This window comes from Shinella sumterensis (assembly GCF_004514425.2).
Lineage (GTDB): Bacteria > Pseudomonadota > Alphaproteobacteria > Rhizobiales > Rhizobiaceae > Shinella > Shinella sumterensis.
The window spans coordinates 1-57,219 of record NZ_MYFN02000012.1 but is presented as its reverse complement, the minus strand read 5'-3'; the positions used below and the strand labels follow the sequence as shown (position 1 = coordinate 57,219).

General features: G+C 63.3%; 51 protein-coding genes and 1 tRNA gene (1 of these 52 only partly in view). 33 read left to right on the top strand and 19 right to left on the bottom strand.

The features are described 5' to 3' along the window. Positions 1 to 718, bottom strand: the 5' portion of a protein-coding gene (locus tag B5M41_RS19840; protein WP_134649713.1) for a substrate-binding domain-containing protein. It extends 311 nt beyond the left edge of the window; 718 of the gene's 1,029 nt are visible here — the first part of the coding sequence; its start codon is at positions 716 to 718; the stop codon falls past the left edge of the window. Here B5M41_RS19840 and B5M41_RS19835 point away from each other — a divergent pair, their 5' ends adjacent. The 7 genes from B5M41_RS19835 to B5M41_RS19805 all read left to right on the top strand — a co-directional run bounded on the left by B5M41_RS19835 (position 719) and on the right by B5M41_RS19805 (position 8,109). Beyond that, positions 719 to 886 carry a hypothetical protein gene (locus B5M41_RS19835; protein ID WP_167719129.1) on the top strand — a complete coding sequence of 56 codons (168 nt, stop codon included), beginning with the start codon at positions 719 to 721 and terminating at the stop codon, positions 884 to 886. It abuts the gene before it with no gap. A gap of 112 nt (positions 887 to 998) precedes the next feature. Further along, a complete protein-coding gene (locus B5M41_RS19830; RefSeq protein WP_134649714.1) occupies positions 999 to 2,357 on the top strand; it encodes an ABC transporter substrate-binding protein in 1,359 nt (452 codons plus the stop codon). 201 nt (positions 2,358 to 2,558) lie between these two features. Beyond that, positions 2,559 to 3,566 carry a carbohydrate ABC transporter permease gene (locus tag B5M41_RS19825; RefSeq protein WP_134649715.1) on the top strand — a complete coding sequence of 336 codons (1,008 nt, stop codon included), beginning with the start codon at positions 2,559 to 2,561 and terminating at the stop codon, positions 3,564 to 3,566. A 1-nt stretch (position 3,567) separates the two neighbouring features. Beyond that, positions 3,568 to 4,713: a carbohydrate ABC transporter permease gene (locus tag B5M41_RS19820; RefSeq protein ID WP_134649716.1), complete on the top strand. Its 1,146-nt coding sequence runs from the start codon at positions 3,568 to 3,570 to the stop codon at positions 4,711 to 4,713. A gap of 77 nt (positions 4,714 to 4,790) precedes the next feature. Further along, a complete protein-coding gene (gene bglA / locus B5M41_RS19815; RefSeq protein ID WP_134649717.1) occupies positions 4,791 to 6,443 on the top strand; it encodes a beta-galactosidase BglA in 1,653 nt (550 codons plus the stop codon). A 29-nt stretch (positions 6,444 to 6,472) separates the two neighbouring features. Next, the gene (locus B5M41_RS19810; protein WP_134649718.1) at positions 6,473 to 7,564 is read left to right on the top strand and encodes an ABC transporter ATP-binding protein; all 1,092 of its coding nucleotides are present in this window, start codon (positions 6,473 to 6,475) and stop codon (positions 7,562 to 7,564) included. Between the two features lie 131 nt (positions 7,565 to 7,695). Further along, a complete protein-coding gene (locus tag B5M41_RS19805) occupies positions 7,696 to 8,109 on the top strand; it encodes a hypothetical protein (RefSeq protein ID WP_134649719.1) in 414 nt (137 codons plus the stop codon). 194 nt (positions 8,110 to 8,303) lie between these two features. Here B5M41_RS19805 and edd read toward each other — a convergent pair whose 3' ends face one another. The 5 genes from edd to B5M41_RS19780 form a co-directional block, all read right to left on the bottom strand. After that, entirely contained in the window at positions 8,304 to 10,124 is a 1,821-nt protein-coding gene (gene edd / locus B5M41_RS19800; protein WP_134649720.1) for a phosphogluconate dehydratase, read from the bottom strand. Between the two features lie 167 nt (positions 10,125 to 10,291). Beyond that, positions 10,292 to 10,990 (bottom strand): 6-phosphogluconolactonase, encoded by a 699-nt coding sequence (gene pgl / locus B5M41_RS19795; RefSeq protein WP_134649721.1) that lies wholly within the window; start codon positions 10,988 to 10,990, stop codon positions 10,292 to 10,294. A gap of 9 nt (positions 10,991 to 10,999) precedes the next feature. After that, a complete protein-coding gene (gene zwf / locus B5M41_RS19790) occupies positions 11,000 to 12,472 on the bottom strand; it encodes a glucose-6-phosphate dehydrogenase (protein ID WP_134649722.1) in 1,473 nt (490 codons plus the stop codon). Positions 12,473 to 12,568: 96 nt separating this feature from the next. Then, complete coding sequence (locus B5M41_RS19785; protein ID WP_134649723.1) at positions 12,569 to 13,855, bottom strand: NAD(P)/FAD-dependent oxidoreductase; 1,287 nt, start codon at positions 13,853 to 13,855, stop codon at positions 12,569 to 12,571. A gap of 93 nt (positions 13,856 to 13,948) precedes the next feature. Further along, positions 13,949 to 15,388, bottom strand: a complete 1,440-nt coding sequence (locus tag B5M41_RS19780; protein WP_134649724.1) for a glutamine synthetase family protein — start codon at positions 15,386 to 15,388, stop codon at positions 13,949 to 13,951. Positions 15,389 to 15,554: 166 nt separating this feature from the next. Here B5M41_RS19780 and B5M41_RS19775 point away from each other — a divergent pair, with 166 nt between their 5' ends. The 4 genes from B5M41_RS19775 to B5M41_RS19760 all read left to right on the top strand — a co-directional run bounded on the left by B5M41_RS19775 (position 15,555) and on the right by B5M41_RS19760 (position 21,790). Further along, positions 15,555 to 16,736 (top strand): BaiN/RdsA family NAD(P)/FAD-dependent oxidoreductase, encoded by a 1,182-nt coding sequence (locus tag B5M41_RS19775; RefSeq protein WP_134649725.1) that lies wholly within the window; start codon positions 15,555 to 15,557, stop codon positions 16,734 to 16,736. A 157-nt stretch (positions 16,737 to 16,893) separates the two neighbouring features. Further along, positions 16,894 to 17,031 (top strand): hypothetical protein, encoded by a 138-nt coding sequence (locus B5M41_RS19770; RefSeq protein WP_167719131.1) that lies wholly within the window; start codon positions 16,894 to 16,896, stop codon positions 17,029 to 17,031. Between the two features lie 236 nt (positions 17,032 to 17,267). Then, positions 17,268 to 19,796, top strand: coding sequence for a methyl-accepting chemotaxis protein (locus B5M41_RS19765; protein ID WP_134649726.1), 2,529 nt, complete (start codon positions 17,268 to 17,270; stop codon positions 19,794 to 19,796). Positions 19,797 to 19,942: 146 nt separating this feature from the next. Beyond that, entirely contained in the window at positions 19,943 to 21,790 is a 1,848-nt protein-coding gene (locus tag B5M41_RS19760) for a methyl-accepting chemotaxis protein (RefSeq protein WP_134649727.1), read from the top strand. A 117-nt stretch (positions 21,791 to 21,907) separates the two neighbouring features. Here B5M41_RS19760 and B5M41_RS19755 read toward each other — a convergent pair whose 3' ends face one another. Both B5M41_RS19755 and aceA read right to left on the bottom strand, forming a co-directional pair. Continuing rightward, on the bottom strand, positions 21,908 to 22,147 hold the full coding sequence (locus tag B5M41_RS19755) for an SMc00767 family acetate metabolism repressor (RefSeq protein ID WP_134649728.1): 240 nt from the start codon (positions 22,145 to 22,147) through the stop codon (positions 21,908 to 21,910). Between the two features lie 47 nt (positions 22,148 to 22,194). Next, entirely contained in the window at positions 22,195 to 23,484 is a 1,290-nt protein-coding gene (aceA, locus tag B5M41_RS19750) for an isocitrate lyase (protein WP_134649729.1), read from the bottom strand. Positions 23,485 to 23,702: 218 nt separating this feature from the next. Here aceA and B5M41_RS19745 point away from each other — a divergent pair, with 218 nt between their 5' ends. From B5M41_RS19745 to B5M41_RS19725, 5 genes are all read left to right on the top strand, one after another. Then, the gene (locus B5M41_RS19745; RefSeq protein WP_134649730.1) at positions 23,703 to 25,118 is read left to right on the top strand and encodes a helix-turn-helix domain-containing protein; all 1,416 of its coding nucleotides are present in this window, start codon (positions 23,703 to 23,705) and stop codon (positions 25,116 to 25,118) included. 166 nt (positions 25,119 to 25,284) lie between these two features. Continuing rightward, on the top strand, positions 25,285 to 26,394 hold the full coding sequence (locus B5M41_RS19740) for a polyamine ABC transporter substrate-binding protein (protein WP_209020872.1): 1,110 nt from the start codon (positions 25,285 to 25,287) through the stop codon (positions 26,392 to 26,394). Positions 26,395 to 26,473: 79 nt separating this feature from the next. Then, positions 26,474 to 27,616, top strand: a complete 1,143-nt coding sequence (locus tag B5M41_RS19735; protein ID WP_134649732.1) for an ABC transporter ATP-binding protein — start codon at positions 26,474 to 26,476, stop codon at positions 27,614 to 27,616. Positions 27,617 to 27,620: 4 nt separating this feature from the next. Then, complete coding sequence (locus B5M41_RS19730; protein ID WP_134649733.1) at positions 27,621 to 28,532, top strand: ABC transporter permease subunit; 912 nt, start codon at positions 27,621 to 27,623, stop codon at positions 28,530 to 28,532. A 3-nt stretch (positions 28,533 to 28,535) separates the two neighbouring features. Beyond that, on the top strand, positions 28,536 to 29,354 hold the full coding sequence (locus B5M41_RS19725; RefSeq protein ID WP_134649734.1) for an ABC transporter permease: 819 nt from the start codon (positions 28,536 to 28,538) through the stop codon (positions 29,352 to 29,354). Positions 29,355 to 29,371: 17 nt separating this feature from the next. Here B5M41_RS19725 and B5M41_RS19720 read toward each other — a convergent pair whose 3' ends face one another. Further along, on the bottom strand, positions 29,372 to 31,201 hold the full coding sequence (locus B5M41_RS19720; protein ID WP_167719134.1) for an AsmA family protein: 1,830 nt from the start codon (positions 31,199 to 31,201) through the stop codon (positions 29,372 to 29,374). Positions 31,202 to 31,381: 180 nt separating this feature from the next. On the opposite strand from B5M41_RS19720, the gene B5M41_RS19715 reads away from it, so the two are divergent. After that, on the top strand, positions 31,382 to 33,334 hold the full coding sequence (locus tag B5M41_RS19715; protein WP_134649736.1) for an acetoacetate--CoA ligase: 1,953 nt from the start codon (positions 31,382 to 31,384) through the stop codon (positions 33,332 to 33,334). Positions 33,335 to 33,583: 249 nt separating this feature from the next. Here B5M41_RS19715 and B5M41_RS19710 read toward each other — a convergent pair whose 3' ends face one another. Continuing rightward, the gene (locus B5M41_RS19710) at positions 33,584 to 35,161 is read right to left on the bottom strand and encodes an ABC transporter permease (RefSeq protein ID WP_134649764.1); all 1,578 of its coding nucleotides are present in this window, start codon (positions 35,159 to 35,161) and stop codon (positions 33,584 to 33,586) included. Between the two features lie 194 nt (positions 35,162 to 35,355). Beyond that, positions 35,356 to 38,859, bottom strand: a complete 3,504-nt coding sequence (locus B5M41_RS19705; RefSeq protein ID WP_134649737.1) for an ATP-binding protein — start codon at positions 38,857 to 38,859, stop codon at positions 35,356 to 35,358. Between the two features lie 243 nt (positions 38,860 to 39,102). On the opposite strand from B5M41_RS19705, the gene B5M41_RS19700 reads away from it, so the two are divergent. Together B5M41_RS19700 and B5M41_RS19695 are read left to right on the top strand one after the other, a co-directional pair. Continuing rightward, a complete protein-coding gene (locus B5M41_RS19700; protein ID WP_134649738.1) occupies positions 39,103 to 39,552 on the top strand; it encodes a phasin in 450 nt (149 codons plus the stop codon). A gap of 145 nt (positions 39,553 to 39,697) precedes the next feature. Continuing rightward, a tRNA-His gene (locus B5M41_RS19695) sits at positions 39,698 to 39,774 on the top strand. 85 nt (positions 39,775 to 39,859) lie between these two features. Here the strand turns inward: B5M41_RS19695 and B5M41_RS19690 are convergent. Further along, positions 39,860 to 40,741 carry a LysR family transcriptional regulator gene (locus tag B5M41_RS19690; RefSeq protein WP_134649739.1) on the bottom strand — a complete coding sequence of 294 codons (882 nt, stop codon included), beginning with the start codon at positions 40,739 to 40,741 and terminating at the stop codon, positions 39,860 to 39,862. Positions 40,742 to 40,844: 103 nt separating this feature from the next. Between B5M41_RS19690 and B5M41_RS19685 the strand changes: the two genes are divergently transcribed. The 3 genes from B5M41_RS19685 to B5M41_RS19675 all read left to right on the top strand — a co-directional run bounded on the left by B5M41_RS19685 (position 40,845) and on the right by B5M41_RS19675 (position 44,647). After that, positions 40,845 to 42,341 carry a CoA-acylating methylmalonate-semialdehyde dehydrogenase gene (locus B5M41_RS19685; protein WP_134649740.1) on the top strand — a complete coding sequence of 499 codons (1,497 nt, stop codon included), beginning with the start codon at positions 40,845 to 40,847 and terminating at the stop codon, positions 42,339 to 42,341. A gap of 133 nt (positions 42,342 to 42,474) precedes the next feature. Further along, positions 42,475 to 43,566, top strand: a complete 1,092-nt coding sequence (locus B5M41_RS19680; protein ID WP_134649741.1) for a YjgN family protein — start codon at positions 42,475 to 42,477, stop codon at positions 43,564 to 43,566. After that, on the top strand, positions 43,556 to 44,647 hold the full coding sequence (locus B5M41_RS19675; RefSeq protein ID WP_230640235.1) for a M48 family metallopeptidase: 1,092 nt from the start codon (positions 43,556 to 43,558) through the stop codon (positions 44,645 to 44,647). Before B5M41_RS19680 ends, B5M41_RS19675 begins: the two co-directional genes overlap by 11 nt. A gap of 88 nt (positions 44,648 to 44,735) precedes the next feature. Here the strand turns inward: B5M41_RS19675 and B5M41_RS19670 are convergent, their stop codons facing one another. After that, positions 44,736 to 45,779: a Fe(3+) ABC transporter substrate-binding protein gene (locus B5M41_RS19670; protein ID WP_134649743.1), complete on the bottom strand. Its 1,044-nt coding sequence runs from the start codon at positions 45,777 to 45,779 to the stop codon at positions 44,736 to 44,738. A 172-nt stretch (positions 45,780 to 45,951) separates the two neighbouring features. On the opposite strand from B5M41_RS19670, the gene rirA reads away from it, so the two are divergent. Continuing rightward, positions 45,952 to 46,416 carry an iron-responsive transcriptional regulator RirA gene (rirA, locus tag B5M41_RS19665; RefSeq protein ID WP_134649744.1) on the top strand — a complete coding sequence of 155 codons (465 nt, stop codon included), beginning with the start codon at positions 45,952 to 45,954 and terminating at the stop codon, positions 46,414 to 46,416. Positions 46,417 to 46,485: 69 nt separating this feature from the next. On the opposite strand, the gene B5M41_RS19660 is transcribed toward rirA, so the two are convergent. Together B5M41_RS19660 and B5M41_RS19655 are read right to left on the bottom strand one after the other, a co-directional pair. Further along, positions 46,486 to 46,893, bottom strand: coding sequence for a response regulator (locus B5M41_RS19660; RefSeq protein ID WP_134649745.1), 408 nt, complete (start codon positions 46,891 to 46,893; stop codon positions 46,486 to 46,488). A 120-nt stretch (positions 46,894 to 47,013) separates the two neighbouring features. Beyond that, positions 47,014 to 47,637 (bottom strand): helix-turn-helix transcriptional regulator, encoded by a 624-nt coding sequence (locus tag B5M41_RS19655; protein WP_134649746.1) that lies wholly within the window; start codon positions 47,635 to 47,637, stop codon positions 47,014 to 47,016. A 3-nt stretch (positions 47,638 to 47,640) separates the two neighbouring features. On the opposite strand from B5M41_RS19655, the gene B5M41_RS19650 reads away from it, so the two are divergent. From B5M41_RS19650 to B5M41_RS19620, 7 genes are all read left to right on the top strand, one after another. Further along, positions 47,641 to 47,922 carry a hypothetical protein gene (locus tag B5M41_RS19650; protein WP_134649747.1) on the top strand — a complete coding sequence of 94 codons (282 nt, stop codon included), beginning with the start codon at positions 47,641 to 47,643 and terminating at the stop codon, positions 47,920 to 47,922. Positions 47,923 to 48,162: 240 nt separating this feature from the next. Continuing rightward, positions 48,163 to 49,758 carry an ABC transporter substrate-binding protein gene (locus tag B5M41_RS19645; RefSeq protein ID WP_134649748.1) on the top strand — a complete coding sequence of 532 codons (1,596 nt, stop codon included), beginning with the start codon at positions 48,163 to 48,165 and terminating at the stop codon, positions 49,756 to 49,758. 102 nt (positions 49,759 to 49,860) lie between these two features. Next, on the top strand, positions 49,861 to 50,865 hold the full coding sequence (locus B5M41_RS19640) for an ABC transporter permease subunit (RefSeq protein ID WP_134649749.1): 1,005 nt from the start codon (positions 49,861 to 49,863) through the stop codon (positions 50,863 to 50,865). A gap of 10 nt (positions 50,866 to 50,875) precedes the next feature. Then, positions 50,876 to 51,784 carry an ABC transporter permease subunit gene (locus B5M41_RS19635; RefSeq protein ID WP_134649750.1) on the top strand — a complete coding sequence of 303 codons (909 nt, stop codon included), beginning with the start codon at positions 50,876 to 50,878 and terminating at the stop codon, positions 51,782 to 51,784. Next, positions 51,784 to 52,638 (top strand): ABC transporter ATP-binding protein, encoded by an 855-nt coding sequence (locus B5M41_RS19630; protein WP_134649751.1) that lies wholly within the window; start codon positions 51,784 to 51,786, stop codon positions 52,636 to 52,638. The genes B5M41_RS19635 and B5M41_RS19630 overlap by 1 nt, the downstream gene beginning before the upstream one ends. Further along, complete coding sequence (locus tag B5M41_RS19625; protein WP_134649752.1) at positions 52,635 to 53,465, top strand: dipeptide ABC transporter ATP-binding protein; 831 nt, start codon at positions 52,635 to 52,637, stop codon at positions 53,463 to 53,465. The genes B5M41_RS19630 and B5M41_RS19625 overlap by 4 nt, the downstream gene beginning before the upstream one ends. Before the next feature lie 122 nt (positions 53,466 to 53,587). Beyond that, a complete protein-coding gene (locus tag B5M41_RS19620; protein ID WP_134649753.1) occupies positions 53,588 to 53,932 on the top strand; it encodes a RidA family protein in 345 nt (114 codons plus the stop codon). 83 nt (positions 53,933 to 54,015) lie between these two features. Here B5M41_RS19620 and B5M41_RS19615 read toward each other — a convergent pair whose 3' ends face one another. Beyond that, complete coding sequence (locus tag B5M41_RS19615) at positions 54,016 to 54,816, bottom strand: response regulator (RefSeq protein WP_134649754.1); 801 nt, start codon at positions 54,814 to 54,816, stop codon at positions 54,016 to 54,018. Between the two features lie 149 nt (positions 54,817 to 54,965). Between B5M41_RS19615 and B5M41_RS19610 the strand changes: the two genes are divergently transcribed. Next, complete coding sequence (locus B5M41_RS19610; RefSeq protein ID WP_167719137.1) at positions 54,966 to 55,163, top strand: NepR family anti-sigma factor; 198 nt, start codon at positions 54,966 to 54,968, stop codon at positions 55,161 to 55,163. A gap of 77 nt (positions 55,164 to 55,240) precedes the next feature. Here the strand turns inward: B5M41_RS19610 and B5M41_RS19605 are convergent, their stop codons facing one another. Then, a complete protein-coding gene (locus B5M41_RS19605; protein WP_134649755.1) occupies positions 55,241 to 55,501 on the bottom strand; it encodes a YMGG-like glycine zipper-containing protein in 261 nt (86 codons plus the stop codon). Between the two features lie 26 nt (positions 55,502 to 55,527). Then, positions 55,528 to 55,683, bottom strand: a complete 156-nt coding sequence (locus B5M41_RS19600; RefSeq protein WP_134649756.1) for a DUF3309 family protein — start codon at positions 55,681 to 55,683, stop codon at positions 55,528 to 55,530. A gap of 191 nt (positions 55,684 to 55,874) precedes the next feature. Here B5M41_RS19600 and B5M41_RS19595 point away from each other — a divergent pair, with 191 nt between their 5' ends. Beyond that, entirely contained in the window at positions 55,875 to 56,042 is a 168-nt protein-coding gene (locus B5M41_RS19595; protein ID WP_134649757.1) for a DUF1328 domain-containing protein, read from the top strand. Positions 56,043 to 56,173: 131 nt separating this feature from the next. Next, entirely contained in the window at positions 56,174 to 56,674 is a 501-nt protein-coding gene (locus tag B5M41_RS19590; protein ID WP_134649758.1) for a TIGR00645 family protein, read from the top strand. A gap of 323 nt (positions 56,675 to 56,997) precedes the next feature. Here the strand turns inward: B5M41_RS19590 and B5M41_RS19585 are convergent. Further along, positions 56,998 to 57,219 (bottom strand): hypothetical protein (locus B5M41_RS19585; protein WP_230640068.1); only part of this gene is annotated, 222 nt, incomplete at its 5' end.

Below are 57,219 nucleotides of genomic sequence, written 5' to 3'. Positions count from 1 at the left end.
GCGCCTCGAGCCGCAGGAAAGCCTGCATGGCGCGAAAACCGTGTTCGTCGGTCATCTGCGCATGCGTGACGCAGTCCTCGCGCAGGCTAAGCCCAAGCTCGGCGAGCGCCCGCGCGACGCCTTTCCGACGCCTGACGGAAAACGCCAGATAATCCGGGCCATTGATGAGCGCGAAGCGTCGATGGCCGAGTTGCGTCAGCAGGCGTGCGGCATCGTAGAACGCGCCCGTATTGTCGATATCCAGATACGGATAGTCATCCGGTATGCCGATCGATCGCCCGTGCACGATGAACGGTGTCTTCAGCGACTTCATCATGGCGATGCGCGGATCCTTCTCCCGCATATAGGCCAGGAACAGCGCATCCACATTGCCGCTTGCCACCAGCCTGCGGCAGGTGGCGACTTCGTCTTCCGGGTGGCTCGGGTTGATGACGAAATGGAAATCGTGCCTGACCGCTTCGTCGCCGAGGCCCGCCAGGAATTCGCCGAAATGCACGTCGGATTCGATGCCGTCGGCCGTCGGCATGACAAGGCCGATCGAGCCGGCGCGGCCTGTGGCAAGGCGCTGGGCGGCGCGGTTGGGGCGGTATCCCGTTTCCCGCACCGCATCGAGCACCCGCTGGCGCGTTTCGGCATTGACCTCGGGATAACCGTTCAGCGCCCGGCTGACGGTAGTCTGGGAGAGGCCCAGCAATTGCGATAATTGCTTGAGGTTCACGTGCTTGGCTTTCCAGAATTATTCGAAGCGCTTTGGATGCCGCGCGACGCGCAGCATGTAACATCAGAAAAACACATGAAAAAAGCGGTTTCGGTCGTTTTGCAGCGCAAAATGACGCTGCGCTGCATCATCTCGGCGCTGTCTTCACGCAGCTTGTGGGGGGCTTGACGAGGGCGACGGGGAAGTGGGATGAAAGGAAATCCAAAGCGCTTTGAATTTTTGAGCTGTTTAGGAAATGCCGGCCCTGGGAGAGGGCGGTTTGTTTAGGGAGGCAAATCAGGTGAAAAAGACACTGTTGATGACGGTTGCGCTCGCTCTCGTTTTGGCCGGCAGCACCGTCGCGGCCGACTTGAAATTCAAGCCCGGCGAGGACGCGAAGTTCAACTGGCAGAGCTTCGAGGACTTCAAGAAGGGCCACGACCTCAAGGGACAGACGCTGACGATCTTCGGCCCGTGGCGCGGTGAGGACGAAACGCTCTTCAGGGCCGTCTTCGCCTATTTCAGCGAGGCGACGGGCGTCGAGGTCAAGTATTCCTCGTCCGAGAACTACGAACAGCAGATCGTCATCGACACGCAGGCCGGCAGCCCGCCCGATGTCGCGATCCTCCCGCAGCCGGGCCTGATCGCCGACCTTGCCTCCAAGGGCTACCTGACGCCGCTCGGCGACGAGACGCAGAAATGGCTTCTGGACAACTATGCCGCCGGCCAGTCCTGGGTCGATCTTTCGACCTTCAAGGGCAAGGACGGCAATGCCGCGCTTTATGCCTTTCCCTACAAGATCGACGTGAAGTCGCTGGTCTGGTACGTGCCGGAGAATTTCGAGGACGCCGGCTACGAAGTGCCGAAGACCATGGAAGACCTGAAGGCGCTGACGGAGAAGATCGTCGCCGACGGCGGCACGCCGTGGTGCATCGGCCTCGGTTCGGGCGGGGCCACCGGCTGGCCGGCGACCGACTGGGTCGAGGACCTGATGCTGCGCACGCAGAGCCCGGAAACCTACGACAAGTGGGTGAAGAACGAGATCCCGTTCAACGATGCCGCGGTCGTCGGCGCGATCGATGAATTCGGCTGGTTCGCCAAGAACGACAAGTTCGTCGATGGCGGTGCCGCCGCGGTTGCCTCCACCGACTTCCGCGACAGCCCGAAGGGCCTCTTCGCCTCGCCGCCGAAATGCTACCTGCACCACCAGGCGTCGTTCATCCCGTCCTTCTTCCCGGAAGGCACTGTCGTCGGCGAGGATGCGGATTTCTTCTACATGCCGCCCTATGCCAGCAAGCCGGAACTCGGCAATCCCGTCCTCGGCGCGGGAACGCTCGCCATGATCACCCGGGACACGCCGGCCTCGCGCGCCTTCATCGAATTCCTCAAGACGCCGATCGCGCATGAGGTCTGGATGGCGCAGTCGAGCTTCCTCACGCCGTTCAAGGGGGCCAACAAGGAAGCCTATGCCAACGGCCCGATGAAAAAGCAGGGTGAAATCCTGCTGGATTCGACGACCTTCCGTTTCGACGGTTCGGACCTGATGCCGGGCAAGATCGGTGCGGGCGCCTTCTGGACCGGCATGATCGATTTCGTCGGCGGCAAGTCGGCTCCCGACGTTGCCGAAGGCATCCAGAAGGCCTGGGACGCCATCAAATAGGTTGCCGGGTTGATCGTCTGCCCCCTTCTCCCCCACGGGGAGAAGGTGCCGGCAGGCGGATGAGGGGGCGGCGCGGTCAGGAAAATGGGGGGCTTTTTCCCCCTCATCCGACCCTTCGGGCCACCTTCTCCCCGCGGGGAGAGGGGAGCGGCAGACGCGCCTGAGCATGCGAAAGTAATGCATTTCAGGGGAGGGATCGCCATGCAGCAACTGTTATTCGCCATCTTCACGATGGTCGGGGGCGTTCTCGCCTGTGTCGTCTATTTCTTCGGAACGAACTGGCTTCTCGACAAGATCTTCCCGTCCAAGGGGCTGACGGGGCCGCAGGCCTCGAAGAACCTCCGGATCACCAATGCCATCCGGCCATGGCTGTTCATGGCGCCCGCGCTCTTCGCGCTCGGCATCTATCTCGTCTATCCCGTCTTCGAGTCCGTCCGCCTCTCCCTCCACGATCGTTCCGGCCAGCAGTTCGTCGGCCTCAGCAATTTCCGCTGGATGCTGGGCGACAGCGAGTTCCGCCAGTCGATCTTCAACAACTTCCTGTGGCTGCTCGTCGTGCCCGCGCTGTCCACCTTCTTCGGCCTCGTGATCGCCGCGCTGACCGACCGCATCTGGTGGGGCAATATCGCAAAGACGCTGATCTTCATGCCGATGGCGATCTCCTTCGTCGGCGCCGCCGTCATCTGGAAGTTCGTCTACGACTACCGCTCGGAAGGCTCCGAGCAGATCGGCATCCTCAATGCCATCGTGGTGGCCATGGGCGGCCAGCCCGAGGCGTGGATGACCATTCCCTTCTGGAACAACTTCTTCCTGATGGTGATCCTCATCTGGATCCAGACCGGCTTTGCCATGGTCATCCTGTCGGCGGCGCTGCGCGGCATCCCGGAAGAGACCATCGAGGCCGCCGTCATCGATGGCGCGAACGGCTTCCAGATCTTCTTCAAGATCATGGTTCCGCAGATATGGGGCACGATCGCGGTCGTCTGGACGACGATCACCATCCTCGTCCTCAAGGTCTTCGACATCGTGCTGGCGATGACCAACGGCCAATGGCAGACGCAGGTTCTCGCGAACCTGATGTTCGACTGGATGTTCCGCGGCGGCGGCGATTTCGGCCGCGGCGCGTCCATCGCCGTCGTGATCATGATCCTCGTCATCCCGATCATGATCTGGAACATCCGCAACGCCACTCGGGAAATGGAGCGCTGAGATGATTGCCACGTCCCGTTCGCCGCTCATCATCGTCGTTCACCTGTCCGTCCTGCTGCTCGTGGCGCTCTGGACCCTGCCGACCGCAGGCCTCCTGATCTCGTCGCTGCGTGACAAGGACCAGCTTGCCGTTTCCGGCTGGTGGACCGCGCTCTCCACGTCCTCGCAGAACCTGACCGGTCGCGCTGCCTCGCCCGATGCGCAGGTCGAGAAGGACGGCAAGTTCGTGATTGCGGGCAACCTCATCGAAGGCGGCACGAGCAAGGTGTCCGCCTTCGGTGTCAGGCCCATGCAGCCCACCGCCTTTGAGGTCGGCACCGCCGCCGATATCGGCGATGGCCAGACGCTGACCGTCAACGAGGACGGCAGCTATGAGATCGTCTCGCCCACGCGCATGGAAGGCACGCGCGGCCAGCGCATCTTCTATACGGCCTCGGTCCCGCCGCGCTTCACGCTCGACAACTATCGCGAAGTGCTCAATGCCGAGGGCATCGGCGCCTCCTTCATCAATTCGCTGACGGTGGCGATCCCCGCAACGATCATCCCCATCCTCGTGGCGGCCTTCTGCGGCTATGCGCTGGCCTGGATGCCCTTTCCGGGGCGCGCGATCCTGATTGCCGTCATCGTCGGCCTGCTCGTCGTGCCCTTGCAGATGTCGCTCATTCCGCTCCTGAAGCTCTACAACGGTGTCGGCGCCTTCTTCGGGGTGCCGGCCAAGACCTATGTGGGCATATGGCTCGCCCATATGGGTTTCGGCCTGCCGCTCGCGGTCTACCTTCTGCGCAACTACATGGCCGGGCTGCCGCGCGAGATCATGGAGTCGGCCCGCGTGGACGGGGCGAGCGATTTCGACATCTTCGTGAAGATCATCCTGCCGCTGTCCTTCCCGGCCCTTGCCTCTTTCGCCATCTTCCAGTTCCTGTGGACCTGGAACGACCTGCTGGTCGCCATGGTCTTCCTGGGCACCGGCAACAACGAGTTGGTGCTGACCGGCCGCCTGGTCAACCTGCTCGGCTCGCGCGGCGGCAACTGGGAAATCCTTACGGCCTCCGCTTTCATAACCATCATCGTGCCTCTCATCGTCTTCTTCAGCTTGCAGCGCTACCTCGTGCGCGGCCTGCTGGCGGGGTCGGTGAAGGGCGGCTGACAACCATTTCCAGCAATATGCGGACCGCCGGCGTTGCCACAGCGTCGGGCCGGGACGCCCAGACAGGACATATGAGAATGACGACGTCGGGTTCAACGCTTCTCCAGCCGGACAAGGACTGGTGGCGCGGCGCGGTGATCTACCAGATCTATCCGCGTTCCTTTCAGGATACCAATGGTGACGGGATCGGCGATCTCCGCGGCATCACCGAGCGGCTTTCCCATGTCGCATCGCTTGGCGTCGATGCGATCTGGATATCGCCGTTCTTCACTTCGCCCATGCGCGACTTCGGTTATGACGTGTCCGATTACCAGGACGTGGACCCGATCTTCGGCGTGCTCTCGGATTTCGATGCGCTGATCGAAGAGGCGCACCGTCTCGATATCCGCGTCATGATCGACCTCGTCCTGTCGCACACTTCCGACAGGCATCCGTGGTTCGCCGAAAGCCGCTCGCGGCGCACGAACCCCAAGGCGGACTGGTATGTCTGGGCGGATTCGCGGCCCGACGGCACACCGCCGAACAACTGGCTGTCGATCTTCGGCGGCTCCGCCTGGCAGTGGGACCCCACGCGCCTGCAATATTACATGCACAACTTCCTGACCTCGCAGCCGGACCTGAACCTGCACAATCCCGAGGTTCAGGATGCGCTGCTTTCGGTCGCGCGTTTCTGGCTGCAACGCGGCGTCGATGGTTTCCGTCTCGACACGATCAACTTCTACTTCCACGACAAGGAACTGCGCGACAACCCGGCGCTCGCGCCCGAGCGGCGCAATGCGCAGACCGCGCCAGCCGTGAACCCCTACAATTACCAGGAACACATCTACGACAAGAACCAGCCGGAGAACCTGGAATTCCTCAAGCGCTTTCGCGCGCTGATGGAGGAGTTTCCGGCGATTGCCGCCGTCGGCGAGGTGGGCGACAGCCAGCGCGGCCTGGAGATCGCCGGCGAATACACCTCCGGCGGCGACAAGATGCACATGTGCTACGCGTTCGAGTTCCTGGCGCCCGAACCGCTGACGCCGGCCTTCGTGGCCGACACGCAGCATGCGTTGGAAAAGGCGGCCCCGGAAGGGTGGGTCTGCTGGGCCTTCTCCAACCACGACGTCGTGCGCCATATCAGCCGCTGGGGCACCGGCGTGAACGACCATGAGGCGCATGCCAAGCTCTTGTCGAGCCTGCTGCTTTCGCTGCGCGGCTCCGTCTGCATCTATCAGGGCGAGGAACTGGCCCTTCCGGAAGCGGAGATCGCCTACGAGGATCTTCGCGATCCCTACGGCATCCAGTTCTGGCCCGATTTCAAGGGCCGTGACGGCTGCCGCACGCCGATGGTCTGGGAGAGCAACGACCCGACCGGCGGCTTCAGCGACGGCAAGCCGTGGCTGCCGGTACCGCCCGCGCATCTGGAACGCGCCGTCGACGTGCAGGCGGGGGACGATGCATCGGTGCTTGCGCATTACCGCCGCTTTCTCGCCTTCCGCAAGGAGCATGTGCCGCTCGTCAAGGGCGAGATCGAGTTTCAGATGGCGGAAGGCGTGATCCTCTCCTTCGTGCGCTCGCACGGCAACGAGAAGATTTTCTGCGCCTTCAACATGAGCCCGGTCGCGCGCATGGCGGATATTCCGTCCGGCACGCTCGAGGCGCTGGAAGGGCACGGCTTCGCGAGCGTCATGCATGACGACTATATCGAACTTCCGGCCTGGAGCGGGTTCTTCGCCCGCTTCGTGTGACCGGTCAGAACAACAGGGGAGGTAGAGACATGGCAGGGCTGGTGCTCAAGGATATCCGCAAATCCTACGGTGCCGTGGATGTGATCCATGGCATCGATCTCGACATCAAGCAGGGCGAGTTCATCGTCTTCGTCGGCCCGTCCGGCTGCGGCAAGTCGACCCTGCTGCGCATGATCGCCGGCCTGGAGCAGATCACCGGCGGGGACATGCTGATCGACGGCGAGCGCGTCAACGATGTGCCGCCGTCGAAGCGCGGCATCGCCATGGTGTTCCAGTCCTACGCGCTCTACCCGCATATGACCGTCTACGACAACATGGCCTTCGGCATGCGGATCGCCGGGGAAAGCAAGGAGGAGATTGATCGCCGGGTGCGCGCGGCTGCCGATATCCTCCAGCTCACCACCTATCTCGACCGCCTGCCCAAGGCGCTTTCGGGCGGCCAGCGCCAGCGCGTCGCCATCGGTCGCGCGATCTGCCGCAATCCCAAGGTCTTCCTGTTCGACGAGCCGCTGTCCAACCTCGACGCGGCGCTGCGCGTCGCCACCCGCATCGAGATCGCCAAGCTCAACGAGCAGATGGCCGACACGACCATGATCTACGTGACGCACGATCAGGTGGAGGCCATGACGCTCGCCGACCGCATCGTCGTGCTGTCGGCCGGCCGCATCGAGCAGGTCGGGGCCCCGCTCGAATTGTACGAGCGCCCCGCCAATCTCTTCGTCGCCCGGTTCATCGGCTCGCCCGCCATGAACGTCATTCCTGCCAAGATCACCTCTGCGGGCGCGGCGACCGCGCTGGAACTGACCGGCGGGCGCACCGTCACCGTCGACATCGCGACGGCGGCGTCCGAGGTTGGGAAGGCGGCAAGCTTCGGCGTGCGCCCGGAAGACCTTCAGATCTCGACCGGCGACGATTTCCTGTTCGCGGGCACGGTATCGATCGTCGAGGCGCTCGGCGAGGTCACGCTGCTTTACATCGAGGGCCTTGTGCCGGGTGAGCCGATCATCGCCAAGATTCCCGGCATTCTCGACGTGAAGCGCGGCGACACGATCCGCTTCACGGCGGACAGGGCGAAGCTGCACCTCTTCAATGCCGCAGGGCAGAGCTACAGGGCTCTTTGAGACGCGGCGTCTGCGAAAAAATGCGCCGGATACCCTTTGGAATGGCAGGATTTTGGCCTGCCGTTCAACACGATGTTAAGCGTTGTCGCCGTAGCATTTCCGGGTAATGCAGTGCCGGGGCGAGCAGTCTGATGGGATTTTACGGTGACGTATCGCGGGGAAGCTACCTGAACAAGGAAGAGTCCTTCATGTATGATCGGGAAAAGACCTTCCCGATGGAGGACACCTGCAACGAGGCCCGCATCGAGTTCACCGAGACCGGCGGCCTCGTCAACCTCGTCTCCCGCCGCGGGGTCATCGTCAAGCTGTCGCGCAGCGGCGCCGTCATCACCATGACGACGAAGTTCCAGCTCCCGCGCAACTTCTACCTCGACATCGTCAGCGCCCGCATCCCGATGATCGGCTGCCTCACGCAGCGCGTCTATCCGAATGATGTCGTGGAAGCCCGCTTCCTGCGCCTGCTCTCCGACAAGGACCTGCAGCGCATCTTCGTCTATTCCACGCACCGCAACCACCAGAACCGGACGCTGGATATCTACGGCTGATGTGAAAAGAGGGGCGAAACGCTCCTCTTCTTATGTCTGCGAGATATCGAGCTTGGCGCGACCTCCCCCTCCGTCATGCTCGGGCTTGACCCCGAACATCCAGTCCAAGCGCAGACCACTGCCTGTGGATCCTCGGCTCAAGGCCGAGGATGACGTTGAGTTTGTGGCTCAGGCCTGACCGAAGGAGGCGCCACTTAAGCGAACAACACGCTCGCTCCATGGTCCGCCGGACCGGCAATCGCGCGGAAGGGGGCGAAGAGTTCGCGACCCATGCCGAATTCGTTGCCGGAGAGGTCGGCGGCCGCCTGCGGGCGGGCGGCGAATTCGGCGGAATCCACGAGAACCTCGATCGTGCCGTGGGCGGCATCGAGCCGGATGATGTCGCCGTCGCGGATGCGGCCGATCGGGCCATTGTCCACGGCCTCTGGCGTCACATGGATGGCGGCCGGCACCTTGCCGGATGCGCCGGACATGCGTCCGTCGGTCAGAAGCGCCACGCGCTGGCCGCGGTCCTGCAGGATGCCGAGCACCGTCGTCAGCTTGTGCAGTTCCGGCATGCCGTTGGCCTTCGGACCCTGGAAGCGCACGACGGCGATGAAATCGCCCGTGAGTTCGCCGGCCTTGAAGGCTGCGTTCAGCTCCAGCTGGTCATGGAAGACCTTGGCGGGCGCCTCGATGACATGGCGCTCGGGTTTCACGGCGGAAATCTTGATGACGGCATTGCCGATATTGCCGGTGAGCATCTTCAGGCCGCCGGTCGGCTGGAAGGGCGTCTCGATATTGGCGAGCACCTTCGGGTCGTGGCTGACCTTCGGCGAGGGCTCGCGCAGAACGGTGCCGTTGGCGCCGAGCCGGGCATCGACCGTATAGGCGTTGAGCCCCTGGCCGTAGACGGTGCGCACGTCGTCATGCAGCAGGCCGTGCTTCAGGAGTTCCTGGATGAGGAAACCCATGCCGCCTGCGGCGTGGAAATGGTTCACGTCGGCGAGGCCGTTCGGATAGACGCGGGCAAGCAGCGGCACGACATCCGACAGGTCGGAAATATCTTTCCAGGTCAGGAGGATGCCGGCGGCGCGCGCCATGGCGAGGAGGTGCAGCGTATGATTGGTCGAACCGCCCGTGGCATGCAGCCCGACAACGCCGTTGACGATGGAGCGCTCGTCGATCATCTCCCCCGCCGGGGTGAATTCGTTGCCCTGCGCGGTGATCGCCAGCGCCCGCTTGGCGGCTTCCTTCGTCAGGGCGTCGCGCAGCGGCGTGCCCGGATTGATGAAGGAGGCGCCGGGCATGTGGAAGCCCATGATCTCCATCAGCATCTGGTTGGAGTTGGCCGTGCCGTAGAAGGTGCAGGTGCCGGGGCCGTGATAGGACTTGGATTCGGCCTCCAGCAGCTCCGCGCGGCCGGCCTTGCCCTCGGCGAAAAGCTGGCGCACACGCGCCTTCTCGTCGTTCGGCAGGCCCGAGGTCATCGGGCCGGCGGGGATGAAGACGGCCGGCAGGTGGCCGAAGGTCAGCGCGGCGATCGTCAGGCCCGGCACGATCTTGTCGCACACGCCGAGATAGACGACCGAATCGAACATGTTGTGCGACAGGCCCACGCCGGCCGCCATCGCGATGAGGTCACGCGAGAACAGCGAGAGCTCCATGCCCGGCTGGCCCTGGGTGACGCCGTCGCACATCGCCGGCACGCCGCCTGCCACCTGGGCGACGCCGCCTGCTTCATGTGCCGCCTCGCGGATCAGCGCCGGGTAGGTCTCGAACGGCTGGTGGGCCGAGAGCATGTCGTTGTAGGAGGTGATGATGCCGAGGTTCGGAACGCGGTCGCCGGCGAGCGCGTCCTTCTCGGCGGGGGAACAGACCGCAAAGCCGTGGGCGAGGTTGCCGCAGGAGAGCACGGACCGGTGCACGCCGCTGGCGGCGGCAGCCCGCACGCGGCCGAGATAGGCTTCGCGGTGAGGCTTCGAGCGTTCGACGATGCGGGCGGTGATGGCTTCAATGCGCTTGTCGGCGGACATGGGATTATCCTGACTTCCTCGATTGCATTTTTACACGGCAAGGCGAGCGCGAAAGCTGCACGATCCGCGGGTCCATGGCGCCATGCGCCGGGCATGTTCGGCTTCAGCCGGCTAAGCGCGCTCCAGAGCATTGAAAGCCGAAGAAATCTCCGGCGTCGGGCAATGCTCTAGGGCGCCCAGTAGATATCGACCGGCGTTGCCGCACGCCGCAGGACGGCGCGGATCGGCATATCGGTTTCCGGCCCGTCACCTTCCGCCGCGGCGAGAACGTCCTTCTTGCCCTGGCCTTCGATATGCAACACCAGAAGACGGGCATCCTGAAGGCTGGCGAAGGTGAAGGTGAGGCGGGTTTCGCCGGCACCTTCCGCTTCCATGGTGATGACGCCGCGCGGCGTTTCAGCCGAGATCGCCGTGGCCAGATTGCTGCCGCCGGGGAAGAACGAGGCGGTATGGCCATCCGTTCCCATGCCGAGAATGACGACGTCGAACGGCGCGCCGAGCGCGTCCGCATCCCGCGAGACGATCTTGGCCGCCTCGTCGGCGCTGTCGGCCTGGCGGTAGAGCGGCAGGAAATTCGCCGCCTGCGCCTTGCCCTGAAGCAGGTTCTCGGCAACGAGCAGATGGTTGGAGCGCGGATTGTCGGCCGGCACGAACCGCTCGTCGACGAGCGTGATCGTCACCTTCGCCCAGTCGATATCGCGCGTCGAAAGCGACTTGAAGAAGGCCTTCGGCGTGGAGCCGCCCGATACGGCGATGGTCGCCTTGCCACGGGCGGCCACGGCATCGGCAAGGGCTGCGGACACGCGATCCGCCAGAGCTTCGGCCAGCGCCGCACCGTCCTTGAATTCATGCAGTCTCGCGCTCATCGGCCTTCCTTACGTTTCATGCCAGGTGCGGCCGTCGCGCTCGATGAGGGCGATGGCCTGGCTGGGCCCCCAGGTGCCGGCGGTGTAGCCCTGCACCTGCTGGCCGGTCGCTTCCCAGGCCTTGAGGATCGGGTCGACCCAGCGCCATGCGGCCTCGACTTCGTCACGGCGCATGAAGAGCGTCTGGTTGTTCCTGATGACGTCGAGCAGCAGGCGCTCGTAGGCGTCGGCGTTGCGGGCGTCGAAGGCCTGCGCGAAGCTCATGTCGAGCGAGACATTGCGCAGGCGCATGCCGCCCGGACCCGGATCCTTGATCATCAGCGACTGCTTGACGCCTTCGTCGGGCTGCAGGCGGATGATGAGCTGGTTCGCCTCGATACGGCCGGCCGAGGGGTCGAAGATCGAATGCGGGATCGGCTTGAAGGTGATGACGATCTCCGACATGCGCGCGGCAAGACGCTTGCCGGTGCGGATGTAGAAGGGAACGCCCGCCCAGCGCCAGTTGCCGATCTCGGCCTTGATGGCGACGAAGGTTTCCGTGTTGGAGACGCCGCCGTCCAGCTCTTCCAGATAGCCCTTGACCGGGCCGCCGGCGGACGCGCCGGCGCGATACTGGCCGCGCACCGTGAGGCGCTCGACATTGTACTGGTCGATAGGCTTCAGCGCGCGCAGGACCTTGAGCTTCTCGTCGCGCACGGCTTCCGCGTCCATGGAGGAGGGCACTTCCATGGCGACGAGGCAGAGCAGCTGGAGGATATGGTTCTGCACCATGTCGCGCAGCGCGCCGGCCTTGTCATAATATCCGGCTCGGCTTTCCAGCCCGACGGATTCGGCGACAGTGATCTGGACGTGGTCGATATGTGCGGAATTCCACAGCGGCTCATAGAGCGCGTTGGCAAAGCGCAGCGCCATCAGGTTCTGCACCGTCTCCTTGCCGAGATAGTGGTCGATGCGGAAGATCTGCTCTTCGCGGAACACCTTGCCGATCGTGTTGTTCAGCTCGTCCGCCGACGCGAGGTCGCGGCCGATCGGCTTTTCGACGACGATGCGCGTCTGCTTGGTGATGAGCTTGTGGTCGCGGATCTTCTCGGAGATATCGCCGAAGATCGCCGGCGCGACGGCCAGGTAGAAGGCACGCACGCGTTCCTTGCCCTCGTCGAGCAGCTCCTTCAGCTTGTCCCAGCCGGCGTCGGACTTCGCGTCGACCGAGACGTAGAACAGGCGATCGCAGAAGATCTTGACCTGCTCGTCCTCGAATTCGCCGGGCTTCAGGTGCTCCTTCAGCGCATCCACCGCGAACTTGCGGTATTCCGCATCCGTGAAGGCCGTTCGCGACGCGCCGATGATGCGCGTGGGATCGGAAAGCTGGCCGGCGAGCTGCCGGTGATAGAGGGCCGGAAGGAGCTTGCGTTCGGCAAGGTCGCCGGTTCCGCCGAAGACGACATAGTCGAAGGGTTCAACAGGAATGATCTGGCTGCTCATCGGATATCTCGATCTCGTTCTGTTGCCGGGTGTTATAATCTAATCGATTTAAAAACACCAGCGTGCGACGCAACAAAATCGGTGTTTCCGAACAGATCAGAGCTTGTCGCGTAGCGCGTACCACGTCATGGCGAGGAACAGAAGCGGCGAGCGGAACCGCGAGCCACCGGGGAAGGCCGGGATTTTCAGGGCCTTCAACTGGTCGAGCTCCGCGCTGCCGCCGGTCACGTCCTCGGCATAGAGCTTGCCACAGTAGTTTGACAGCATGACGCCGTGGCCGGAATAACCGCCGATCGTCGTGATGCCCGGCATGACCTCGCGCACATAGGGCTTGCGCGGCATGGTGATGCCGACGGAGCCGCCCCAGGCATGGGTGAGTTCGATGCCCTTGAGTTCCGGATAGACCTCCTCGATCTGCCGGCGGATGGGCGGCGTCATGTCATCAGGATTGTCGGAGGTGTAGGCTTCGCGTCCGCCAAACAGCAGCCGGCCGTCGCGCGTCTTGCGGAAGTAGCGCACGACGAAGCGCGTGTCGGCGATGGATTCCCCTCCAGGGATGATCGACGGGAATTTATCGAGCGGCACCGTCGCGCCGATGAAGGAGCGGATCGGCATGACATGCGCCGCCGTCTTCGGCTCCAGATCGCCGATATAGGCATTGCAGGCGATCAGGGCCTTGTCGGCCCGGATGGTGCCGCGCGCCGTCGTGATCACCACCTTTCCGCCGGACCGTTCGATCTTGAGGGCAGGGGTTCTTTCGTGGAGATTGGCGCCCGCCTCCTGCGCCGCCCGCGCGACGCCGACGATGAGCTTCATCGGATGGATATGGCCGGTGCCGGTATCGCGGATGCCGAAGAAGAACCGCTTCGAGCCGACGCGTTCCTCGGTTTCCGCCCGGTCCATGAAGTGCATGTGCGGATAGCCGAAGCGGGTCGCGGCGATCTCGATATGATCGCGGAAGTCCTTCTCATAGCTTGTCTTGTGGCTGACATTGAGCTGGCCGGGCACATAGTCGATGTCGAGTTTTTGCGCGGCGGCGAAATCGTGGATGTGCTGCTTGGCGTTTTCCGCAAGCTCGAACAGCGCCCTGGCGCGCTCGTAGCCCAGTTCGGCTTCCAGTTCCTCCGCATCGGTGCGCTGGCCGGTGCCGAGCTGGCCGCCATTGCGGCCGGACGCGCCGTCGCCGAAGCGGTGTGCTTCGATGAGCGTGACACGCACCCCCTTGAGGGCGAGGTTGTAGGCGGCCTGGAGGCCGGTGAAGCCGCCGCCGACGATGGCGACATCCGTCTCGACCGAGCCGTCGAGCGGCGCATATTCGGGGCGGTCTCCAACGCTTGCTTCATACCAAGAGACGCCGGGGGAAATCGGGCTTTGCCAGGGCATAGCGCACACTCATGGAAAAGAGGCTGCGGCGGCGCACCGGGGCGCCGGCCGCTGATCGGGATGACGTTTCAGGCGGCCCGGACCGCCGGCCGCTCAGACGTTGAGCAGCAGGAACTCGCGTTCCCAGGGGCTGATCACCTGCATGAAGGTCTCGAACTCGCCGCGCTTGACGCCGGCATAGAGCCCGATGAACTCCGCGCTCAGCACCTCCGCCAGTGCGGGATCGGATTCGAGCAGCGACACGGCCTCGAGCAGGCCGCGCGGCAGATCGATCGTGCCCTCGTTGGCGGTGTCCTCCGTCGGCGGGCTCGGCTCAATCCCGTTCATGATGCCGAGCAGGCCGCAACCGAGCGACGCCGCGAGCGCGAGATACGGATTGGCGTCCGATCCCGGCAGGCGGTTTTCGATACGGCGGGCGGCCGCGTCCGACACCGGCACGCGGAAGGCCGTGGTGCGGTTGTCGTAGCCCCAGGCATTGTTGACCGGCGCCGACATGTCGGGCGTCAGGCGTCGATAGGAGTTCACATAGGGCGCCATCATGACCAGCGTCTTCGGCACATAGGCCTGCATGCCGCCGATGAAGTGGAAGAACTCCTTCGAGGGCGATCCGTCCGGGTTGGAGAAGACGTTCCGGCCCGTGTCGAGCTCCACCACCGACTGGTGGATATGCATGGCCGATCCGGCCTGGCCCTGCATGGGCTTGGCCATGAAGGTGGCGTAGATGCCGTGCTTCAGCGCCGCCTCGCGGATCGTGCGCTTGAACAGGAACACCTGGTCGGCCAATTCGATGGGATCGCCGTGGCGCAGGTTGATTTCGAGCTGCGCGGGCCCTTCCTCGTGGATCAGCGTATCGATCTCGAGGCCCTGCTTTTCCGAGAAGTGATAGATGTCGTCGATCAGTTCGTCGAATTCGTTGATGCCGGCGATGGAATAGCCCTGTCCGCCCAGGATGGCGCGGCCGGAGCGGCCCTTCGGCGGATGCAGCGGATAATCCGGGTCGTCGTTGACGGCGACGAGATAGAATTCGATCTCGGGCGCCACGACCGGCTTCCAGCCGCGCTCGCGATACATCTGCACGACGTTCTTCAACACGTTGCGCGGCGTATAGGGCACGTTCTCGCCCGTCGAGCCGACGATGTCGCAGATCACCTGCGCGGTCGGATCGGTTTCCCACGGCACCACGGAAAGGGTGGAAAGATCCGGCACCAGCTTGAGGTCGCTGTCGCGCGGCTCATAGCGGAAATTGCCGGTCTCCTCCGGGTAATCGCCGGAAATCGTGTGGCGATAGAGCGCCGAAGGCAGCGCCAGCGACGTGTTCGAGGTGAACTTCGACGACGGCATCATCTTGCCGCGCGGCACGCCCGCGAGGTCCGGTGTGATGCATTCGATGTCTTCAATGCCGCGGGCCCGAAGCCAGTCTGCGGCGTCCTTCCAGGTCTTTACTCCGCGTGGCACGCTGATGGCGGGAGGGATTTTGGTGGAGCGTGCTGCTTTCTCTATGGTAGGCGTAACGACTTTCTTCCTGGACGGCATGACACACCGGGGTTGGTTGATGATGCGCCATCATAGACACAGAATGATGCTTGGCTAGCTCCCCCCTGCGCATCAAAACGGGGATTTCCGTTCTATTTCCCGTTTTCGTGCCCGGATTGACATTCTGCTGCGATGGCCGAAAGAGAGGGAAAAAGAGGATTTCAACGTGGCAGAGCGGCGGGACGTCGTCATTATCGGAGCCGGCGCGGCCGGCATGATGTGCGCCATCGAGGCGGGCAGGCGCGGGCGCCGTGTGCTCGTTCTCGACCATGCGAAGGCGCCGGGCGAAAAGATACGCATTTCCGGCGGCGGCCGCTGCAACTTCACCAATATCCATGCCGGCCCGAAGAATTTCCTCTCCGCCAACCCGCATTTCGCAAAGTCGGCGCTTGCCCGCTACACCCCGCGTGATTTCCTCGATCTCGTGGAGCGGCACCGTATCGCCTGGCATGAGAAGACGCTGGGCCAGCTCTTCTGCGACAATTCGGCGAAGGACATCATTGCCATGCTGCTCGCCGAGATGAAGGCGGCGGGCGTCGAACTCAGGCTTTCCACTGCGATCGGCGACATCGCGCATGACGGGACGTCCTTCCGCATATCGACGGAGCAGGGTGCGATCGAGGCCGCCTCGCTGGTCGTTGCCACCGGCGGAAAGTCCATACCCAAGATGGGCGCCACGGGATTTGCCTATCGTATCGCGGAGCAGTTCGGGCTGCCCGTTATCGAAACCCGTGCCGGTCTCGTGCCGCTGATGCTCGATCCCGCCACACTTGCCGCCCACGAGGGCCTGCCCGGCGTCGCGGTGGACGTGGCGGCACGCCACGGCAAGACCGAATTCCGCGAGGCGGCGCTCTTCACCCATCGCGGGCTGAGCGGCCCGGCCATCCTGCAAATCTCCTCCTATTGGCGCGAGGGGGAGGAGATCGGCCTGCACATCCGCCCCGATCTCGACTTCGCCGCGATCATCGCCGCCGCCCGCAAGCAGAACGGCCGGCAGGCGGTGCAGACCGTTCTCGCCGAACATATCCCGAAGAAACTGGCGCAGTTGGTCGTCACCGATCTGGGCATCGACGGCCCGCTCGCCGAACTCTCCGGGAAGCGGATCGATGCGCTGGTGCAAAGGCTGCGCGACTGGCGGTTCCGGCCGCCGGCGTCGGAAGGCTATCGCACGGCGGAGGTCACGCTCGGCGGCATCGATACGGCCACGCTCGATTCCCGCAGCATGGCGGCAAAGGCGGTGCCGGGGCTCTACTTCATCGGCGAGGCGGTGGATGTCACCGGCTGGCTGGGCGGCTATAATTTCCAGTGGGCCTGGGCGTCCGGCCACGCCGCGGGGCAGGAAGCGTGATTCCTGCACGGTCCTTTACCGTCCGTTAAGACCTCGGGGCGGATGCTCTCGAAATGTCGGCGTTTCCCACCTTTCGGGATGGGAGACAACATGATGTGGGCCGGCAGACCGGATCATCCGCGTTGCCTGTTGTTTCCCCGTAACGGAGTATCGCCGCATGCCTTCCACACGCCGCCCCGCCCGCGCCATCGCCATTGCCGCAACGGAGGAAAGCCGCCGCTGTCTGCTGGCGATCGGCGTCAATTGCGCGCTTGCTGCCATTCTGGTGACGGCACTGGCGCTCATCGCCCTTTGACGTTCGGGCCGGGATAAATCGGTTTAAAAAGTCAGGGAATTTTAAAGATTGCCGCCGATGATCTCTGGATAGGGTTCCGGAAGCCGCGTCCCATGATGGATGCCCGCGGCTGGCAATGAATGCTCCCCCGGATACGCGGCATTGCAGCCGCATGAAGTCGGTAATCCGGCGTCCGAATCCTGGGGAGGCTCTGGAAGAGAGCAGGGGTGGAGCGCGCCGACAACGGATGTTCCGCCATGTTTATTGATCGCATTCTTGCCCGTTTCAAAATCCAGACCAAGGTTCTGGTCTTCATCCTGCCGTTCGTTCTGAGCATTTGCGCCGTCGGCTTCACGGGTCTCTATGCCACCGGCCTGCTTCAGGGCCGCATGGAGATTTCCAACAGCGTCCTCCAGTCGCTCAGCGGCTTCAAGGACGTCTATGCCAGCATGAACCGCTTCCTGCAGGATACCAGCAAGGAGACCCGCGACGAGGTCAACCAGCGCCTGAAGGCGCAGGTTACGCTGCTGCGCCAGACGATGGATGGCCTGACCCCTGACGTCGACGCCTCGAAGCTGCTCGACGCCCAGAAGCAGACCAAGGATATCGAGGCGCGCATGGAGGGCCTGTGGCTGCTCTATACCCGCGAGACCAGGCTGCATGACGCGATGGGCAAGAACCTCAATTACCTTGCCGCCGAACAGATCAAGATCCTCGAAGAGGCGACCAAGCTGCAGCGCTCCGTCCGTCAGGACGAGAACACCGCAAAGAGCATGCTGCGCGAGGCCGACCGCCTGACGAATGCAGGCCGGTTCTTTGCCGATTTCCTCAGCGACTTCGCCAAGGCCGCGACCCCGGACGAAAAGCTGAAACTCGTCAAGGAGCGCTACCCGCTGATTTCGAAGACCGAACGCTCGATTGCGGCCATCCTGCCGAAGAGCCAGAAGGTCGTCTCCACCACCATCCGCACCACGATCGACGAGCTCGGCGGTTACCTGGCCTCCAGCGATACGGCCGATGTCGTCGTTCCCGAAGTGGCGCGCCGCATCAACCGCTTCCGCCAGATCGCCATCCAGCTGCAGGGTGGCGCCGGCGAGAAGATGCGCGAAGCGACCCGCATCTTCGGCGAACTCGATGAGCCGATCATCAAGTCGGAAGCCGTTCTGTCCGCCACGCGCAAGCTGGTCAACTCGATCTATGACGCCGAAATCATCGCGGCCCGTTTCCTCGGCGAAACCTCGGAGGAAAATCGCACCAAGCTGCTGGCGTCGCTGTCCATCGTGACGAGCGAAATCGACACCCTGCGCGGCAGCGCCAACGGACTCGCCTTCTTCGACGGTGTCGGGCAAGCGGTGACGCCCGTCATCGACAAGATCAACGCCGACAGCGCCACGCTGGTGAAGATCAGCACCCAGCGCACGGCCGACTTCGATGTGGCCGGCCAGTCCATCGACAGCATCTGGAACCTGCTCAGCCAGTTCGCCGAGGAGCAGAAGACGAGCGCCGGCTCGGAGCGCGAGAAGGCCAACCAGGTCTCGGTGCTGGCGACTGTCGTCGGTGCGGCCATCGCCGTGCTTGCCGGCATCGCGCTGGTGCTGACGCTCAAGGGACCGATCGGGCAGATCACCGGCGCGATGCGCCGCCTTGCCGACGGTTTCCTCGACACCGGCATATCCGGCCAGAGCCGTGCCGACGAAATCGGCGACATGGCCCGCGCGCTCGGCGTCTTCAAGGAAAACGCCCTGTCCAAGATCCGCGTGGAGGCCGAAAGCGAACAGCAACGCGCCGAGGCGGAGGCTGAACGCCGCCGCAACGACGCGGAAAAGCAGGCGATGGACCAGCAGATCGACTTTGCGGTCAACGCGCTTGCCGCAGGCCTCGGCCGCCTGGCGCAGGGCGACCTGTCGCGCCAGATCGAGACGCCGTTCTCTGGTCGCCTGGAGCAGCTGCGGCAGGACTTCAACGTCTCGCTCGTGCGCCTTCAGGATACGCTGGGCCAGATCCGCAACAATGCCCTGTCGATCCAGCGCAGCGGCGCCGACATGCTGCAATCGGCCGACGCGCTTTCCAAGCGCACCGAATCGCAGGCTTCCTCGCTGGAGGAGACCGCCGCCGCCGTCGAGCAGATCACCGCGACCGTGCGCTCTTCCGCCGAGCGGGCGCATGAGGCCAACCTCGTCGTGGGCGCCACCAAGCGCAGCGCCGACAACTCCGCGGGCGTCGTCAGCAACGCGATCGATGCGATGGGACGCATCGAGGGGGCTTCCCGCCAGATCGAGCAGATCATCGAGGTCATCGACGACATCGCGTTCCAGACCAACCTTCTGGCGCTCAATGCCGGTATCGAGGCCGCGCGTGCGGGCGAGGCGGGCAAGGGCTTTGCCGTTGTCGCGCAGGAGGTGCGGGAACTGGCGCAGCGCTCGGCGAGTGCCGCCCGCGAGATCAAGGTGCTCATCGAGAAATCGACGAGCGAGGTGAATGCCGGCTCGCATCTCGTGCAGGAAACCGGCGCCGTGCTCGCCGCAATCAGCCAGCAGATCGTCACCGTCAGCCACCATGTGGACATGATGGCGACGGCAAGCCGCGACCAGGCGGCAGCACTCCAGGAGGTCAACGGCTCCGTCAACCAGATGGACCAGATGACCCAGCAGAACGCCTCGATGGTCGACGTCACGACGGCGGCGAGCCGCAAGCTTGCGGGCGAAGCCGACACGCTGATGATGCTGGTCGAGCAGTTCCGTCTCGAAGCGGAAGAACACGATCACGGCGCCTACCGCGCCGCCTGATAAAGCTGCCGCTGATAACCCAAAAAAGGCCTGGATTTCCGGGCCTTTTTTATGCCTGGACGTCCCGATTTACAGGATGTGGTGGCGGATTTTCAGCTTTTCTTATATCTTGATTTTTATCATTTCGGGACAATAGGAGCCCGACAATGAGCAAGATATTCCGATCTTCGATCGCCTATCAGTATGCGGCGATGACCTTCGCCTTCATCTTTCTCAGCGCCGCGGTCATCGTCGGCGTCATGCATTACAATCTGAAGAGCTATGTGCTGCAGGATGCGGCCAATGACGCCCATGACGCCACGCGCAACATGGCGGTTCTCTACGATGCCGTGATCGACGGGGCGTCTATCGAGCTGAAGGATGGTGCGCTTGCCGGCGTGCGCAGCGATGCGATGCCGGAGCTTGCGAACCACGATCTTGTCGATCGCACCGCCACGTCCATTGCCGGCGTCGCGACGATTTTTGAGAAACAGGGACCGGACTATGTCCGCATCTCGACGAATGTGAAGAAGGAAGACGGCAGCCGCGCCACCGGCACGAAACTCGCCGCGGATCATCCGGCACAGGCGGTACTCGCCAAGGGCGCGCCCTATTTCGGCCCCGCGCAGCTTTTCGGCCGTGACTTCATGACCGGCTACTTCCCGGTCAAGAATGCCGCCGGCGCCAATGTCGGATTGCTTTTCATCGGTATTCCGATGGAGGTCTACTTCCAGAAGATCCATGACCTCCAGCTTCGCGCGATCATCGCGGGTGGCGTTTCCATGCTGCTCTTCGGCTGTCTCGCCTATGTCGCCGTGCGCCGGGCGACCCGTCCGCTGCGCGCGCTGATCGGTGCCGTGGGCGCGATCGCGCAGGGTCGCCTCGACACGGATATTCCCAGCCGGGACAAGGCCAACGAGTTCGGCCAGATCGCGCGTGCGCTGGAAGTTTTCCGCGAAAACGCGCAGCGCCGGATCGACATGGAGGCCGCCGCCCAGCGTCAGAATGAAGAGGCGGCAGCCGAGCGCGAAAAGGTGGACACGGAAAAGCGCGAAACGGACCGGCAGATCGATTTCGCCGTCAACCAGCTGGCGGCCGGCCTCGGTCGTCTTGCGCAGGGCGATCTTTCCGAGACGATCGACGTGCCGTTCTCCGGCCGGCTTGAACAGCTGCGGCAGGATTTCAACGATTCGCTGTCGCGCCTGCAAGGCACCCTCGGCAGCATTCGCGCCAATGCGGTTGCGATCCAGTCCAGCGGTGCCGAGATGCGCCGGTCCGCCGACGATCTGTCGCGTCGCACGGAATCACAGGCCGCCTCGCTCGAGCAGACGGCGGCGGCGGTGGACGAGATCACCGTTACCGTTCGTTCCTCCGCCGAACGCGCGCAGGAGGCCAACAGCCGGGTCGCCGAAACCAAAGCGAGCGCCGACAGTTCCAGCGCCGTGGTGACCAGCGCGATCGAGGCGATGGGGCGGATCGAAGACGCCTCGCGAAAGATCGAGCAGATCATCGAGGTGATCGATGACATCGCCTTCCAGACGAACCTGCTCGCGCTCAATGCCGGCATCGAAGCGGCGCGGGCCGGTGAAGCCGGCAAGGGCTTTGCGGTCGTTGCACAGGAAGTGCGCGAACTGGCGCAGCGCTCGGCAGAGGCGGCCAAGGAAATCAAGGGCCTGATCGACAAGTCGACGCAGGAGGTCAGCACGGGCGCGAGCCTTGTGCAGGAAACCGGCGCGGTGCTTGCAGCAATCAGCCGCCAGATTGTCGGCATCAGCGACCACGTCGCCCTGATCGCGACGGCCAGCCGGGATCAATCCGCAGCGTTGCAGGAGGTCAACGGTTCCGTCAACCAGATGGACCAGATGACCCAGCAGAACGCATCCATGGTAGAATCGACGACGAGCGCGAGCCGTCAGCTTGCAGGCCAGGCGGACGAGCTGATGGCACTTATCGGCCAGTTTCGTTTTGAGGCGGGAGAGCGCAATTCAAGCGGACGGACCGCCCGCGCCGCCTGACGGTTTTGCGCGACGTTGAAGGCGCAGCTTCCTGAGCCTTCTTCACCGGATACTGCCCGAAACGAAAAACCCCCGGCGCAGGGACGCCGGGGGTTTTCTTGACTGGATATAGGCCTGTCAGCCGCGACCCTGCGTCACGATGACCGGGATCAGCAGGTCGCCCCAGTTGCCCTCGCCGCCATGGTGACGGGCGGAGCGGACGAGCTCGACCGACACGCCGGCGTCGACCGCCTTCATGACGGACTGGTTGAGGCGATGCAGGTCATTGGCGACCATGCGGATCATGGCCTGCTGATCGGATGTCATGGCGGACGCCTGTTCTTCAGCACGTTCCTTGACGCGGGTCTGGACTGTCATGGCATTTCTCCTCTTGTAATCAGGGGTTCTTGAAAGGGTGGTCTCGCTTACTCGGCGGCCGGGCGGAACTGCTCGTGCTCGGTCGATTCATGCATGGCGGTCGTCGATGACTGTCCACCGGTGATGGCCATGGAGACGGCATCGAAATAGCCGGTGCCGACTTCGCGCTGGTGCTTGGTCGCGGTGTAGCCGTTGATCTCGGCAGCGAATTCCGCTTCCTGCAGCTCCGAATAGGCGGCCATCTGGCGTTCCTTGTAGCCGCGGGCCAGTTCGAACATGCCGAAGTTCAGCTGGTGGAAGCCGGCGAGCGTGATGAACTGGAACTTGTAGCCCATCGCGCCCAGCTCGCGCTGGAACTTGGCGATCGTCGCGTCATCCAGGTTCTTCTTCCAGTTGAACGAGGGCGAGCAATTGTAGGCGAGCAGCTTGCCGGGGTGGGCCTTGTGCACGGCTTCGGCGAACCTGCGGGCCTGTTCGAGATCGGGCTTGCCGGTTTCCATCCAGATCAGGTCACAATGCGGCGCATAGGAAATGGCGCGCGCAATGCAGGGCTCGATGCCGTTCTTGACCTGGTAGAAGCCCTCGACCGTGCGGCCCTTGTCCTTGTCGACGAAAGGCTGGTCGCGCTCGTCGATGTCGGAGGTGAGCAGCTTGGCGGCTTCGGCATCGGTGCGGGCGACGATCAGCGTCGGCACGCCCATGACGTCGGCCGCGAGCCGCGCGGCGTCGAGGTTGCGGATATGGGCGGCGGTCGGGATCAGAACCTTGCCGCCGAGATGGCCGCACTTCTTTTCCGAAGCCAGCTGGTCTTCGAAGTGGACGCCGGCCGCACCCGCCTCGATGAACGCCTTCATGATCTCGAAAGCGTTGAGCGGACCGCCGAAACCGGCCTCCGCGTCGGCGACGATCGGCGCGAACCAGGTGTCGACCGAAAGGCCGTTGCCTTCCGCCGTCTCGATCTGGTCGGCGCGCTGCAGCGTGCGGTTGATGCGTTTGGCCAGTTCCGGCGCGGCATTGGCCGGGTAGAGCGACTGGTCGGGATACATGGCGGATGCGGTATTGGCATCGGCGGCGACCTGCCAGCCGGAGAGATAGATCGCCTTCAGCCCGGCGCGGACCATCTGCATGGCCTGGTTGCCCGAGAGCGCGCCAAGCGCGTTGACGAAATCCTCCTCGTGGATGAGCTTCCACAGGCGGTTGGCGCCGTTTTCCGCCAGCGTATGGCGGATCTGGACGGAGCCGCGCAGCCTCTCGACCGTCTCGGCCGTATAGGGGCGCTCGATGCCATCGAACCGGCCCTTGGGCGCGCTCGGAACAAGATTGTAAAAATCGGTCATGGTATCCTCCAGTGCGATGTTTCAGGATCGGGCGGCAGCTCCTTGTTGCCCGATTTGATGTGACAGTATTTACATCGCAGCGCACAATCCGGCGAGGAAAATCCGGCAAATCAGGCTGTAAATCGAGTAATGATGTGTTGTCTTTGACAGGTGGGCGATGTAAAAAAGTAAAAATTGTAAAGTCTGATACGCAGGCGCGCGTGTAAAGGATTTGACATATGGCGGAGAACAAGATCTTTGCGGGCCCGAAGGTCCGGCGCATCCGCAACACGCTCGGCCTCACCCAGACGGCGATGGCCGAGGGGCTGTCGATCTCGCCGTCCTATCTCAATCTGATCGAGCGCAACCAGCGACCGCTTACGGTGCAGCTTCTTCTGCGGCTTGCCTCCGTCTACAAGGTCGATCTCGATGAGCTCCAGGGCGAAAGCGCCGGCAATGCGCGCCAGTTGCGGGAAGTCTTCGCCGATCCGCTGCTGGCCGGCGAACTGCCGGGAGACCAGGAGCTTCTGGAAATCGCGGACGCGGCGCCGAATGTGGCGAGCGGTATCCTCAAGCTCTACCGGGCCTATCGCGAGCAGGCTGCGCGCCTGACAGACCTTGCCGATATGCTGGCCCGCGAGGGGCGCGCCACCATGCTGGCCGGCACCCTGTTGCCGATGGACGAGGTGCGCGACAAGCTGGAAAACCGCCCCAACTATTTCGGCGCCATCGACGAGGCCGCCGAACGGTTCCACGCCGCGCTTGCACCCGGCGACGAGCTGGCCGCGGCGCTGAAGGGCTGGCTGCGCAAGCAGCACGGCGTCGTCGTGCGCCTTCTGCCCGTCCATGCCATGCCGACCCTGCGGCGCCGCTTCGATCGGCACTCCATGCGCCTCTTCTTGTCGGAGCGCCTTTCGCCCTTCGATCAGCTGCGCGAGATCGCCATGGAAACGGTGCAGCTGGCGCTTCAGGACGAGATCTTCGCCGAGCTCGATCTGCTTGCCTTCTCCACAGCGGAGGCAAAGCGCATCGCGCGTTTCGAGCTGGCGCGCTACGCGGCCCATGCCCTGATGATGCCCTATGAGGCCTTTCACGCCGCCGCACAGCGCGTGCGCTACGATATCGACATGCTGCGGTCGCGCTTCGGCGTGTCCTACGAACAGGCGGCGAACCGCCTGACCATGCTCCAGCGGCCGAGCAGGGCCGGCGTGCCGTTCTTCATGCTGGAGATCGACAATGCCGGCCACCGTTTCCGCCGGGCCGGCGCACAGGGTTTTCCCCAGGCCCGGTTCGGCGGCGACTGTCCCAAGCTCGGCGTGCACGCGGCCTTCGCCCAGCCGGGGCAGATTCTCGTCGATCGCGTGGAAATGCCTGACGGGGCCGCATTTCTCGCCGTCTCCCGCACGCTGGAAGGGCCGCAGGGCGCCTTTGCCGAGCGTGTGCGCCGCACGGCGCTGCTCATCGGCTGCGATGCGGCCCATGCGGACGAGACGGTTTACGCGGAAGCGCTGCGTCGGGACGCTGCCGTGCCCGTCGGCACCGCGTGCCGGCTGTGCGAGCGGCAGGGCTGTCTTGCACGGGCCGAGCCACCGGTCACGCGTCCGCTGGGGCTCGACGAAATGGTGGCGGGCCTCAGCCTTTTCGACTTCCAGTAAGTTTTGACTTGATTTCCGTCGGAGATGCGGATGAGATATGATAGGAATGGGAACAATGTGATATAAAATTCGTCGGGCCTTTACGTAGAATGCGGCTTGTCGCCTCTTGAAAAAACTCCATAATCGGCGACAGACGTTCGTGTGAACGCATCGGTCAGTTAAAAAACTGGGAGAAAAATCAATGGTAAGACGTACTCTTTTTGCGACGGCCGCTCTCGCGGCGCTCATGGCGGCCGGCAGCGCTTTCGCGCAAGAGAAGGTTGTCAACGTCTACAACTGGTCCGATTACATCGATAGCTCGATCATCGACGATTTCACCAAGGAAACCGGCATCAAGGTCGTCTACGACGTCTACGACTCCAACGAAATCCTTGAGACGAAGCTGCTGGCTGGCGGCACAGGTTATGACGTCGTCGTGCCCACCAATACCTTCCTGCAGCGCCAGATCGCGGCGGGCGTGTACCAGAAGCTCGACAAGTCCAAGCTGCCGAACCTCAAGAACATGTGGGACATGATCTCCGAGCGCATGCAGCCGTTCGACCCGGGCAACGAATACTCGATCAACTACATGTGGGGCACGATCGGCATCGGCTACAACAAGGCCAAGATCAAGGAAGCGCTGGGTGTCGACGAAATCGACAGCTGGAGCGCGATCTTCGATCCGGCCAATGCCGAGAAGCTGAAGGACTGCGGCATCAACATGCTGGATTCCCCGACCGACATGATTCCGGTCACGCTTGCATCCCTCGGGCTCAACCCCGACAGCCATGATCCGGCTGATATCGCCAAGGCCGAGGAAGCGCTGCTGAAGGTGCGCCCCTTCGTGCGCAAGTTCCACTCGTCGGAGTTTATCAACGGCCTTGCCAATGGCGATATCTGCATCGCGATCGGCTGGTCGGGCGATATCTTCCAGGGCCGTGACCGCGCCGAAGAGGCCAAGAACGGCGTCGAGATCGGCTATGCCATCCCGAAGGAAGGCACACAGATGTGGTTCGACCAGATGGCGATCCCCGCCGATGCGCCGCATGTCGAGGAGGCACACGCCTTTCTCGACTACATCATGCGTCCGGACGTGATCGCCAAGGCGTCGACCTACATCCACTACGCCAATGGCAACAAGGCTTCCCAGGAACTTCTGCCCGAAGACATCATCAAGGATCCGACGATCTACCCGGATGAGGAAACGCTGAAGAAGCTCTTCACCAACACGGCGCTCGATTCCAAAACGCAGCGTCTGTTCACGCGCACGTGGACAAAAGTCGTGACCGGCCAGTAATCGGTCCAGTGTAAATTGCCCGGAAGAACCTTCCGGGCAATTTCATTTGTGCTGCCAATAAAAAGAGATGGGGACAGGCATGAAATCTCTCGGCAATATCCGTCGTTCCTTTGCGCCCTGGGCCGACCCGGCCGCAAAGCCGTTCATCACCTTCCGCAATGTCACGAAGAAGTTCGGTGATTTCACGGCTGTCGACAATCTCACGCTCGACATCTACCACCGCGAGTTCTTCGCCCTGCTCGGCGCTTCGGGCTGCGGAAAGTCCACGCTTCTGCGCATGCTTGCTGGGTTCGAACGGCCGACATCCGGCGAGATCATCCTCGATGGCCAGGATATTGCGAGCATTCCGCCCTACAAGCGGCCGGTCAACATGATGTTCCAGTCCTACGCGCTCTTTCCGCATATGACGGTGGAGAGCAATATCGGCTTTGGCCTGCGCCAGGACGGCATGCCGAAGAACGAGATCGCCGAGCGTGTCGCCCAGATGCTCAAGCTGGTGAAGCTGGAGCAGTTCGCCAAGCGCAAGCCGCATCAGCTGTCCGGCGGCCAGCGCCAGCGCGTGGCGCTCGCCCGTTCGCTGGCCAAGCGCCCGAAGGTGCTGCTGCTCGACGAACCGCTCGGCGCGCTCGACAAGAAGCTGCGCGAGGAAACGCAGTTCGAACTGATGGACCTCCAGCAGGATCTCGGCCTCACCTTCGTCGTCGTCACGCACGACCAGGAGGAGGCGATGACCATGGCCGACCGCATCGCCGTCATGAGCCACGGCAAGGTCATCCAGGTCGCCACCCCTGCGGAAATCTATGAAGCGCCCAATTCGCGCTTCGTCGCGGACTTCATCGGTGACGTGAACATTCTCGACGGCAAGGTCTCCGCGAGCGGCAACGGCAAGATCGAACTGGTGACCAATGACGGCTTTACCGTGCGCACCGCCTCGGCGGGCGCTCCGGCGAGCGGCAGCGCCGCCGGCTTCGCCATCCGGCCGGAGAAGCTGAAGGTCTCGCGCAATGCCCCAACCGACGCCACCGTCAACGCGGCCGAGGGCGAGGTCTGGGACATCGGCTATCTCGGCGACATGACGGTCTTCTACGTCAAGCTCGGCAGTGGCAAGGTGGTCAAGGCCTCGATGCTGAATGCCCAGCGCGAGGTGGAGAACCCCATCGCCTATGATGAAAAGGTCTGGGTTTCCTTCGGGGAGACAGCCGGCGTCGTGTTGAAGGATTGAGCGCATGAGCAAGCTCGGCTCCGCCATCTTCAGCCGCCTTGTCATCATCATTCCCTATGCCTGGCTGCTGTTCTTCTTTCTTGTCCCCTTCCTGATCGTCTTCCGCATTTCGCTGTCCACCACCGCCATCGCCCAGCCGCCCTATGAGCCGGTTTTCGCGCTGGCGGACGGCCTTTCCGGCATCTGGGCGAAGATCGGGGAATTCAGCTTCGACAATTTCGTCTGGCTGACCGAAGATGCGCTCTATCTCAACGCCTATCTGTCGAGCGTGTGGATCGCCGGCGTTTCGACGCTTGCCACCCTGCTGATCGGCTATCCCATCGCCTATGGCATGGCGCAGGCGCCGCGTTCGCTGCGTCCGACGCTTCTGATGCTCGTCATCCTGCCGTTCTGGACGAGCTTCCTCATCCGCGTCTATGCGTGGATCGCGATCCTGAAGCCGGAAGGACTGCTCAACCAGTTTCTGATCGGCACGGGCATCATCGATTCCCCGCTGATCATCCTGGGCACGAACTGGGCGATCTATATCGGCATCGTCTATTCCTACCTGCCCTTCATGGTGCTGCCGCTCTATTCCGCGCTGGAGAAGATGGACAACACGCTGATCGAGGCGGCGCAGGATCTCGGTTGCCCGCAGATCACCGCCTTCTGGAAAATCACCTTCCCGCTGTCGCTGCCCGGCGTGGTGGCAGGCTGCATGCTCGTCTTCATCCCGGCCGTCGGCGAATTCGTCATTCCCGACCTGCTCGGCGGATCGCAGACGCTGATGATCGGCAAGACATTGTGGAACGAGTTCAATGCGAACCGTGACTGGCCGGTATCCGCTGCCGTGGCGACGATCCTGCTGCTCATTCTCGTCGTGCCCATCGTGTTCTTCCAGAACGCGCAGGCCAAGGCCGAAGAGCAGGGGAGATAAGCCATGAACACCTGGTCCCGTTTCAACATCGTCTCGGTCGTTCTCGGCTTCGCGTTCCTCTACCTGCCGATCGTGCTGCTGGTCGTCTTCTCCTTCAACGAGTCCAAGCTCGTGACGGTCTGGGCCGGCTTCTCGACGAAATGGTATGTATCACTGTTCAACAACCGCGGCCTGATGGATGCGGCGTGGGTGACGATCCGCGTCGCGCTCCTGTCTGCCACCATCGCCACGGTGCTCGGCACCATGGCGGCGCTGGCCCTGACGCGCTACACGCGCTTTCGCGGCCGGCTGCTCTTCTCGGGCATGGTCTACGCGCCGCTTGTCATGCCGGAAGTCATCACCGGCCTGTCGCTGCTGCTGCTCTTCGTCGCCATCGGCCTCGACCGCGGCTTCGTGACGGTGACGCTCGCGCATATCACCTTCAGCATGTGCTTCGTGACGGTTGTGGTGCAGTCGCGTCTCCTCTCCTTCGATCGCTCGATCGAGGAGGCGGCGATGGATCTCGGCGCCACACCGGTCCGCACCTTCCTGGAGGTGACGCTGCCGGTCATCGCGCCGGCCGTGCTGTCCGGCTGGATGCTGGCCCTGACGCTTTCGCTGGACGACCTCGTCATCGCCAGCTTCACCTCCGGTCCGGGCGCAACGACGCTGCCGATGAAGATCTACAGTCAGGTCCGCCTCGGCGTCACGCCCGAGATCAACGCGGCCTGCACCATCCTGATCGGCCTTGTCGCGATCGGCGTCATCATCGCGTCGATCATGACGAAACGGCGCGAAGTGCAGCGCCAGCGCGACGAGCAGGCGGCCATCGCCGGCCGCTGAGATGGGGAAAAGAGCCGTTACTGGCGGGGCTGCCGCCCCGTCAGGACCGAGGCCGGCGAGATGACCGGATCGGGCCAGGAGCCGCCGACGAAGAAGCTGAGGCCCGGTTTGCCGTTCGTCGCGTCTGCTGCCGTCCGGTCCTTCAAAAGCCCGGCCAAAGCGAGACTACCGGTCCGGTAGGGCACCATTCCCGACAATGTCAGCAGCGCATCGTTGCTTTCGATCTCGGCCTTTGTCAGCTCGGCGAGCCCCCGGTCGAGACGCGCTTCGACATCCGCCCGGTTGAAAGCGAACGACCCGTCTCCCGCCGCGGACATGCTGAAGAAGTTGCCCTGCGCGGCGAGCTTCTCGAAGGCCTGCCGGTTGAAATGCGTGAGCGTGCCGGACCCCAGCCGCAAGCGGAACTTGCCGGACATGTCGGAGGGTGTGGTTGCCCACAGCGGCAGCTTCGTCGAGAGTTCGAAATCCGCCGATCCGATGCCTGACGGCAGCGGCCCCGGCAGCGCAAGTGTGCTGGCGATGCTGCCCATGTCGACATTGCTGAGCGAGAATTGCAGCTTGCCGCCGCCGCGGAAGCCTTCCTCGGCCAGCGCGATACGCCCCGTCAGGCGTCCGTCCAGCAGGGTGCTGTCGCCGATATCGAAGGATGCGCGTCCGTTCTCGATGCGCATGCCGGCGGCAAGGTCCTTCAGCGCAAAGGGCGAGAACGTTGCCGTTCCGGCCGAAAGACGCAGGTCCATGCCGAACTGATGGATGAACGTGGTGTCGATCGTCGGGGCGTTCTGGTCGGCGCCGGGAAGCGGCGAAAAGGCCGAGAGGAAGGCGCGCAGGTCGATGCGGTCGAAGGCGAGCGTGCCTCCGATCCGCGGCACGCTCTGCGGTGGCAGGTTGAGGTCGAGCACGCCGGTCGCCTTGGTGCCGTCGAGCGCCAGCTTGACGTTCTCCAGTCTGGCGGCGTAGCCGGATGTCGCGATGTTCGCTTCGACGGTCATCTCCCCGATGGTGCTGACGGCCGGAATGTCCCGGCCCTGCCAGGCGAGCAGGCGGCTGAGCGAGGGCGTCGAAAGCTGCACGGTGCCGTTGACGAAGCCGCTGCCGGAAAGATTGGCCGCGCCTTCGAAGCGGACGGCGCCGGGGTCGGCCGACAGGCTCGTGCGAACGGCGGCATCGCGGCCGGCAAGCAGGGCGAGCGGCTGGTCGGCATCGAAGGACAGGCGCGTCATCTCGCCGTTGCTGACACCCGAAAGCGCCAGGGTCAGGCGTTGCCGCAGGGTCGGCCAGGTGACGGTGCCGTCGATGTCGGAGATGCGGTAGGGACGGCTCTCCCCCGAAACGATCTCCAGCACGCCGTCCACCAGCGTGATCGTGCCGATGCGTTCATCGGACGGTTCGGATGTCGGCTTGCCCTCGGCGGCCTTTGTCGCATCGATGGCCTGGACGAGCCAGCCGCTGTGGCGCCAGTTGAACGTTCCGTCCGCCTGCCGGCGCAGGCGTACGATGGGCCGCACAAGCTCGAAATCGCTGAAGGACGGGTGTCCGCGCACTGCGCCGAAAAGGTCGAACGTCGCCGAGACGGTTTCGGCGGAAATGAGCTCGCCGCTGCCATCGGGCACGACGCGCACGTCGCGCAGCGTCACGCGGGGATAGGGCCAGAAGCTGAAATGCGTTTCCTTGCCGATATGAACCTGCGCGCCCGTCCAGTTCTCGAGCGCCTGTTCCAGGCCGCGCTCCACCGTCTCCGGCTGGACGAGAAAGGAAAAGCCGATGCGCAGTCCCGCGACCACGACAAGCGCGACCAGAATGGCCCTTACCCAGAATTTCGATCGGACCAAACGGGGAAGGGTCATGGGGCGCGGCTCCTCTGCCCGCGGCATTCACATCTCAAGCGAAATCGGGATAGGCCGTCGCGCGCAAGAAATCAAATCCCGCCATGGCGGAATTGCGTTCGGAGACGGCGCGATCCGGCGTTCGCCGCTTTATATTGCGGCGCACCATGATATACCAAAGCCGTGGAGTGGAGGACAAGCATGACGTCGGAACTGCCCCTGTGGGAACCCTCGCAAGACATTCTTACCAAGAGCCCGATGGCGCTCTTCATGAAGGCCGCCGGCGCTGCGGCCGCACGTGATTTCGAGACCTATGACGATCTGCACGCATGGTCCGTTGCGGACCGTGGCGCGTTCTGGACCGCGATATGGGACAGGTGCGATGTCATCGGCGACAAGGGACAGGTGGCGCTCGAGAATGGCGACGATATGCTCGCCGCCCGATTCTTCCCCAAGGGCCGGCTGAATTTTGCCGAGAACCTGCTGAGGAAGACCGGCGCAGGCGACGCGATCATCTTCCGCGGTGAGGACAAGGTTTCCTATCGCTGGTCGTGGGACGACCTGCGCGCACGCGTCTCCAGGCTCCAGCAGGCTTTTGCCGCCATGGGCATCGGCGAAGGCGATCGCGTGGCGGCCATGATGCCCAACATGCCGGAAACCATCGTGGCGATGCTGGCGGCGGCATCGCTCGGGGCCATCTGGTCGTCCTGTTCACCCGATTTCGGCGAGCAGGGCGTGCTGGACCGCTTCGGCCAGATCGAGCCGAAGCTGTTCATCGCCTGCGATGCCTACTGGTATGCCGGCAAATTGCAGGACGTTTCCGCCAAGGTGAAGGCGGTTGCGGCCAAGCTCGGCGTACCAGTGCTCGTCGTGCACTATGCCGGCGATGCCGAGGCGCTTGCCGCCGCCCTGCCGGATGGCCGCACCCTCGATGCCCTGATGGCGCCCTTCGAGGCCAGGCCGCTCGAATTCGCCCGGCTCCCCTTCCGCCATCCCCTCTATATCCTGTTTTCCTCCGGCACGACGGGTGTGCCCAAATGCATCGTGCATTCGGCGGGCGGCACCCTGCTCCAGCACCTCAAGGAGCACCACCTGCATTGCGGCCTGGTGGAGAACGATCGGCTGTTCTATTTCACCACCTGCGGCTGGATGATGTGGAACTGGCTGGTGTCCGGCCTCGCCCTGGGCACCACGCTCTGCCTTTTCGACGGCTCGCCCTTCCATCCTGACGGCAACGTGCTCTTCGACTATGCGCAGGACGAGCGCTTCGCGGTCTTCGGCACATCGGCGAAATATATCGACGCGGTGCGCAAGGGCGGCTTCACGCCGCGCACGACGCATGACCTTTCGAGCCTGCGGCTTCTCACCTCGACCGGCTCGCCGCTTTCGCCGGAAGGGTTCTCGTTCGTGTATGAGGGCATCAAGCCGGATGTGCAGCTCGCCTCCATTTCGGGCGGCACGGATATCGTCTCGTGCTTCGTGCTGGGCATACCGCTGAAGCCGGTCTGGCGCGGCGAGATCCAGGGCCCCGGTCTCGGCCTTGCGATGGACGTCTGGAACGAGGACGGCCAGCCGGTGCGGGGCGAAAAGGGCGAGCTTGTCTGCACCCGGGCCTTCCCGTCCATGCCTGTCATGTTCTGGAACGACCCCGATGGGGCGAAGTACAAGGCGGCCTATTTCGAGCGCTTCGATAACATCTGGTGCCACGGCGATTTCGCCGAATGGACCAGCCATGGCGGCATCGTCATCCATGGCCGTTCCGACGCCACGCTCAATCCGGGCGGCGTGCGCATCGGCACGGCGGAAATCTACAATCAGGTCGAGCAACTGGAGGAAATCGTCGAGGCGCTTTGCATCGGGCAGGATTGGGATGACGACGTGCGCGTCGTGCTCTTTGTGCGCCTCGTGCCGGGGAGGGTGCTGGACGAGGCACTGGAAAAGACCATCCGCACGAAAATCCGCACCGGCGCATCCCCGCGCCATGTGCCGGCGAAGATCATCCAGGTCGCCGACATTCCGCGCACCAAGTCCGGCAAGATCGTCGAGCTTGCGGTGCGCGAGGTCGTGCACGGCAGGCCCGTCAAGAACAAGGAGGCGCTGGCCAATCCCGAAGCGCTCGACCTGTTTGCCGACCTCGAGACGCTCAAATCGTGAGCGTCGCGCGTATTAACGATTTGACGCCTGTCAAATTAACCAAGATTGCGAAGTTGTGAACGAAAGCTTTGTGCCGGAACCGGCCAGGTAAGGATTTGTTAAGGCGGGCTGGCACAAGGTCGTACCAACTTGAGCGCGCCCGATGACGGGCGTATCGGTTGATCCGACCCCGATGGCATGATGCCGTTCACCCTGGCTTTCGTTGGACAGCATGCAAACTATCGGGGCGGCCTTTGGGTCGCCCTTTTTTTATCCGTTCGCCTTGTCGAGCGAGCGCGACACCAGAAAGACCGGGATGAGCCCGACCGCGACGATGATCATGGCCGGCACGCCCGCATCTTCCACCTTTGCCCGTGAAGCGTCCTCGTAGACCAGGGTCGCGAGCGTGTTGAAGTTGAACGGCCGCAGCATGATGGTGGCCGAAAGCTCCTTCATGGATTCGATGAAGACGAGCAGCGCCGCCGTCAGCGTCGCCGGCCGCATCATCGGCACGAGCACGCTCCAGAGCGTCTGGCTGCTGGTGCGCCCCAGCGTGCGCGACGCCATGTCGAGATGCGGCGAGAGCTTGTGGAACCCCGCATCGATCGTGCCTTCGGCCATGGTGAGGAAGCGCACGGTGCAGGCATAGATGATGGCAAAGCCGGTGCCCGACAGCAGGAGGCCGGTCGAAATGCCGAAATTCGCGCGCAGGAAGGCATCCAGCGCATTGTCGAAATTGGCGAGCGGAATGAGCACGCCGATCGCCAGCACCGTTCCCGGCACGCCGTAGCCGAAGGAGGCGAAGCGGCCGGCAGCGGCGTTCAGCCGCGAGCGCGTGGTGCGCGCCGCATAGGCCAGCAGGAAGGCGAGAAGCACGGCGATGATGGCGGTCGATCCGGAAACCAGCACACTGTGCCAGAGCGCCGAAAGAAGCCGCGAAGAGGCAAACTGCTCAAGGCGGCGCAGCGCATAGCCGCCGAGCACGAAGACGGGAATGGCAAAACCGATGACGGGCGGCAGCAGGCAGGCGAGGCTCGCCGCCCAGCGCTTCCAGCCCGCAAGCTTGAGCCGGACGGAATCATGCACCGCCGCCGTCGTCTTCTGGCTGGCGAAGCGTTGCCGCCTGCGCGCGGCGCGCTCCACCATCATCAGGCAGATGACGAAGACGAGCATGATGCAGGCGATCTGCGCGGCGCCCGCAAGGCTGCCGCGATTGAGCCAGGTGTCGAAGATCGAGAAGGTCAGGGTCTGGACGCCCAGATATTCGACCGCGCCGATATCGTTCAGCGTTTCCATGGCCACCAGCGTCAGCCCGACCATGATCGCCGGCCGCGCCATGGGGATCTGGATGCGCGCGAACACTTTCAGCGGCCCCGCGCCCAGCGTGCGCGCCACATCCGCCGCCGCCCGGCCCTGCATCAGGAACATCGAGCGGGCGGAGAGATAGACGTAAGGGTAGAGCACGCTCGACAACACCAGCATCGCGCCGCCGGTGGTGCGCACTTCGGGGAACCAGTAGTCGCGGCTGGTCTGGAAGCCGAACAGCGCGCGATAGGCGTTCTGGATCGGCCCGGTGAAGGAGAAGAACTCCGCAAACGCATAGGCGCCGAGATAGGCGGGAATGGCGAGCGGCAGCACGAGCAGGCCGGACAGCACGCGGCGGCCGGGAAACTCGCAACTCGCCACCAGCCAGGCCGTCACCACGCCCACGACGGCCGCGATGGTGGCGACCCCGGCCAGCAGGGTAACGGTGCGCAGCGTGGCGCGCGGAATGACGTTGCTGAAGAGGTGGGGCCAGTTGTCGGTGCCGCCGGTTGCGGCGATCACCACGATGGCGATGGCCGGCATCAGCACGATGGCCGCTGCCAGCACGGCGGAGGCGGAAAGGACCGGATGTCGGGCGGCGCCGGAACGGCGGCGCAGGCTGCGCGCCGGTACGTTTTCAGTAAGGACCTGCACTGCGTTCCCTCGACGATACGGCCCGTCCCGAAAAACATCGCGGATGAGCCGAAAGGCGTTTGTGCCGGTCTAGACCAATCCGGTCAGTCTGCCAACACACGCGGCGAGGGAAAGATCACCTCGACCAGCGTGCCTTCGTTCGGGGTGGAGTTGATGGCGAAGTTCGCCCGGTTGGCATCCACCATCGCCTTGGTCAAAGGCAGGCCGAGCCCGGTGCCGTCGCCGCGCTTGCGCGCGCCCGTCGTCACCTGCCGGAACGGCTTCATCGCCTGCTCCAGTTCGCTGCGCGTCATGCCCACGCCGGTATCGCGAATGCGCAGTACCACGCTTCCGTTCGCCTCATAGGCCGTCGAAACGACGATCTGTCCGCCTGACGGCGTGAAGCGGATGGCATTCGACAGGATATTGAGCGCGATCTGCTTGATCGAGCGCAGGTCCGCGACGATCTGCGGCACGTTGGTGGACAGCGATGTGCGGATGATGACGCGCTGGGCATTGGCCTGCGGCTGCACGAGCGCCACGGCCTCCGAGATCGTCTCGTTGAGGCCGACGGCGGTGAACTCCATCTCCATCTCGCCCGCTTCGATCTTGGAAATGTCGAGCAGGTCGTTGACGATATCGAGCACATGGCGGCCGGAGCGGCCGATGTCGTTGGCATATTCGATGTAGCGCGGATGGCCGATCGGCCCGAAGCGCTCCGTCGCCATCATGTCGGAAAAGCCGATGATGGCGTTGAGCGGCGTGCGGATCTCGTGGCTGACGCGCGCGAGGAAATCGCTCTTGTGGGCGTTCGCGGTCTCGGCGGCGCGCTTGGCGTTGCGCAGCTCCTCTTCCGTGCGCTTCCACTGGGTGATGTCGCGGATCACGGCGCAGAAGCCGGCAGAGGAGGAGAGGCGCCCCATGGTCATGAACAGCGGAATGAACCCGCCGGACGCCTCGCGGCCGATGACCTCGCGCCCGTCATTCAGCACGCTGGCAACGCCATGGCCGGAAAGGCCGGTGAGATAATCGAGCACCGCCTTCTGGCTCTCATGGGCAAACAGCATGGCGAAGGGCCGACCGCGCGTTTCGTCCTCGTCATAATTGAAGAGCGCGCTGGCCGAGCGGTTCATGGAGCGGATATCGCCGTCCTGGCCGACGACCACCACGCCGTCGGTTGCCGTTTCCAGGATGGAGCGAAGCTCGCTGACCTCGACGCGCAAGGCGGATACGGCGGCCTGTTCCTCAGTCCTGGCTTCGGTGTCCGAAGGTGCCGGCGCGGTCTCGACAAGCGAGAGCACCGGCTTTTCCTGTATCGGCGTCAGCGCCAGCATCAGCGCGGTGCCATCCTCCCAGCGGATGGACTGGAGACGCGCGCGAACGGTGCTGGTGCTTTCCCCATCGGCGTGGCGCAGCATCATCGCGCCGTCATGGTGCTCGGCCTCCTCGTCCCGGCCCGCAAGCAGGATATCGATGCCGCCGGAGGCTTCCAGATCGCCGAGATCGGCATAGCCGGTCAGGCGGAAGAATTCGGGATTGGCATGGATAAGCCGGTCGCCGACATGCACAAGCAGGGCAACGGGAAGGGCATCCACCACGGCGGCGGTCAGGCCATAGTCCATCTGCCGGCGCGAGGGGGCGAAGCCGCTGCGCTCGCTCGCTGGCTCCTCATGCAGCATGTCGTCGGCATGCGGACCGACTTCGAGGCCGGGCATTTCCGTCTCGTTTTCGGCGGCGAGGGCGGCCTCGGCTGTCTCGTCGATGCCGGCCGTGTCCTCACGGTCCGCGAGAACGTCGTCCGTCGCATCCGGCGACGCATGGTCCGTCGGGCGGTCTTCCGGCTTGCGTTTGCCGAAGGTCTCGCCGAGCTGGCGGGCGATCTCGCGGAACGCGGCCTGCTCGCCGGTGGAGAGGCCATCGAGAAGACCGCCACGCATGCGGCGGCTTTCGAACTGCACGACCTTGTCGGAATGGCGCCGGGCCGGTGTCTCGACCAGGCGAAGCGCCGGACGTTCGCCGCGGAACGCATCCTCGCCCTCGGGCGTCGGTTCCGGTGCGGTGGCAGAGGCGACGTCAACCTCCTCGCTGGCTTCAGGCGTGATTTCGGTAGGGGGCTGCGTATCTTCCGCCGGCGCGGGATCGCTGTCCGCGTCCAGTTCGTCCGCCGCCTTTTCCAGCAGTGCCCCGGTTTCTTCCGTCAGGACCTCTTCCACCAGCGCGTCCTGTTCGGTGGGCGTGGTGACGGTCGCAAGCGTGAGGCCGCGCGCATGGGGATCGGCCACCGCATCGGCGATCCGCACGATGCCGAAACCCCGGAAGCCGTCGAATTCGCGGTTGCGCGAATAGGTCGGCAGCGCGGCCAGATCGACCGGCACCACGAGGTTGGTGCCTTCGACCGGCCAGAGGATCGTCTTGCCCGACCAGGTGTCGCGGCGGCGCAGAAGGTCGCCGATCTTGCCATCCGGATCGAGATCGAACCGGGCGGCCACATCGCTGAAGCGTTCGCCGGAAATGCCAGCGGCGCGCGGGCCGACGGCGGCGGCGAATTCCTCCGAGATCTCGCTGAACCGGCCTTCGGCATCGATCTTCCAAACGAAGCGGACGGGACGGCCCTGCCGGTTGAAGACAAAACCCGAGGGATCGACGTCCGAGGCCGATGGGTCATCGCCTTCGAGCGCGGCCGGTTGCTCGTCCGCCGTCTCTGCCGGTGTTTCTTCGATCACGGGTTCAGCCGTGACGGCTTCCGTATTTTCAAGCGCAACGATTGCGGCTTCGGGAAGAGGCTCATTCGAAGGACGATCGTCCTCGTCAGCGAAAGGCTGCTCCGGAACGTCCTCGGTGACGAGGTCGGCGGGCGCTTCTTCCTGAGCGGGTTCGACAGCTGCGCTGTCCGTTACGTCCGCGTGCGGTTCGGCGTCGGCCTCATCGGGATCGAGATGGCCGAGGATCGTTTCGACGGCAAACAGCAGGTGCAGCGCCGGGTCGCTGGAGATGCGGCCGATGGCGGCGGGAAGATGGCCGCGCCCCGTGGCGATAGGGCGCTTGACGAGATGGTCGGCGCTGCGGCCGGTGGCCTCCACCAGGGTCCGGCGCGTCTCCGGGCTGATCGCCAGGGCCTCGAATTTTTCCGAGGCCGCAATGACGGCGCCGTCACCGTCGAGCACGGCCATATGGGTGTCCGGATCGTCCAGACCGGCGATCATCGCCGCGGCGGCGTCCGCCGCGCTCTGCCTGGTGTCGGAAACCGGCGCGCTGAACAGGATGGCGTTTTCGCCCGGACGCAGCGTGATCCCTTCGACGGTCGCGGTCACGGTCGCACTGCGGAAGCCGCTGCCGATGCGCATGAGCAGCGTGCGCCGTTCGCCAGGCGTGCGGACCTGGCGGCCGGTGGCGATGAGCTGGCGGAAGGCGACATCGGTACGCTCAGGCCCGGCATCGAGGAGATCGTAGACATTGTCATGGCCGAAAAGCGTGGCGCCGCGGCCGTTCGACCAGAGCACGCGGTCCAGGTCCTGCGAAAACAGCACGACGGCCTCGCCGCGTGCGAACGGCAGGCGCACCCGTTCATGGACGGCGACGTCGATAAAGGGATACTGTTTTGCGGACATGTTCAGGCCTGAATCTCGATCCGGCACCCCGGCTTTCCATTAACGCTTTATTAATAGCGGCCAGGCGGCAAAGGGTCCAGCTTCGGCGGCCCGCAGCCCCGCGCTTTCAGGAGAAAGGGTTAACGACACCGGGTGTTATTGTGCGATGCACAATTATGTTGCAATGCAAAAGGAAATCGCCTATATCAAGCTCACTCGAAACATGGCGCCTCTGAAGAGGGCCACATCCAAGGAGCGCAGACAATGGCGACCAAGAAGATCGAAGACGTATTCTCCATCGCATCCATCGACCCGAGCAAGTTTTCCGAAAGCTTCCGCGATTTCGCCGAAAAGGGCGCCGCGCAGACGAAGGAAGCCTATGCCAAGATGAAGGAAGCCGCCGAAGACGCCACCAAGACCGTCGAATCGACGCTTGAGAGCGCGCAGGCCGGCTCCGTCGAACTCGGCCTCAAGGCCATCGATGCGCTTCGCACCAATGCCGAAAACTCGCTGTCGCACATGGAAGCCCTGCTCGGCGTGAAGTCCGTCGCGGAACTGTTCGAACTGCAGACCGCCTTCCTTCGCAAGCAGGCCGAAGTCGCCGTCGAGCAGGCCAAGACCCTTCAGGAAACCTCCAGGAAGGTTGCCGAACGGGTCGCCGCTCCCGGCAAGTCGGCTGCCGAAAAGGCCATGAAGTCCTTCAAGGCCGTCTGAACCGCACATCGCGAGGCTTCTGCCCGCAGGGTTTGAAATGACCGGGCCATCGCCCGGTCATTTTCGTTTGATGCCGGTAAAAAAGGCTTGAAAAAAGGTGCGGCTGCCCGTATGTGACGCACCAAGCGCGCAGGACGCGCCGTGTGCGGTTGTAGCTCAGTTGGTTAGAGCGCAGGTTTGTGGCACCTGAGGTCAGTGGTTCAACTCCACTCAACCGTACCATTCTTCTCCAGTATTGAAAATCAAGACAGGTTCGTCGTCGGCGGCTGCGCTCTGACTTTCGCAATTTCCCACCGGTCCAGTTTCGTCAAAGAAAGATATCGTGCTCCTGCCGCACGAGTTCCTGAAGGAATTCGGCGACGGTGCGCACGCGGGCGAGGTCGCGCGCGCTTTCGTGCCAGGTGGTCCAGTAGGCGCGGCGGATGGTGTTGGCCGGAAGGACGCGCACGAGCTCGTCGTGTTGCCGGGCAATGTAGTCGTGCAGGATGCCGATGCCGGCCCCCGAGCGCACGGCTTCCGTCTGGCCCGTGGCGCTCGAAATCTCGAAGCCCGCATCCCAGCTGCGCATGATCTCGCCGGTGAAATTGAGCGACGCGGTGAAGATCAGATCCTCCACATAGCCCACGCGCCGATGCGCCTTCAGCTCGTCCACCGTTTCCGGCGTTCCGTTCTCCGCAAGGTAATCGCGCGAGGCGTAGAGGCCGAGCGTGTAGTCCGTGAGTTTCGAGGAGACGAGGCGGCCCTGCTCGGGCCGTTCGAGCGTGATTGCGATATCCGCCTCGCGCTGTGACAGCGAGAAGGAGCGGGGAACCGGCACAAGCTGGATCTTCAGTTCCGGGTGCCGCGCCGTCAGCTTGCCGAGGCGCGGCGCGAGGAAGGAGACGCCGAAACCGTCCGGCGCGCCGACGCGCACGGTCCCGGCGACGGCGGTATCGATGCGGCCGATACTTGCCTGCGCCGCCAGCATTTCCGTTTCCATCCGCTCGGCGGCCCGCAGGAACGTCTCGCCCTCCGCTGTCAGGTCGCAGCCATTGGTGCGGCGGATGAGAAGGCGGGTCTTCAACGCCTCTTCCAGCGCGCTGACGCGCCGGCTGAGGGTGGCGTGATTGACGCCGAGCCGCCGTGAGGCCGCGAGGATCTGGCCGGTGCGGGCCACCGCCAGGAACATGCGCACGTCATCCCAGTTCATGCGGCCTCCGACTTCAATTCTTGCACAACGGTTCCTTATCTCAGGCGATTGTGTTGTGCAAATTGAAGTGCGATCATCCCTCTATAACAACGGAGGACTCCCCATGTACCAGATCGGCCACTTTATCGACGGCAAGCAGGTGCCCGGCACCAGCGGCCGCACCGCCAATGTCTACAACCCCGCAACCGGCGAAGTGCAGGCGCAGGTCGCGCTCGCCAGCGATGCGGAACTCCAGGCCGCCGTCGACAGCGCGAAGGCCGCGCAGCCCAAGTGGGCGGCCACCAACCCGCAGCGCCGCGCACGCGTCTTCATGAAGTTCGTCGAACTCCTGAACAAGCACATGGACGAGCTGGCCGTGCTGATCTCCAAGGAGCATGGCAAGACGGTCGAGGACAGCAAGGGCGACGTCATCCGCGGCCTGGAAGTCTGCGAATTCGTCATCGGCATCCCGCACCTTTCCAAGAGCGAGTTCACCGAAGGCGCCGGCCCCAACATCGACATGTATTCGATCCGCCAGCCGGTCGGCATCGGCGCGGGCATCACGCCGTTCAACTTCCCCGGCATGATCCCGATGTGGATGTTCGCGCCGGCCATCGCCTGCGGCAACGCCTTCATCCTGAAGCCCTCCGAGCGCGACCCGTCGCTGCCGATTCGCCTTGCCGAACTGATGATCGAAGCCGGTCTGCCGGCCGGCATCCTCAACGTCGTCAACGGCGACAAGGGTGCGGTCGACGGCATCCTGGCGCATCCGGATATCGCCGCCGTCTCCTTCGTCGGCTCCACGCCGATCGCCCGCTATGTCTATGGCACGGCCGCCGCAAACGGCAAGCGCGCGCAGTGCTTCGGCGGCGCGAAGAACCACATGATCATCATGCCGGACGCCGATCTCGACCAGGCCGCCAACGCCCTGATGGGCGCCGGCTACGGCTCGGCCGGCGAACGCTGCATGGCGATTTCGGTTGCCGTTCCCGTCGGCGAGGAAACCGCCAACCGCCTGATCGCCAAGCTGACGCCCATGGTCGAGAGCCTGCGCATCGGCCCCTATACCGACGAGAAGGCCGATATGGGCCCGGTCGTGACCAAGGAAGCCCAGACGCGTATCCTCGGTCTTATCGACAAGGGCGTCGAGGAAGGCGCCAAGCTCGTGGTCGACGGCCGCGGCTTCAAGCTGCAGGGCTATGAAGACGGCTACTTCGTCGGCGGCTGCCTGTTCGACAACGTCACGCCGGACATGGAGATCTACAAGACCGAAATCTTCGGCCCGGTTCTCTCCGTCGTTCGCGCCAAGAACTACGAAGAAGCCCTCGACCTGCCGATGAAGCACGAATACGGCAACGGCGTCGCGATCTATACCCGCGACGGTGATGCGGCCCGCGACTTCGCCAGCCGCATCAATATCGGCATGGTCGGCGTCAACGTTCCGATCCCGGTTCCGCTGGCCTATCACTCCTTCGGCGGCTGGAAGTCGTCGTCCTTCGGCGACCTGAACCAGCACGGTACGGACTCCATCAAGTTCTGGACCCGCACCAAGACCGTGACGAGCCGCTGGCCGTCGGGCATCAAGGACGGCGCCGAGTTCGTCATGCCGACGATGAAGTGATCCACCCGGATTGACGATGAAGGGCTCCCTCGCGGGAGCCCTTTTGCGTTGCCGCTTTTTTGTGCTTTGCGAAGAATAGGGCGCAAGCCAGGCCCGTTACCCCCGTGATCATGCCTTTCGGAAGGGACAGGATATGGCATCGGCAGACACTGCGCCGCCCGCCGCCACGGCAGGCGCGTTTCATCGCATCGGGTTTACCGGCAGGGCTTCGGAATATTTCGGTATCTGGATCATCAACGTCCTCCTGACGATCCTGACCCTCGGCATCTATTCGGCCTGGGCGAAGGTTCGGCGCAATCGTTACTTCTACGGCAACACCGTGCTGCTCGGCCGTTCCTTCGAATACCACGCGCGTGGCCTGCAGATCCTTATCGGCCGCCTGATCGTGGTCGGCGCGATCGCCGTGCTCAACCTCGTCAGCATTTTGAACCCGTTTCTGGCCCTGTTGCCGGCCATCGCCTTTCTCATCGCGCTGCCGTGGCTGGTCGCCAGAGGCCTGCGCTTCAGCGCGCGGGTGACGAGCTACCGCAACGTGCGCTTCGATTTCGTCGGCGGCCCGGGTGGTGCCTTCAAGGCCTTTATTCTCGGTAGTGTGATCGCCACGCTCACGCTCGGTATCCTCACGCCGCTCGCCAGCCGCTGGGTGGCGCGCTATGTCGGCGCCAACCTGCGTTACGGCGGCAAGGCTTTCGACACGGATCCCAAGCTCGGCCCGCTGTTCAAGGCGTGGCTGATGTCGGCCGGTGTCGCTGTGGCTGTCCTTGCCGTCGTCGGGAGCTTCGTCGCCCTGAACTTCGAAGCGGTTGTCGATGCGATCGCGGGATCGGCCATCGCCGGCCAGATGACCTTCTCCATCTGGCACTACGTCATCCTCGTCGTCTACATCGCCTTCTTCGTCCTGTTCGGTGTGGTCGGGCTGTTCTATCGGGCCGCCGTGCGCAACATCGTCTGGTCGGCGACGACATTCGATGGCCGGCACAGGCTGCTGAGCGACATGTCGCGCGGGCGCTACATCTGGATCGCCATCTCGAACGTCATCGTGACGATCCTGACCCTCGGCCTGATGCGGCCATGGGCGGCGGTGCGCCTGGCGCGGTATGTCTATGAACATACCGGGGTCACCTTCGTCGGCGATGTCGGCGAGCTGTTCAGCGCCATCGAGGCGCAGGGTTCCGCCGTCGGCGCCGAGTTCATGGACTTCGAGGGGTTCGATTTTGGCTTCTGAAACCGTTGCCAAGGCCGATGGGGCCATCGCCAAGGGCGACTGGCATCCCGCCGGTTCCAGCCGCTCCGTGGAAGCCCTGCTTATTGAAGGGGCGGGGGAGGTTGTTGCCCAGCCCGCCGCAGGCGGCAAGGCGCTTGCCGGCGCGGGCCTCTCGTGGCTGGACATTTCCGGCCGCGTCGGGTCCATCCCCCGCAGGGTGACGTTTCCCGACGGCTCGGTCTTCGAGACCTGGGACAATGACGGCATAGACCGCTACCTCGCTGCGCGGGGCAAGGGCGGTGCCGGTTTCGTGCATTGGCTGGAGCAGTTCCGCCTGCGCCTGATTGTCATCGTCCTCGTCGCCTTCGCGCTCGGCGGCGTCATCTATCGCTGGGGCGTTCCCGCCCTGGTCGAGGTCGCCATCCTGACGACGCCGCCGATCGTTCCCCAGCTCATGGGGCAGGGGACACTGGCGACGCTCGACAAGACGACCTTTTCTGCGACGAAACTGCCGGAGGCGCGCCGCAAGGAAATCATTGACGGTTTCGCCAGGATCGCCGCCCAGTCGCCGCGTGGCGCCAAGGCCTACAACCTCAACTTCCGCGACGGCGGCATCATCGGCCCGAACGCCTTTGCACTTCCGGACGGGACGCTTGTCATCACCGACCAGCTGGTGGAACTGGCGGGAAGCGACACGGAAATGCTGGTCGGGGTGCTCGCCCATGAGATCGGCCATGTCGAACTCGAGCACAGCCTGCGGCAATTCTATCGCGCTGCGGGCATGACGGGTCTCATCATGCTGATCGCCGGCGATGTCGGCTCAGCAATGGAGGACGTGCTGGTGCAGGGCGGCGGCCTTCTGGCGCTGTCCTATTCGCGGGCGGCGGAAGCGGAGGCGGATCGGCGCTCGGTCGAGCTGATGGCGAAGGCCGGCTACGATCCGACGGCGATTGCCCGGTTCTTCGGCCTGCTGGAAGACAAGCTGGGTGATCGGTCGGATACCAGCATCCTCTCGACGCATCCGGGCACGCCCGAGCGCAGGAAGGATATCACCGATTACGCGCGGATCATCTCCGGCCAGTCGGATCCGGAGCTTCAATAAGCCACATAACCGCCTCCGAAGCGAAGAGCGGAAAACAAAAACGGCGGCCAGAGGCCGCCGTTTCCATTCGCCTTGGGAGGCAGGGATATTACTGCGAAGGACCTTCGTTGTAGCCGACCTTGTCGACGAGTTCCGAGGCCTTCTTGCGGTTGGCCGCGATTTCGGCGAGCGGCAGCGGGTCGGCCTTCAGCGTGCCGAAGGCCTTGACCACGTCGGAGGGCTCGGCACCCGGCAGAACCGGGTATTCGTAGACCTGCTCGGCATAGATCTGCTGGGCGGTGCCGGCCGACAGGAATTCCATCAGCTTCAAGGCATTGTCCTTGTTCGGGGCGTTCTTGGCCATGGCCATGCCGGAAACGTTGACGTGCGCGCCGCGGTCGTTGACGTTCGGGAAGAGCACCTTGATGGCGGCTGCCCATTCCTTCTGCTCGGGCTCCTTCTCGTTGGTCTGCATGAGACCGACATAGTAGGAGTTGCCGAGCGCGAGGTCGCATTCGCCGGCGAGGATCGCCTTCGCCTGGTCGCGGTCGCCGCCGTCGGGCTTGCGGGCGAGGTTGTTCTTCAGGCCCGTCAGCCACTTCTCGGTTTCGGCTTCGCCGTGATGGGCGATCATGGAGGCGATGAGGCCGATATTGTAGGAGTGCTGGCCGTCACGCGTGCAGATCTTGCCCTTCCACTTCGGATCGGCAAGTTCCTCATAGGTGATTTCGTTCTGCTGGACGCGATCCTTCGAGGCGTAGACGACGCGCGAACGGGTCGTCAGGCCGAACCAGTCGCCATCGGGATCGCGATATTGCGCCGGGATGTCCTTGTTGATGACATCGCTCTGGACCGGCTGTGTCACGCCGCCATCCTTGGCTTCGGTGAGACGCGAGATGTCGACGGTCAGGATGACGTCGGCAGGCGAGTTTGCGCCTTCCGCCTGGATGCGCTCGACAAGGCCCTTGTCGAGGAACAGCACGTTGGTGGCGATGCCGGTTTCCTTGGTGAATTCGTCAAGCAGCGGCTTGATCAGGTCCGGCTGGCGATAGGAATAGATGTTGACTTCGCCGTCTGCATGCGCCGGTGCCACAAAGGCGAGACCTGCGGCCGAGAGGGCAAGGGCGGCGAGGGAAGTCTTGAGCAGTTGCATCGGGTCCTCCTGGTGCATTATTCTTTACTGCAAAAGTCTCCTTTATCGGCTTGCCGACCACAGTCAACCGTACCGTTCATAACATGACTGTGATTTTCCGCTTTTTGGAATTGTTCTAAACGACGAAGTGTCCTATATGTAGTGCGACTGAAAACCGGATTCGGAGTTTCCGATGCGCCTGACGAAGCAAACCAACTATGCTGTCCGCATGTTGATGTACTGCGCAGCAAATGGTGGCAAGCTCAGCCGCATCCCCGAGATCGCCAAGGCCTATGGTGTCTCCGAGCTCTTCCTGTTCAAGATCCTCCAGCCTTTGACGCGCGCAGGCATCATCGAGACCGTGCGCGGCCGCAATGGCGGCGTGCGTCTTCCCAAGCCTGCCAGCGAAATCACGCTGTTCGACGTGGTGCGTGTGACCGAGGACTCCTTCGCCATGGCGGAATGCTTCGAGGCCGGCGAAATCGAATGCCCGCTGGTCGACAGCTGCGGCCTCAATGCCGCGCTGCGCAAGGCGCTGAACGCCTTCTTCGAGGTGCTCCAGCAGTACACGATCGATGATCTGGTGAAGGCCCGTCCGCAGATCGGCATGCTGCTGGGTCTGGAAACCGCGGCGGTTGCCCGCCAGCCAGCGGCCTGACCGCCGGTTTTTCCTTCGGCAGGCCCGGCCACCGGGTCTCTTCATTCCGGAACGGTGAAACGGGTCGTCCTACGATCCCGCGCTAGCCTCGCGCCGGACGTATTCCCGCAGCAGGAACTCGATTGCCGTCGGATCGAGCTCCGCCTTGTCGATGCGGAAGTCGACGCCGTAGTCTTCGATTTTCTGGAAATACGCATCGCTGATCGATGACGAGATGACGCCGACCGGGCCGATATAGCCGGCGCGGCGCAGTTCCGGCACGGTTTCCCGGAAGTCGGCCTGCGGCTGAAGCCGGTTGTCCATCAGGATCATGTCCAATGCGACGCCCGAGGAGCGGATGAAATCCAGCGCTCCATCGACCGTCTCCACATAGTGCAGGGTGATTACGTAGCTCGTGACTTTGCGCATCAGTGCGCTGAGAATGACGTTTTCAGCCGGGTCGTCATCAACGAGCAGAATATTTACGTGTGCTGCCATGGTGGGAATGAACCTGTTTGCGAACGCTCTCGTCTCGCTGTGGCTACTCTTGTCCAGACGGTGGATATTAACAAGTCCCTAAGTCTACTATCCCGAACGCTGTGCCATTTTCTTGCAGCTTTACTGGATGATCTGCTCGCGGATCGCCTTGGCCACCATTTGCGTGCGATTGACCACATCGAGCTTCTTCAGGATTGTCGCGGTGTGCGAGTTGACCGTATGCTCCGAAACCGAGACGATGAGCGCGATCTCGCTGGCCGTCTTGCCGTAGGAAATCCACCGCAGGATTTCCGTTTCGCGCGGTGTCAGGCCCATGCCCGCCTTGTTGGCGAGGACCTGGCGATAGAAGTAATCGAAGGCGCAGGTCGCCTCGTAGCAGATCTCGAAATGCTCCGCTCGGCCGATGTCTGCGCCATCGCCGAGAAACAGCACGACGAAGCGCGTGCCGGCGACCGAATGCACCGGCACGGACAGCGCCATGTCGAAGCCGATCTGATCGAGAAAGCTCTCATGCGGGCTGCCCTGGTCGGCCGCACGATCCCGGTCACGCCAGACCGTGGAGATCGTTGAGACATAGAAGCTCTTGAAGAGATCGCTATCGTTGAAGCGATGGCGCTTGTCATAGGCTTCGGCAAGGCCGGCGGGCAAATCGTGCAGCGTCAGCCGCTGTGCCAGCAGGCTCGTTTCGTGCTCGTTCGCCAGCTGCAGCACGCCAAAGTGCTCGAAGCCGTAGCGAAGAGCCATCGTGTGAAAGATACGGAAAAAATCGACGCGGTTGAGAGCTTTCTCAAGGTCGCTTTCAAAATCATACCTTCTGAAATGTTCGTTCAAAGCAATCACGTGGCGTCCACCCCCAGAATCCACGCCGGCAATCTAGCGCCGCAATCTCTGGCAGCAAAGGGTTTTGCCGGACAAATTCATGGTGTCTCTCCTTTTTTCGCGGTGAAATCGGCACAATCCGTTGAGTTTTATGCACAATTTAACATGCGTTCGCGTGACGCTCTTCCGGCGTGCGATGTGGTGTATTGACGCCCTGCCGGTCAGGCACGAAAGCATAACACGTTAGGGGAACGCCCGGTTCCGCAGTGCCCCTGGTCCATATCGAGGCTGTGGAGAAGGATATTTTTCCGGTTTTTTCCGTTTGGACAAAATTGTGGTCCGACTTATTGCAATCCGCCGGCAAATGTCGTTCCATCCAGCCCAAGGCTGGCGCAGGACATGCGCATGAGCCTGACAACAGAACAAAAAAGCAAACCTGGGAAGCTCACTATGAAAAAGCTGACTACTCTCCTCGCAGCGACGGCGCTTGCCTCCATGATGGCAACGGCCGCCTGGTCGAAGACTCTGGTCTATTGCTCGGAAGCCTCGCCGGAAGGTTTCGACCCCGGCCTCTACACGGGCGGCCAGACCTTCGATGCCGCATCGCGTACCGCTTACAACCGCCTCGTCGAGTTCAAGCATGGCAGCACCGAACTGGAGCCGGGCCTCGCCGAGAGCTGGGAAGTTTCGGCCGATGGCAAGGAATACACCTTCAAGCTTCGTCCGGGCGTCAAGTTCCAGACGACGGAGTATTTCACGCCGACCCGCGAGCTGAACGCCGACGACGTCATCTTCTCGTTCGAGCGCCAGTACAAGGAAGACAATGCCTGGAACAAGTATGTTGCCGGCGCTTCCTGGGAATACTTCGCGGGCATGGGCTTTCCGGACCTGATCGAGAAGATCGAGAAGGTCGACGACCTCACCGTCAAGTTCGTGCTGAAGCGCCCCGAAGCGCCGTTCCTGGCCAATCTCGGCATGGACTTCGCCTCGATCCTCTCCAAGGAATATGCCGACAAGCTGCAGGCCGACGGCAAGATGGAGCTGCTGAACCAGCAGCCGCTCGGCACGGGCCCGTTCGCCTTTGTCGCCTACCAGACCGACGCCGCGATCCGCTACAAGGCCAACCCGGACTACTGGAACGGCAAGCAGCCGATCGACGATCTCGTTTTCGCCATCACCACGGACGCTGCCGTGCGCGCGCAGAAGCTCAAGGCCGGCGAATGCCACATCATGGCCTATCCGAACGCTGCTGACGTCGAAGACCTGAAGAAGGACGAGAATCTGACGGTCGTCGAGCAGGAAGGCCTGAACGTCGCCTACCTCGCCTACAACACGCTGGTTCCGCCGTTCGACAAGGTCGAGGTCCGCAAGGCGCTCAATATGGCCGTGGATCGCCAGGCCATCGTCGACGCCGTCTTCCAGGGTGCGGCCACCGTCGCGAAGAACCCGATCCCGCCGACCATGTGGTCGTACAACAATGCCGTCGAAGACGACAAGTACGATCCGGAAGCGGCCAAGAAGATGCTCGAAGACGCCGGCGTCAAGGATCTCAAGATGAAGATCTGGGCCATGCCGGTTGCCCGTCCGTACATGCTGAACGCCCGCCGCGCAGCCGAACTGATGCAGGCCGACCTCGCCAAGATCGGCGTCGAGGCCGAGATCGTCTCCTACGAATGGGCCGAGTACCTGAAGCTCTCCTCCGCCAAGGACCGCGACGGCGCGGCCATCCTCGGCTGGACGGGCGACAACGGCGACCCGGACAACTTCCTCGACACCCTGCTCGGCTGCGACGCCGTGGGCGGCAACAACCGCGCGCAGTGGTGCAACGAGGAGTTCGATGCGCTGGTGACCAAGGCGAAGGAAACCGCCGATATCGGCGAGCGCACGAAGCTCTACGAACAGGCGCAGGTCGTCTTCAAGCGCGAAGCGCCGTGGAACACGCTGGACCACTCGCTCGTCGTCGTTCCCATGAGCAAGAAGGTCACGGGCTTCAAGATGGACCCGCTCGGCATTCACCGCTTTGACGGTGTCGACATCGCCGAGTAAGATCGCATAGAAGAACGGCACGCCGCAAAGAGCGTGCAATGGCCGGCGGCCCGAAGATATTCGGGCCGCCGGTTTTTCAAAAATAAGAAGGGATTGGCTCCCATGTTTCGCTTTATCTTCGGACGGCTCGCCGTCCTGATACCCACGTTCCTCGGGGTATCGATCATCGCGTTCTCCTTCATTCGACTTCTGCCCGGCGATCCGGTCATGCTGATGTCGGGTGAACGCGTGATGTCGCCGGAACGGCACACCCAGATCATGCACCAGCTGGGGCTGGATCGGCCGATGTACGTCCAGTACTTCGATTACCTCACCGGCCTGCTCACCGGCGACTTCGGCTCGTCCATCGTTACCAAGCGCCCGGTGCTGGACGACTTCCTGCAACTGTTTCCGGCAACGTTGGAGTTGGCGCTCTGCGCCATCATCGTCGCCATGGTGCTCGGCATTCCCGCCGGCGTGTTCGCCGCGGTGAAACGCGGCACCTGGTTCGACCAGTCGATCATGGGCGTCGCGCTCGTGGGCTACTCGATGCCCATCTTCTGGTGGGGCCTGTTGCTCATCATCTTCTTCTCCGGCTATCTCGGCTGGACACCGGTCTCGGGGCGCATCTCGGCGATGTACTTCTTCCCACCCGTGACCGGTTTCATGCTGATCGACAGCCTGCTGTCAGGACAGACCGGCGCATTCAAGTCTGCCGCGACATACCTGATCCTGCCGACGGTCGTGCTGTCCACGATCCCGCTGGCCGTCATCGCGCGCCAGACACGTTCGGCCATGCTCGAAGTGCTCGGCGAGGACTATGTCCGCACCGCCCGCGCCAAGGGTCTCTCGCCGTTCCGCGTGATCGGGGTGCACGCCCTGCGCAACGCCATGATCCCCGTCATCACCACGATCGGCCTGCAGGTCGGCGTGCTGCTCGCGGGCGCCATTCTCACGGAATCGATCTTCTCCTGGCCGGGCATCGGCAAGTGGATGGTCGATAGCGTCTTCAAGCGCGACTATGCCGTGGTGCAGGGTGGCCTGATGCTGATCGCCGGCGTCATCATGATCGTCAACCTCGTGGTCGACCTGCTTTACGGCTGGATCAACCCGCGCATCCGGCACTAGGAGACGGCCCATGAGCATCGTTCAGAACACGGCCGAAACCAAGACGGGTGGCACGCCGCCCTCCGGCCTTTCCGAATTCTGGTATTACTTCTCGCGCAACAAGGGCGCCGTCATCGGCCTCTTTGTTTTCCTCTTCATTCTGTTCATGGCGATCTTCGCGCCCTTCGTTGCTCCGCACAGTCCGAGCATCCAGAACCGTGAACTTCTCCTCTTGCCGCCTGTCTTCCAGCAGGGCGGGTCCTGGGGACACATCCTGGGCACGGACGCCGTCGGTCGCGATATCCTTTCGCGCATCATCTACGGCGCGCGCTTCTCGCTGTTCATCGGCCTCGTCGTCGTGACGCTGTCGGTGGTGTCGGGCGTTCTGATCGGTCTCGTCGCGGGCTATTTCCGCGGCAAGGTCGATACGTTCATCATGCGCATCATGGACATCATCCTGGCGTTTCCCTCGCTGCTGCTGGCGCTCGTGCTCGTGGCGGTTCTGGGGCCGGGCCTGCTGAACGCGATGATCGCCATCTCGCTCGTCAACCAGCCGCATTTCGTGCGCCTGACGCGCGCGGCGGTCATGACCGAAAAGTCGAAGGACTATGTCGTCGGCTCGAAGGTCGCGGGTGCGGGCACGCTGCGGCTGATGTTCCTGACCATCCTGCCGAACTGCCTGGCGCCGCTCATCGTGCAGGCGACGCTCGCCTTCTCGGCGGCGATCCTCGATGCGGCCGCCCTCGGCTTCCTCGGCATGGGCGCCCAGCCGCCGACGCCGGAATGGGGCACGATGCTCGCCGAGGCACGTGAATTCATCCAGCGCGCCTGGTGGGTCGTCACGTTCCCGGGCCTTGCCATCCTGATCACCGTGCTTGCCATCAACCTCATGGGTGACGGCCTGCGCGACGCCCTCGATCCCAAGCTGAAGAGGTCGTGATGTCGCTTCTCGAAGTCAAAAACCTCACCGTCGAGTTCCAGACGGCGTCCGGCCCCTTCCGCGCCGTGGACGGTGTCTCGCTCAAGGTCGACGAGGGCGAGGTTCTCGCCATCGTCGGCGAATCGGGTTCGGGCAAATCGGTGTCCATGCTCGCCGCCATGGGGCTTCTGCCCTGGACGGCGAAGGTGACGGCGGATGTCCTCACCTTCAACGGCCGCGACATGCGGACGATGTCGGACGCGGAACGCCGCAAGATCATCGGCAAGGACATCGCCATGATCTTCCAGGAGCCGATCGCCAGCCTCAATCCGTGCTTCACGGTCGGATACCAGATCGAGGAGGTGCTGCGCATCCACACCGACCTGTCGCGCAGGGCGCGGCGGGAACGGGCCATCGAACTCTTCCAGTCCGTCGGTATTCCGAACCCGGAAGAGCGCCTTGGCCATTTCCCGCACCAGATGTCGGGCGGCCAGTGCCAGCGTGTGATGATCGCGACGGCGCTTGCCTGCAATCCGAAGCTCCTGATTGCCGACGAGCCGACCACCGCGCTCGACGTGACGATCCAGAAGCAGATCCTCGACCTCCTGATGAAGCTCCAGGCTGAACACGGCATGGGCCTCATCATCATCACCCACGACATGGGCGTCGTCGCCGAAACCGCCGACCGCGTCATCGTGCAGTACAAGGGCCGCCAGATCGAGGAAGCCGATGTGCTGTCGCTCTTCTCGGCCCCGAAAAGCGTCTACACCAAGGCCCTTCTGGCAGCCCTGCCGGAGAACGCCACCGGCGAACGCCTGCCGACGATCACGGAAAAGCTGACCGACGCCGAGATTTTCGCGGGAGCCATGCGATGACCCCAGTTCTCGAAGCCAAGAACCTGAAACGCGACTACCACATTCCCGGCGGTCTCTTGAAACCGTCGAAGACCGTTCACGCCGTCAAGGGCGTGAGCTTCAAGGTCGAGCAGGGCAAGACGCTCGCCATCGTCGGCGAGAGCGGCTGCGGCAAGTCCACCGTCGCGCGCATGGTGACGATGATCGACCCGATCACGTCAGGTGAAATGCTGATCGACGGACGCAGGATCGACATCGCCAGCGAGCCGCTGACGCCGGAAATGCGCAGCAAGGTGCAGATCGTCTTCCAGAACCCCTATGGTTCGCTCAATCCGCGCAAGAAGATCGGCGACATCCTCACCGAGCCGCTGGTCATCAATACCAAGGTCCCGGCCGGCGAGCGGCGCGACCGCGCCATGGCCATGCTCAAGAAGGTGGGCCTGGAGGAGAAGCATTATGGGCGCTATCCGCACATGTTCTCCGGCGGCCAGCGCCAGCGCGTGGCGATTGCCCGCGCGCTGATGCTCAATCCACGCCTTCTGGTGCTGGACGAGCCGGTCTCCGCGCTCGATCTGTCGGTGCAGGCGCAGGTGCTCAACCTGCTCGCGGATCTGCAGGACGAGTTCCAGCTGACCTATGTCTTCATCAGCCACGACCTTTCGGTCGTGCGCCATATCGCCGACGACGTGATGGTGATGTACTTCGGCGAGGCCGTGGAATACGGCAGCCGCGACCAGGTCTTCAACGACCCGAAGCACGATTACACCAAGACGCTGTTTGCCGCGACGCCGCGCGTCGACGTGGATGCCATCCGCGCCCGCATCGAACGGCGCAAGCGCGTCGCCTGATGCCACAATCCGCCGGCCGGATCCGTGCCGGCGGATTTTGCCACTGGCGTCGCTGCCGGTGGCCCCGTATAGACGGCTACCGCTCTTGCGGACACATTTTCCACACCTGACAGGAACGAGACATGGACATCAAACGCTTTGAAACCGGCCCGCGCATGAGCCAGGCCGTCGTGCACAACGGCACCGTATATCTGGCCGGTCAGGTCGGCGAAGCCGGTTCGGATGTGACCGAACAGACGAAGCAGGCCCTGGCCGAGGTGGACCGCCTGCTGGCGCTTGCCGGAACCGACAAGACCCGCATCCTCTCCGCCCAGATCTGGCTGGCTGATATGGCCGACTTTTCCAAGATGAATGCCGTCTGGGACGCCTGGGCGCCGCAGGGCCACACGCCGGCCCGTGCCACCGGCGAATCCAAGCTCGCCACGCCGGATTACCTGGTCGAAGTCATCGTCGTCGCCGCGCTCTGAGCGCGACAGCACGACGGACCCGATCACACGACTGAAATGCAAAAGGCCCGCTCGCGCGGGCCTTTCTGTTTATGCCTGTCCTGTCAGGCCGACTTCGACAGCCGCGACTGCTCGTCGAAGAACAGCGCCTGGCTGATCAGCGCCTTCACCATGTCCGGATTGAACGGCTTGGTGACGAGGAAGGCCGGCTCCGGCTTTTCGCCCGTGAGAAGGCGCTCCGGGAAGGCGGTGATGAAGATCACCGGGATCGTGCTGGTCTTGAGGATATCGTTGACCGCATCGATGCCGGAGCTGCCGTCGGCGAGCTGGATATCGGCGAGGACCATGCGCGGCGCGGTGCGATTGTAGAGCTCCACAGCTTCCGCATGGGTGCGGGCAATACCCGTGACGTTATGGCCGAGGCCGCGCACCATGTCCTCGATGTCCATGGCGATCAGCGGCTCGTCCTCGATGATCATGATATCGGTCGCGACCTGGCTGGAGATGTCGCGCGATGCCTGTTCGAGAAGTGAGGCAAACGCTTCTTCCGAGACATCGAGAATGTCGGCGCCCTCGGCGACGTCGAAGCCTTCGACGGCAACGAGCAGGAAGGCCTTGCGCTCTGCCGGCGGCAGGTTGGCGAGGTTGGCCGCAGCCTGCCGCTCCCAGCCGAAGGGCGACGTGTTCTCCGGCAGCGCGATGTCGAGATTCTCGAACAGCGTGCAATAGAGCCGGTAAAGGGCGTTGCGGTCGCTACGGCCTTGCGGATAGAGGGATATATCGGCGACGAGCGCTTCCAGCATGGCGGCCACATAGGCGTCGCCGGATGTCTGGGAACCCGTCACAGCCCGGGAAAAACGCCTCAAATAGGCGAGATGCGGTGCGATACGGGTGGACAGTGACATTTCGTTCTCCCTGACTGTGTTCCTCATCGGAACAGTTTCCGCTAGAATTCATTATGCGGAAACGAATTGGTAGCATGCTGGCGCTACGTGACTATTGGTAATGTTGGGCAAAAGGAAGATAACGGGCGGCAGACGATGGAAGCAAGACCATGATCGAGCCCAGTAAGAACAAGAGCGGGACCGACGGCGTTGCCGCGGACACGACGTCCTTCGACCCCAACGGCCCGATCGGCCGCAAGCTCAAGTCCTTTTACGACGTGATTGAAACCGAAGATGTGCCGGACCGCCTTCTCGAACTTCTGGAGAAGCTCGACGAAGCAGAGCGCAAGGCGACGGGCGGGTCCTGACGGCATTCAACGTCCCTGATAGCAGACATCAAGAAACGGGCCGATGGGCCCGTTTCCTGTTTTCCGGGCGTTGGCGCTCAGCGGCAACGGGCTTCGTAGCGGTGGCCGCGACGGTCGCGGTAGATGCAGTAGCCGCTGCGATCGGAGCGGGCGATCAGGTAGCCCGCGGCGCCGCCCACGGCCGCACCCACCAGCGCGCCTCCGGCGCGACCGGTTACCGCGCCACCGATAATGGCACCGGATGCAGCGCCGATGGCGGTGCCGCGCTCGGTCTGGCTGCACGCGGAAAGCGTGATGGTCGAGGCTACGAGGGCAAGGGCTACGATAGTCTTCTTCATGGTTCCGGCTCCGGTCTTGGGTTTGGTCAGATGCGTCCCATCAGGACGAGGATGAGAAGGATGACGACGATGAGGCCGAGGCCGCCGGACGGGCCATAGCCCCAGCTGCGGCTGTATCCCCAGTTCGGCAGGGCGCCGATGAGAAGAAGGATCAGGATGACGAGGAGGATGGTGCCGAGCATGTATGCGTCCTTTCATGTCCCACGCAGTCGAGCGATGGCACGAAAACGCCGCAATTCGAAATTTGTTCCCGCAAATGTGACAGACCGCGTCGACCAGCGTCATTGCATGGGGCAGACCGTGATGGCTGCGTCGATCGGGAACTTTTTCGGGAAGGCTTCGTTTTCCTGCCATCAACGGAAGGAGTTCGAAAATGCTTTATTACGCTGTCGTCTTTCTCGTCATCGCACTCGTCGCCGGTCTTCTCGGCTTCGGCGGCATCGCCGGTGCCTCTGCCGGTATCGCGCAGATCCTGTTCTTCGTCTTCCTTGCCCTCCTGGTGCTGTCGCTCATCGCGGGCCTGTTCCGTCGGGCATCGTAAGGCGACCATGGATCGAGATTATGAAGAGCGGCGTCCGGGGACGCCGCTCTTTGCATTTCAGGCCGTCTTGCGGCCTTCATCGGCATTGGATAGTCATCTCGGTGTTCCCTCAATTCCTGTGAGTCCCGCCGATGAAATCCCTTGAACTCCTGGTCGAGCGCATCATCCTGTCGAGCCGCTGGGTGCTGGTCATCTTCTATCTCGGCCTTGTGGCGGCACTTGGCGTCTACGCCCTGTCGTTCCTGTCCAAGTTCGTCAAGGTCGCAAAGAACGTCTTCATCTACGACGATGCCGAGATGATCCTGGCCATGCTGGGCCTCATCGACGCCGCCCTGGTCGCGAGCCTGATCCTCATGGTGATGATCGCCGGCTACGAGAACTTCGTCAGCCGCTTCGATGAAGGCCAGGCCGATGTCTCGTTCATCGGCAAGCTCGATTCCGGCAGCTTGAAGATCAAGGTCGCCTCTTCGATCGTTGCGATCTCGTCGATCCACCTGCTTCAGGTCTTCCTCAATGTGCAGCAATACAGCGATGCGAAGCTGATGTGGCTGACGATCATGCATCTCGCCTTCGTCGTGTCCGCTCTGCTGCTCGGCTTTCTCGAGCAGATCATGGCGAGACTGAAAGGCTGACCCCTTTATCCGGGAGGGAAGGGGAGGGCGCCGCGGTCAGCCGCCGGCGCCCTTTTTGCGTTTAGGCGTCAAGCGAAAAGGCGTCTTCATCCCCGATATTCCTGTTTTGCACCGGGTCGCCGGAACCATTTTCAACGCGCGGAACCCACTTGTGGTACGACTGTACCGGAGGCGGGGCATGAGGTGACGGCAAACGGCGGTCTATCGCAGCCCCAAAAGCCCCTTAATCCGAATTATGTGTTTAAAACCAGCATGTTACATCTTTTCTGCATTTTTATGAAATCGGCTGTTGACGCTTCCGAATGATGGTCCTATAACGCCGCTCATCGAACGAGAGCGGCGGCGCTTCTGGCGGCCGACGAACTCGCTCTAGGGTTTCCTTGAGAAGCTGGTGAGAATTGAGCCGAACGAGGTTCGGGGATTTCGCTGCTTTGTGTGAGACTGGGACGGTTTTGACCGTCGGCTTTTTGACAATTGAAGAGAGAAGAAAGAGAAACGTGGTCGGCGATGTCGCGGATCGGTTTTTGAACCGGTCCTGGAAAGAG

Coding starts and splice junctions, on each gene's coding strand:
- B5M41_RS19825 (WP_134649715.1), top strand. CDS start 2,559: ATGCAGCAACTGTTATTCGCCATCTTCACGATGGTCGGGGGCGTTCTC.
- B5M41_RS19820 (WP_134649716.1), top strand. CDS start 3,568: ATGATTGCCACGTCCCGTTCGCCGCTCATCATCGTCGTTCACCTGTCC.
- bglA (WP_134649717.1), top strand. CDS start 4,791: ATGACGACGTCGGGTTCAACGCTTCTCCAGCCGGACAAGGACTGGTGG.
- B5M41_RS19810 (WP_134649718.1), top strand. CDS start 6,473: ATGGCAGGGCTGGTGCTCAAGGATATCCGCAAATCCTACGGTGCCGTG.
- B5M41_RS19805 (WP_134649719.1), top strand. CDS start 7,696: ATGGGATTTTACGGTGACGTATCGCGGGGAAGCTACCTGAACAAGGAA.
- edd (WP_134649720.1), bottom strand. CDS start 10,124: ATGTCCGCCGACAAGCGCATTGAAGCCATCACCGCCCGCATCGTCGAA.
- pgl (WP_134649721.1), bottom strand. CDS start 10,990: ATGAGCGCGAGACTGCATGAATTCAAGGACGGTGCGGCGCTGGCCGAA.
- zwf (WP_134649722.1), bottom strand. CDS start 12,472: ATGAGCAGCCAGATCATTCCTGTTGAACCCTTCGACTATGTCGTCTTC.
- B5M41_RS19785 (WP_134649723.1), bottom strand. CDS start 13,855: ATGCCCTGGCAAAGCCCGATTTCCCCCGGCGTCTCTTGGTATGAAGCA.
- B5M41_RS19780 (WP_134649724.1), bottom strand. CDS start 15,388: ATGCCGTCCAGGAAGAAAGTCGTTACGCCTACCATAGAGAAAGCAGCA.
- B5M41_RS19770 (WP_167719131.1), top strand. CDS start 16,894: ATGCCTTCCACACGCCGCCCCGCCCGCGCCATCGCCATTGCCGCAACG.
- B5M41_RS19765 (WP_134649726.1), top strand. CDS start 17,268: ATGTTTATTGATCGCATTCTTGCCCGTTTCAAAATCCAGACCAAGGTT.
- B5M41_RS19760 (WP_134649727.1), top strand. CDS start 19,943: ATGAGCAAGATATTCCGATCTTCGATCGCCTATCAGTATGCGGCGATG.
- B5M41_RS19755 (WP_134649728.1), bottom strand. CDS start 22,147: ATGACAGTCCAGACCCGCGTCAAGGAACGTGCTGAAGAACAGGCGTCC.
- aceA (WP_134649729.1), bottom strand. CDS start 23,484: ATGACCGATTTTTACAATCTTGTTCCGAGCGCGCCCAAGGGCCGGTTC.
- B5M41_RS19745 (WP_134649730.1), top strand. CDS start 23,703: ATGGCGGAGAACAAGATCTTTGCGGGCCCGAAGGTCCGGCGCATCCGC.
- B5M41_RS19735 (WP_134649732.1), top strand. CDS start 26,474: ATGAAATCTCTCGGCAATATCCGTCGTTCCTTTGCGCCCTGGGCCGAC.
- B5M41_RS19730 (WP_134649733.1), top strand. CDS start 27,621: ATGAGCAAGCTCGGCTCCGCCATCTTCAGCCGCCTTGTCATCATCATT.
- B5M41_RS19725 (WP_134649734.1), top strand. CDS start 28,536: ATGAACACCTGGTCCCGTTTCAACATCGTCTCGGTCGTTCTCGGCTTC.
- B5M41_RS19720 (WP_167719134.1), bottom strand. CDS start 31,201: ATGACCCTTCCCCGTTTGGTCCGATCGAAATTCTGGGTAAGGGCCATT.
- B5M41_RS19715 (WP_134649736.1), top strand. CDS start 31,382: ATGACGTCGGAACTGCCCCTGTGGGAACCCTCGCAAGACATTCTTACC.
- B5M41_RS19710 (WP_134649764.1), bottom strand. CDS start 35,161: ATGCCGGCCATCGCCATCGTGGTGATCGCCGCAACCGGCGGCACCGAC.
- B5M41_RS19705 (WP_134649737.1), bottom strand. CDS start 38,859: ATGTCCGCAAAACAGTATCCCTTTATCGACGTCGCCGTCCATGAACGG.
- B5M41_RS19700 (WP_134649738.1), top strand. CDS start 39,103: ATGGCGACCAAGAAGATCGAAGACGTATTCTCCATCGCATCCATCGAC.
- B5M41_RS19690 (WP_134649739.1), bottom strand. CDS start 40,741: ATGAACTGGGATGACGTGCGCATGTTCCTGGCGGTGGCCCGCACCGGC.
- B5M41_RS19685 (WP_134649740.1), top strand. CDS start 40,845: ATGTACCAGATCGGCCACTTTATCGACGGCAAGCAGGTGCCCGGCACC.
- B5M41_RS19680 (WP_134649741.1), top strand. CDS start 42,475: ATGGCATCGGCAGACACTGCGCCGCCCGCCGCCACGGCAGGCGCGTTT.
- B5M41_RS19670 (WP_134649743.1), bottom strand. CDS start 45,779: ATGCAACTGCTCAAGACTTCCCTCGCCGCCCTTGCCCTCTCGGCCGCA.
- rirA (WP_134649744.1), top strand. CDS start 45,952: ATGCGCCTGACGAAGCAAACCAACTATGCTGTCCGCATGTTGATGTAC.
- B5M41_RS19660 (WP_134649745.1), bottom strand. CDS start 46,893: ATGGCAGCACACGTAAATATTCTGCTCGTTGATGACGACCCGGCTGAA.
- B5M41_RS19655 (WP_134649746.1), bottom strand. CDS start 47,637: ATGGCTCTTCGCTACGGCTTCGAGCACTTTGGCGTGCTGCAGCTGGCG.
- B5M41_RS19645 (WP_134649748.1), top strand. CDS start 48,163: ATGAAAAAGCTGACTACTCTCCTCGCAGCGACGGCGCTTGCCTCCATG.
- B5M41_RS19640 (WP_134649749.1), top strand. CDS start 49,861: ATGTTTCGCTTTATCTTCGGACGGCTCGCCGTCCTGATACCCACGTTC.
- B5M41_RS19635 (WP_134649750.1), top strand. CDS start 50,876: ATGAGCATCGTTCAGAACACGGCCGAAACCAAGACGGGTGGCACGCCG.
- B5M41_RS19630 (WP_134649751.1), top strand. CDS start 51,784: ATGTCGCTTCTCGAAGTCAAAAACCTCACCGTCGAGTTCCAGACGGCG.
- B5M41_RS19625 (WP_134649752.1), top strand. CDS start 52,635: ATGACCCCAGTTCTCGAAGCCAAGAACCTGAAACGCGACTACCACATT.
- B5M41_RS19620 (WP_134649753.1), top strand. CDS start 53,588: ATGGACATCAAACGCTTTGAAACCGGCCCGCGCATGAGCCAGGCCGTC.
- B5M41_RS19615 (WP_134649754.1), bottom strand. CDS start 54,816: ATGTCACTGTCCACCCGTATCGCACCGCATCTCGCCTATTTGAGGCGT.
- B5M41_RS19610 (WP_167719137.1), top strand. CDS start 54,966: ATGATCGAGCCCAGTAAGAACAAGAGCGGGACCGACGGCGTTGCCGCG.
- B5M41_RS19605 (WP_134649755.1), bottom strand. CDS start 55,501: ATGAAGAAGACTATCGTAGCCCTTGCCCTCGTAGCCTCGACCATCACG.
- B5M41_RS19600 (WP_134649756.1), bottom strand. CDS start 55,683: ATGCTCGGCACCATCCTCCTCGTCATCCTGATCCTTCTTCTCATCGGC.
- B5M41_RS19595 (WP_134649757.1), top strand. CDS start 55,875: ATGCTTTATTACGCTGTCGTCTTTCTCGTCATCGCACTCGTCGCCGGT.
- B5M41_RS19590 (WP_134649758.1), top strand. CDS start 56,174: ATGAAATCCCTTGAACTCCTGGTCGAGCGCATCATCCTGTCGAGCCGC.